We start from the raw sequence: 57,671 nt of genomic DNA on the forward strand, positions 1-57,671 counted from the left end.
AAAAAATTGGATAGACCCACCTGTCGACCCCTGGGAAGGGGTGGGGGGGTATGTGAACCCCACCTGGGTCAAGGCTTAAAACGGGGGGGGTGGGGGGGCGAGGGCGACCGGTCGGCAGCTGACCGGTCGCCCTCGCAGCGGTTTACCGGGTGGGGTGGTTGTGCGCCGTGGCTGAGGTCCGAGCGGGCCCTGGGACTGAGCCGGACCTGTTACGCGTCGGCCTCGGCCCGGCCGCCCCTGGTCGGCGAGGCGTCAGGGTTTGCGGAGTCCGGCGAGCAGGGCCGGGGAGTGGTAGGCGGTGGAGCGGCCGGAGAGCCAGGATTCTAGGTCGGGGGGCTGGGGGCGGGCGCCGCCGAGGAGGTAGAGGACGATCAGGAGCAGTACGCCGACCACGGTGACCGTCAGGGTGATCACGACGGCGAGGTGGAAGCCCTCGGCGAGGCCTGTCGTCAGGGCGAGATGGAGCAGGACCGGGCCGATCAGGAACGCGGCCTCCGAGCGCAGCAGTTCGACCAGGGCGAAGGTCGGGCCGATCTGCGCCGAGGGGACGGAGAAGCCGGCCAGGAACAGCCCCGGGGTGACACCCGCGCCCGCGCCGAAGCCCAGGAAGAGCGCGGCGACGGGGACGAGCGCCGACGCGTTCTTCGTGGACACCGCCAGCAGCACGGCCGCGCCGATGCTCACGCTCAGGGTGCCGGACAGGGCCAGATACGGCGTCCAGCGGGTCGCCATCAGCCGCCGGAACAGTACGGCCGCGACGAACACCCCGGCGATCTGCGGCGTGACGAGCGTGCCGACGCGCAGGGGTGTGTAGTGCGCCTCCCTGGTCAGATACGCCTCGGTCAGCTCCAGCAGGGTGGTGAAGCTCGCTCCGACCAGCATCGCGTTGAGGGTGCCGACCACCGGCAGCGTGTTGCTGATGGGCCGTACGGGCATCAGCGGCTCGGTCTTCTTGTACTGACCCCCCACCAGAAACACCCCGCAGACCAGTCCGCAGACCACCGGCACCGAGAACTCCGGGTCGCTGAACGACCCCCGGGTCAGCCAGGCGACACCGAAGAACGGCAGCGTGGTGGTGCCGAGCGCGAGCGGAATGGCCAGCCAGTCGAACTTCGCCCGCGGCGCCGGCGGTTCATTGCCCTCGAACGCCAGCGCCCCGACGGTCAGCCCGATCGCCGCCAGCGTGGCGAGCCCCGCGAACAGCGGCCGCCAGCCGCCCAGGCTGCCGACCAGACCGCCCACCAGCGGCCCGAAGGCCACCATCCCGAACAGCCCGAGGCTGACGACCGCCGCGGTCGTCCGCAGCCTCCCGATCGGGTGACCCGTGACCAGCGGCGGCAGCGCGCAGACCAGCAGCATCCCGGTGCACAGCCCCTGGAGCACCACCCCGGTCGCGAACAGCCCGATCCCCGGCGCGCTCAGCGCGAGCACGGAACTCACCACGAAGCCCGCCTCGCACAGGAGATACAGATGCCGCCGCGCCACCCGCTGGACCAGGTCGGCGGCGGCCACCGCGCCGAAGGCGTACGCCGCGTTGGACATCCCGCTGGTGAGCTGGAGTTCGAACGGGGTCGCGCCGATCTCCCGGGTGATCTGCGGCTTCATCAGGGTGGTGGCCGTGGTGAGGATCAGATACGGGCTCAGCGCCAGCAGTGAGAGGGCCACGGCCGCGGGATAGCGCCCGGCCAGCGGAACCCGGCTGAACAGCCGCGGCGAGGGGAAGCCGGACCGGGGGGAGCTGGACCGCAAGAACGCCTCCGGGGCCGAGGGGGAAGGGCCGCGGACCCGCCGCGCGCCGGGCACCGGCCGCCGTGCCGTCCTCGTGGTGCGATGGTGCGATGGTGCGGCGCCCGGTCCGCCGGGCCGCCGGCTCAGCGTACGACCGTACGTACGGCCACCCGCCCTGACACGCCCGCGCCCGCACCGCCGCGCGCCCGGCCCCGTACCGGCCTGCCCGTACGGCCCGGCCTGCTGGCGCGACCCGGCCCTGCCTGCCCGTACGGCGCGATCCCGGCCTGCGCCGCCCGTACGACTCCGGCCCGCCCGCGCGCCGCCCGTACCGCCCGAGCGGCCCGCCCATCCGTCCGTACAGGCACCCCTTTCCGTCAGCCCACCGTTGACAGCAGGCCCACGCCCGTCAGGTGTTCCGACTCGGTCCACAGGCGGGCGTTGGCCGCGGGGTCGAGGGCCCGGCGGGTGATGCGGGCCGTTGTGGTGGGGCCGACCAGGCCGAACCGGCCGCCCGGGCCGTAGTACCCGCCCGCGACCGCGTCGGGGCTGGTCGCGGCGTACAGCAGCGGCTCCGTCCCCTGCTCGGGCGCCTGCGAGGGCAGGAAGTCCATCGACGTCAGCAGCCTGGCGCTCAATGGCGGCCTGCCGCTGCCGAGGCTCGCGCCCGCCGTCTGGAGGTTCGTCCGCGTGTACCCCGGGTGCGCGCCCGTGCTCAGCAGCGGCCAGCCGCGCTCGGCGGCGACCGCCGCGAGCTGCCTGGCCAGCATCAGATCCGCGAGCTTGGACTGCGCGTACGACATGTTGGGGCTGTAGCGGCGGCGCTCCCACTGGAGGTCGTCGAAGTGGATCCGGCCGTAGTTGGCCGTACCGCTGCTCATCGTCGCCACCCGCGGCGCCGGTGCGGCCAGCAGCAGCGGAAGGAGCCGGACCGTCAGGGCGAACGGGCCGAGGTAGTTGCTGCCCATCTGCAGTTCGAATCCGTCGGCGGTGGTCAGCCGGGTGGGCGGCGCCATCACCCCGGCGTTGTTGACCAGCAGGTCGAGCGGGGTGCCCTCGGCGAGCAGCCCGTCCGCGAACTCCTTCACCGACGCAAGATCCGCCAGATCGATCCTGCGGACCTCAAGCCGGGCGCCCGGCTGTTCGGCCAGGATCTCGTCGCGGGCCTGCTCGCCCTTGGCGACGGTACGTACGGCCATCACGACCCGCGCCCCCGCGCCTGCCAGACGGCGTACGGCCTCCTTGCCCGTACCGCTGTTGGCACCGGTGACGACGACGGACTTGCCGGTCTGATCAGGGACGGCATACATGGTGGCTCCTTGGACATGGGGGTCAGGACATGAAGGGATCACGAGTTCAGAACCGGTAGGAGACCGGCGGTCTGTTGTGAAAAAAGCTAGCAGACCGCCGGTCCGATAACAATAGACCGGGGGTCTGTAAGCTATGGCCATGACCATGCCCTTCCAGCGCGCCCGCAGCGACGAGCAGCGCGCCGCACGCAGACAGGCGATCCTCGACACGGCCGCCGCGATGCTCACCGAGATGCCGGTGGCGCAGGTGAGCCTCAACGAGCTGAGCCGGCGCGTCTGCCTCGCCAAGTCCAATGTGCTGCGCTATTTCGAGTCCCGCGAGGCCGTGCTGCTGGAACTGCTCGGCGCCGCGATGAGCGAATGGCTGGTCCATCTCGACGAGGCGCTCACCGCCGCGGTGGACGCCGACGCCCCGCTCCCCGAGCGCGGCGATCAGCTCGCCGCGGCGCTCGCGACCTCGCTCGCGGACCGCCCGGTCCTGTGCGACCTGGTCGGCGCGCAGGCCGCGGTGCTCGAACGCAATGTCTCGCCGAAGGTCGCCGCGGAGTACAAGCGCGCCGCCATCGCCCAAGTCGGCGTCCTGGCCGGGCTGTTGCGCGCCCGCCTGCCCGAGCTGACCGAGCACGACGCGGTACGGTTCGGCGGCGCCGTCCTGCTGACGACCGGCGCGGTCTGGATCCACGCGCAGCCCTCGGCCGCGATGCTGGCCGCGTACGAGGCGGATCCCTCGCTGGCGGCCATGCGGCTCGACTTCACCACGACCCTGCGCGAGATGTCCGAGGTCCTGCTCACGGGCCTGCTGACACGAGCCGCCGCACGCTGACGCGCCTTGCGCTGCCCGGCCTTGCGCCGCCGGGCCTCAGGCCGAGGCGGCGACGCGGGACGGCGGCCCGGCGTCCGTACCGCCTGGGACGCCTTCCGGGCCGGGCTCGGGCGCGCGAGGTCAGGGGCCCGGGCTCAGGACGCCAGGTCGCGGGCTCGGCGGGCCGCTGCCTCCACGGAGCCGCGGTGGAGCGGGCCGTGGCCGGGGAGGAGGGTGTCGCCGCCGGTCTTCTCCAGGATGTCGAGCGTGGCGAGCGCACGCCGGCGATCCGTGTCGAACATGGCGGGGAGCAGCTGCGGACCCTTCGTGCGCGAGGTCGGATGGCCGCTGACGAGGGCGTCGCCGGAGATGAGGATCCCGGCCCCTGGCAGGGCGTACGCGCAGTGTCCCGCGGTGTGGCCGGGCGTGTGGACCGGCACCGGGCGCCCGGGTAGGTCGAGCGGACCGGCCGCCGAGGCCGGGAACGGCTGCGGGTCCGTGATGCGTGAGTCCGCCGTGCCGCCGGAGCGGATCGCGTGCACGGCCCACGGCAGGACACCGGGGCGCCAGCCGTTGAGCAGCACCGTGCCGACGCTGACCTGGTGCAGGAACTCGCGGCGGGCGTGCGGGACTTCGGCCTCGTGCAGGTAGACGGGCGTGCCGAAAGTACCGCTGAGGTGTTCGGCCGAGCCGATGTGGTCGTTGTGCGCGTGCGTGATGAGAACGGCGGTGATCGCCTCGGGAGCGTGACCGAGTTCCGCCAGCGATTCCAGGAGGAGTTGGCGGTCGCCCGGGTAGCCGCAGTCGACGAGCGTGACCGCGTCGCCTTCGCTGAGCACCACCCAGTTGGTGTTGCTGCCGTGGACCAGGTGAACCCCGTCCGTCACTTCAACGAGCGTGTTTTCTCGCATGGCACGCGCAATCCCGAGAGCGTCCAGCACCGGCCCGTACGCGGACCGTTCGCTGCGGCCGCCGCCGCAGTGCCTTGGCCGGGAGCAATCTAACCGGGCGCCGCACCGCCCCGGTCCTCAGGGTGCGTGAAGCGCTCGTCGCACGGGGCCGTGCCGGAGAGGTGGTCTCCGGCACGGCCCCCAGGGACAGCGCCTGCTCAAAGCCCTACGCGCTCATCGGCTCACGCCGTGAAGATGAAGTACTTCCACGCGCCGTGCGTCGTGTAGTTGACGTTGTCACCGGACGTCGTGTCGATGTACGACGAGACCATCCGGGCACGCACCCCGGTGTCCTTGGTGCCGACCAGCTCCACCAGGGAGCGGCCGTCCGTACCCAGCCTGAAGTACTCCTCGCCGACCCTGTACCACTTCCCGGCGTAGTAGACCTCCATCGCGAACCGCTGGGAGCGGCCCGGGTAGTAGGTCATGGCCGAGTTGAAGAGCGGGTTCGTCTTCTTGTGGAAGTAGTAGTACGTCACCGAGCCGATCTTGGCCGTCTTGTAGTGACGGGAGATCGTGGTGGAGACGTTCACCTTGGCGTAGGCGGTCGACTTGACCGTCCGCGACGCGTACCGGGCGTCGCCCGTGAACACCGCGGTGACCACGGTGTCGCGGGTCATGTCCACGATCGCCGAAATGTCGCCCTTCGAGTTGACCGTGCCCTTCTTGAGCAGCTTCTTCGGCTTGTCGCTGCCGTACGGGTCGGCCCAGATCTCGACGGTCCGGTTCTTGTACGTGGTGCCGAGGTGCGCCAGGAATTTGACGTCCTGGCCGTACGAGAAGACTTTGAGGTTCTGCGTCAGCGTGACCGCGGGCGTGGCCCGGGAGACATTGACCGAGGCCGACGCGGAGGCGGCGGAGTGCGTGGCGCTGCCCGCGTACGACACCTTGTAGGTGACCTTGCCGCCGGCCGGCGGGGTGTCCGTGAAGGAGAACGCGCCGCCCGCGCCGAGCTTCTTCGTACCGAGCGACTTGCCGCTCGGCGAATCCAGGTCGGTACGGGTGACCGTCAGCGGCGTCCCGGCCGGGAGCGGCACGGAGGCGGTGAGCTTGCCCTTGACGGTGAGGACCTTGGCGCGGGTCGCGGAGGCGGGCGCGGTGACGGTGAGCGTGGGGAGCGACTTGGTGGGGTCGGTCAGCACGCGCAGCGAGTAGGTGCCCAGGCTGTTGCTGGACGCCGCGAACACCCGGCTGCCGTCCGGCGCCCAGGCCAGGGCGCCGGGGATGAGGAGGTCGGCGCCGCTGGTGTTACCGGTGTTGGGGAAGTCGTACTGCCGCACCGGCTTGGTCGAGCCCGGCTTGAAGATGTGGACATCGGGGTCGTACGACGAGTCGCTGCCGCCCGCGATGGTGCCGTCCGGCGCGATGGCCACGGCGTTCGGGTACGCGTCGATCGGGAGCCGGGTGGTGGCCTGTGTGAGGTCGGTGGCGGAGTACGCGCCCAGCGCGTAGCCGTTTCCGCTGCTGTCCCAGGACGTGAGGACCTTGGTCCCGTCCGGCGTGAGGTCGAGCTGCTTCACGGAGCTGTCCATGTGGCCCTTGGTGCGGAGCGTGGCGCCCTCGGCCGACACGTCGAACACGGCGAGCTGGCTGCCGTCCCCCGCCACGAGGACGCCCGGCACGGCCGGGTCGGCGCCGAGGAGCAGCGTGCCGTCGGTGTCGACGTCCGACCGCTGCCGGAGCTTGACGACCGGCTCGGTGCCGGAGATGTCGAGAGACCCGAGGTTCGCTCCGTAGCCGAACCAGATACGGCCGTCCACGACCTCCAGGTCGTTCGGGGCGTCGGCGCCGTCCAGCGCGTAACTCGCCGCCGCCTTGTACGTACCGGTGTCCACCGAGACGATCCGGTCCTCGCCCGTGACCGCCGCGTAGAGCTGTCCAGAGTCCGGCGACAGGGCCAGCCCGTCCACGCCGGGCAGGCCCGTGACCGTACCGAGGACCGTGCCCGTGTAGTCCGTGGCGACTATCTTGCCGCTGGTCGGGTCGCTGACGAAGACCTTCTTGTGGACACCGTCCACGACGATGTCGCCGGTGGACTTCACCGGCAGGACCTTGCTGGAGTCGGCCGCGGCCGGCCCGGCCGTGCCCGCGACGAGCACGGCCGAGCTGAAGAGGACCGCGAGCGCCGTCGCGGCCGGAAGAGTGCGCGTACGCACGATGGTTCGTACCCCCCAGATGAGACCCGCCCGTTGGTTCGGGCAGGTGTTCGCAGACTAGGACATCCCTCGGACAGGCCCTTTGGCCCTCTGTGGATAACCCAGCCCCGGTGTGATCAGTCGTACTGGTGATCAGTCGCCGAGCCCGATCAGTCGCGCTGCGCGTCCGCCGGGAGCGTCCGCAGCTTCATGGTCTTGGCCGTCGACGAGCCGAAGCCGTAGTCGAGCAGCTTGGCCGCGTCCTTGTAGCGGTCCGCGCCGTTCAGCACGACTCCGACGAGCGTCTTGGTGCCGCGCGTGGCGGCGAAGACCAGACAGGGCCCCGCGGCGGTGCCCGTACCGGTCTTGATGCCGATGGCGCCCTTGTACGAGCCGAGGAGCTTGTTGGTGTTGTACCAGGTGTACGTGCGCTTGCCGCCGGTGCTGGTGGGCGCGGTGGTCTTGTACGAGGTGGCCTTGACGACCGCCCGGAAGTTCGGGTTCTTCATCGCGTACTGGGCGATCTTCGCCAGGTCACGCGGCGTCGTGTAGTTGTTCCCGCTCGGCGAGATGCCGTCGAAGGAATCGAACTTGGTGTTCTTGAGCTTGAGTTCGGTGGCCTTCGCGTTCATCTTCGCGATGAACGACTTGGTGCGCGCGGCGGCCGTCGAGCCGCTGCCGAAGGTGTCGGCGAGGGCGTACGCGGCGTCGCAGCCGGAGGGCAGCATCGTCCCGTACAGCAACTGGCGGACGGTCAGCTTGTCACCGGTCCGCAGATCCGCGGTGCTCGCGCCCTGCTTGGCGACATAGTCGCGGTAGCCCTGCTTGACGGTCACCTTGCGGTTGAGGTCGACGCCCTTGACGCTGAGCACCACCGCGGCCGTCATGATCTTGGTCGTACTCGCCATCTGGCGCCGGGTGTCGGCGGCCTTGCCGTACACCGTCGCGCCCGTGGCGTTGTTGAGCACGAACCCGCCCTTGCCGCCGATGGCCGGCGCACTGGCGGCCTGCGCCGTCGCGCCCAGGGACGAGACGGACAGCAGCGCGCCGGCGACCAGGGCGACCACGACGCCCCGGCGTACGCCCGGAAGACTGGAAATCAAAGGAACCGCTCCGAATCCGCGAATGCGTTGAAATGCGCCAGAAGGGGACCCTCTTGTGACCAGAAGGGGACCTTCTTGTGAAAGGGGTCCTCAAGTGAGACGTCCGAGCCCCCCGAATGGATGCACGCGGGCGCGCGATTATGTGGCGGAAATGTGAGCGAGTGCGCCCCCCTGACCCCCCGTGACCCCCCTGTGACGCCACAACAGCCGCTGTCCGTATCCCGGACGCGCGCGCCGCTGCATCCCTCTTGTATCTATGCTGTGCGCATGCCATCCGCCGCTGCCGCTCCCGAGAAGCGACCGCCCGCCGCAGACCGTGTCTACAGCCATATCAAGGAAGCCGTGCTCGACCGCCGCTACGAAGGCGGCACGCTGCTCACGGAAGGGGAGTTGGCCGAGGCCGTCGGGGTGTCCCGGACGCCCGTGCGCGAGGCGCTCCTCAAGCTGGAGGTCGAGGGGCTGATCAAGCTCTATCCCAAGAAGGGCGCCCTCGTGCTGGCCGTCTCCGCGCAGGAGATCGCGGATGTCGTCGAGACCCGGCTGCTGGTCGAGGAGTTCGCCGTACGGAAGGCCGTGCCGGCGTCCGCGCGGCTGATCGGGCGGCTGGAGGAACTGCTCGACGAGCAGCGGCGGCGCGCCGTGGACGGGGATCTCGCCGCGGTCGCCGCGACCGACCGCTCCTTCCACGCCGAGATCGTGCGCCACGCCGGCAACCAGATCCTCTCGCGCCTGTACGACCAGCTCAGGGACCGTCAGTTGCGGATGGGCGTCGCCGTCATGGAGGCGCATCCGGACCGTATCGCCAAGAACATCACCGAACACGCCGAACTGCTCGAAGCCATCAGGACCGGGGACGCCGACGGCGCCGCCGCCTGTCTGCGCCGCCACATCAGCCGGGTCAAGGTGCTGGTCAGGGGTGAGGCCCGGTGAGCGCGCCCTCCGCCACCCTGCCCGGCGACCCGCCCGGCGGCCGCCGCGCCGCCTGGGTCTGGGGCATCGGCGTCTCGGTCTACTTCGTCGCCGTCACCTTCCGTACCAGCCTGGGCGTGGCCGGACTGGACGCCGCCGACCGCTTCGGCGTCAACGCCTCCGAGCTGTCGACCTTCTCCATACTCCAGCTGCTGGTGTACGCGGGCATGCAGATACCCGTCGGCCTGATGGTCGACCGGCTCGGCACCAAGAAGGTGCTGACCATCGGCGCGGCGCTGTTCACCGTAGGACAGCTCGGCTTCGCGCTCGCCCCCTCGTACAGCATGGCCCTCGCCGCCCGCGCCCTGCTCGGCTGCGGCGACGCGATGACCTTCATCAGCGTGCTGCGGCTCGGCACCCGCTGGTTCCCGGCCCGCCGCGGGCCGTTGATCGCCCAGGTCGCCGCGCTCTTCGGAGTGGCGGGCAATCTCGTCTCCACCATCGTCATCTCCCGCGCCCTGCACGGCCTCGGCTGGACCACCACCTTCGCGGGCAGCGCGCTCGCCGGCGCCCTCGTCCTCGTACTGCTGCTGCTCTTCCTCAAGGACCATCCGGAAGGCCACGAACCACCGCCCGCCCAGCACGCGGGCGGTGCCTATGTCCGGCGGCAGATCGCCGAGTCCTGGCGTGAGCCGGGCACCCAACTGGGGCTGTGGGTGCACTTCACCACCCAGTTCCCGGCGATGATCTTCCTGCTGCTGTGGGGCATGCCCTTCCTGGTCGAGGCGCAGGGGCTGTCCCGGGCCGTCGCCGGTGAACTGCTCACCCTCGTCGTCCTCTCCAACATGGGCGTCGGGCTGGTGTACGGGCAGGTCATCGCGCGCCACCACCGGGCCAGGGCCCCGCTCGCCCTGGCCACGGTCGGGGCGACGGCGCTGATCTGGGCCGCGACGGTCGCGTACCCCGGCGACCACGCGCCCATGGGCCTGCTGATCACGCTCTGCGTGGTCCTCGGTGCCTGCGGACCCGCCTCGATGATCGGCTTCGACTTCGCCAGACCCGCGAACCCGCCGGAACGTCAGGGCACGGCCTCCGGAATCGTCAACATGGGCGGTTTCACCGCCTCGATGACGACGCTCTTCGCGGTCGGCCTCCTGCTGGACCTGACCGGCGGGAACTACCGGATCGCGTTCTCGTCCGTCTTCGTCCTCGAAGCGCTCGGGATCGCGCAGATCCTGCGGCTGCGGGCGCGCACGGCCCGCCGGGAGCGGGAACGCCTGGTGGCGAGCCGGGTGGAGGCCGTGCACGTGCCCGCGTAAGGGCGACCGAGGGCCGGTACGCCGGTACGGCCGGTACGGTACGACGCGCCGGGGCGGGCCCGGTACGTACACCCACGGACGGTCATGCCGCCTCCCCCGCCTCACACGGCGGCCGGGCGTGCGCCTGCCGGTCTCCGGCCTGCCGCCTGCCGTCTCCGGCCTACCGCGTCACCGCGAACTCGCGCAGGATCGCCGACGCCAGCTCGTCATCGCCGTCGATCTTGATCCGGTCCGCGACCGCCGCGGGCCGCACCCGGCCGCACGCCAGCCGGAAGTACGTGTCCCAGTCCATCGCCAGCGTCACCAGCGGGCCGAGCGAGGGCGAGCCGTCGATCGAGCCGCGGCCGTCCGCGTTCACCCGGACCGTCCGCAGGAACTCCACCGGGCCGCTCACATCGATCACCACCGCCGAGTTCGGCGGCAGGCCCGCGTCCTTGGCGACCACCTTCGGCAGCGCGGCCAGCAGCGCGTCACGGGTGACCAGGGCGCCGGGGGAGTCGAGATTGCCCGGCTTGTTCAGCGTCGTCCGCAGATCCTGCTCATGCACCCAGACATCGAACGCCCGCCCCCGCATGGCCGTTTCGAGCGTCTGCTCCTTGCCCAGGGGCGCCCGGACCATGGTGTCGGGCGACCGGTTCTCGTTCCTGAGCTGCCGGTTGCGGCGGATGATCGTGTACTCCAGCTCCGCGGTCATCTCCGGAGCGGTGTGGTGCCGCCGCACATCGACCTGCATCTCCATGTAGCGGGCGAACTCGCTCTGCACATGGTAGAGATCGCGCGGCAGGGAGTGGATGGGTCGCGGGTCCCCGAGCATCTCGCACTCCATGCCGATGACATGCGAGACGATGTCCCGTACGGACCAGCCTGGACACGGTGTACGCCAACTCCATTCGCCCTCGACGAGCGGCTGCACCAGCTCGGCTATGGCCTCGATGGAATGGGTCCAGGCATCGGCGTAGTTTTGAAGGCTGGGATGGACGGTCACGGGACCCCTCGGCGGTTCTGCGGTACGCGGGCTGGCTTGCTGGGCTGGCTGCGGGCTGCGTGGGAGGTTCGGCAGCTAAGTTACGCTGCTCGATGGCACCCCGGCAGTGCTTTCGTGTGACGATCGTAGGCCCGTGTTGACGGGTCGAATGCCAGGACGGTGGTACTGTGCGCGCTTCGCTCATCCAGATCGCAGTAGACCCGCACGAATCGGTCGACTCGCGCAGGCGCCGCACCGCCGCCCTGGTCCGGGAGCAGGCGGGCGCCGATCTGGTGGTGCTGCCGGAGCTGTGGCCGGTCGGGGCGTTCGCGTTCGAGGCCTTCGCCGAAGAGGCGGAGGCGGTGGACGGGCCGACCTTCGAGGCGATGGCGAAGGCGGCGGGCGACGCGGAGGTCTGGCTGCACGCCGGGTCCATCGTGGAGCGGGATGCGGACGGCGCGTTGTACAACACCTCGCTGGTCTTCTCCCCCGACGGCGAGCTGGTCCGTACGTACCGCAAGATCCACCGCTTCGGCTTCGACAAGGGCGAGGCGACGCTGATGAGCGCGGGCGAGGAACTGGTCACCGTGCCGCTCTCGGGCGAGGGCCGCGAGACCGTGCTCGGTCTCGCCACCTGTTACGACCTCCGCTTCCCCGAGCTGTTCCGGGGGCTGGTCGACGCGGGCGCGCGGGTGCTCGTCGTACCGGCCGGCTGGCCCGAGCGGCGGCGCGCGCACTGGACGCTGCTGGCGCAGGCGCGCGCGGTGGAGAACCAGTCGTACGTGCTGGCCTGCGCGACCGCCGGTACGCATGCCGGGGTCGAGCAGTCGGGACACAGCATCGTGGTGGACCCGTGGGGCGAGGTCCTGGCGGAGGCGGGCGCGGGCGAGGAGATCCTCACGGTGGAGCTGGATCTGGGCCGGGTGGAGCGGACCAGGGAGCAGTTCCCGGCGCTGAAGGACCGCAGGCTGGGACTGGAGACACCGGAGCGCCGCTGAGCGGGTAGCCGGGTAGCCGGGAGCCGCGCGGCAGCCGTTTCGTATGGGCGTGATGAGGCGTTCATGGACGGATGGCACCCTTGTTCCCATGAACGACGCGACACCCGCCCCCGCTCAGCCCCCCGCGCCGGCCCGCCGTGCCCGTGTGCGCGCCCCCGAACTGACCGGCAAGGGCGGCTGGCTCAATACCGGCGACACCTCCTACACCCTCGCCGACCTGCGGGGACGCATCGTCATCCTCGACTTCTGGACCTTCTGCTGCATCAACTGCCTGCATGTCCTGGACGAGCTGCGGGAGCTGGAGGAGAAGCACCGCGACACCGTGGTGATCATCGGCGTCCACTCGCCGAAGTTCGTGCACGAGGCCGAGCACCAGGCCGTCGTCGACGCCGTCGAGCGGTACGAGGTCCACCACCCCGTGCTGGACGACCCGGAGCTGGCGACCTGGAAGCAGTACGCCGTACGGGCCTGGCCCACGCTCGTCGTCATCGACCCCGAGGGCTATGTCGTCGCGCAGCACGCGGGCGAGGGCCACGCGCACGCCATCGAGCGGCTGGTCGCGGAGCTGGAGGCCGAGCACGCCGCGAAGGGGACGCTGCGGCGCGGCAACGGACCGTACGTTCCGCCGGAGCCGGTCCCGACCGATCTGCGCTTCCCCGGGAAGGCGCTGGTCCTGCCCGGCGGGAACATCCTGGTCTCCGACTCCACCCGCCACCAGCTCGTCGAGCTGGAGCCGGACGGCGAGACGGTCGTACGGCGGATCGGCAGCGGTGTGCGCGGCTTCGGGCCGGACTCGTTCAGCGAACCGCAGGGGCTCGCCCTGCTGCCCGACGGCCGGGTGATCGTCGCGGACACCGTCAACCACGCGCTGCGCGCCTACGACCCGGTCAGCGGCGCGGTCGAGACCGTCGCGGGCACCGGCAGGCAGTGGTGGCAGGGCTCGCCGGACTCCGGGCCCGCCCTGGAGGTCGACCTCTCCTCGCCGTGGGACGTCGCCTGGTGGGCCGGGCGGGTGTGGATCGCGATGGCCGGGGTGCACCAGCTCTGGACGTACGACCCGGTCACCGGGACCGTGCAGGCGGCGGCCGGGACCACCAACGAGGGGCTGGTGGACGGGCCCGCCGCCGAGGCCTGGTTCGCCCAGCCCTCGGGGCTCGCGGCGGCCGGGGACCGGCTGTGGGTGGCCGACTCGGAGACCAGCGCGCTGCGGTACGTCGAGCGCGACGGCTCCGGAAGCGACGGGGACGGGCAGGAGGGGCATGAAGGCGCCGGCTTCACCGTCCGTACGGCCGTCGGCACCGGGCTCTTCGACTTCGGGCACCGCGACGGTCCCGCCGCACAGGCCCTGCTCCAGCACCCCTTGGGCGTCACCGCCCTGCCCGACGGCTCCGTCGCCGTCTCCGACACGTACAACCACGCTCTGCGCCGCTACGACCCGGCGACCGGCGAGGTGACCACGCTGGCGACGGATCTGCGCGAGCCCAGCGGCGCGGTCCTGGCCGGCGAGGACATCGTCGTCGTCGAGTCCGCGCGGCACCGGCTGACCCGGCTGCGGCTGCCCGACGAGGCCGTACGGGTCGAGGCCGTCGCGCATCGCACGCAGCGCGCCACCACCGATGTCGCCCCGGGCGCGCTCCGGCTGGAGGTGGTCTTCACGGCGCCGAACGGCCAGAAGCTCGACACCCGTTACGGCCCCTCGACCCGGCTCCTGGTCTCCGCCACCCCGCCCGAACTGCTCGCGGAGGGGAGCGGTACGGGGACGGATCTCAGCCGGGAACTGGTACTGGCCGACGGCGTCACGGAAGGCGTGCTCCATGTCTCCGCGATGGCGGCCTCCTGCGACGACGACCCAGCCAACGAATACCCGGCCTGCCATGTCCACCAGCAGGACTGGGGCGTGCCGGTCCGCGTCACGGACACAGGAGCGGCCCGGCTCGCTCTCGTACTCGCCGGGCTCGAAGTCGATCGATGAAAAAGTAGCTCGGCGGGACCGCTGCCCCGTGCCGTGGTCGTCCCGGGCCACGGCGGGGCGGTCGGTGACGTCCCGTCAGCCCTCCAGGAACGCCACCAGCGTGTTCGCCAGGTGGTACGGGTCGTCCGCGCCGCACAGCTCCCGAGCGCTGTGCATCGACAGGATCGCGACCCCGATGTCGACGGTCTGGATGCCGTGCCGGGCCGCGGTGATCGGGCCGATCGTCGTACCGCACGGCATCGAGTTGTTGGAGACGAACGACTGCCAGGGCACGCCCGCCTTCTCGCACGCCGCGGCGAAGAGACCACGCCCGCTGCCGTCCGTCGCGTACCGCATGTTGACGTTGACCTTGAGGATCGGGCCGCCGTTCGCGCGCGGCTGGTGCGTCGGGTCGTGGCGCTCGCTGTAGTTGGGGTGCACGGCGTGGCCGGTGTCCGAGGACATACAGATCGTGCCGGCGAAGGCCCGCGCCCGGTCCTCGTACGTACCCCCGCGGGCCAGCACCGAGCGCTCCAGCACCGTGCCGAGCAGCGGGCCGTCGGCGCCGGTGTCCGACTGCGAGCCGTTCTCCTCGTGGTCGAAGGCGGCGAGGACGGGGATGTACGGGAGGGGCCCGTGGGGCCCGTGGGGATCCGCGGAGCCGCCTGGGCCCGCGGAGCTGCTCGATCCCCCCGAGCCGCCGCCGGAGCCGCCCGTGCCGCCCGCGCCCCCGGGGCCGGTGGCGACCGCGGCCAGCGCGGCGGTGGCGGCGTGCACCGACAGCAGGTTGTCCATCCTGGGCCCGGCGACCAGCTCGCGGTCGCGGCCGAGATAGGCAGGCGGTTCGACGGCGTGCGCCATCAGGTCCCAGCCGGTGACCTCCTCGGCGCCGATCCCGGCCTCGCCGGCCACGAAGCGGATCAGATCGCCCTCCTCGGGCTCCCCGAGGCCCCACACGGGCTGCATGTGCCGCTGCCGGTCGAGCTTGAGGCCGTCGGTGTTGACGGACCGGTCGAGGTGGACGGCGAGCTGGGGGACGCGCAGGAGCGGGCGGTCGATATTGACGAGCCGGTGCGAGCCGTCCCGCAGGGTGATCCGGCCCGCGAGCCCCAGATCGCGGTCGAGCCAGGTGTTGAGCAGCGTCCCGCCGTAGATCTCCACGGCGATCTGGCGCCAGCCGTACGCACCGGTGTCCGGCAGCGGCTTGACCCGCAGATTGGGGGAGTCGGTGTGCGCGCCGACGATACGGAAGGGGGTGTGCGGCCGGGCGCCCTCCGGCACGAACCAGGCGATGATCGCCCCGCCCCGCAGCACGAACCGCCCGCCCGCCGACCCGTCCCAGGCGTCCGTCTCCAGCACCTGGCGGAAGCCTGCCTTCTCCAGGCGTTCCGCGGCATTGGCCACCGCGTGATACGGCGACGGGCTGGCCGCGAGGAAGGACATGAGGTCGTCGGTGTGGCCGCGGTCGAAGCGGGTGGAAGTGCTCATGGGGTTCACCATAACGACGGCCCAGGACACCGGGCCCGTCACCGGCTGCTACGGCTCGAACGGGGGCGGGACAAGCTCCGCACATGGGGAGAACAGGCACGGACGGAGGGCCGGACGCGGGTCGAGGTGCGGTCAAAGTGCGGTCGAGGGACGGTCAAAAGCGCCCCGGTGCCGGGTACGCCGGCGGGGCACCTCTCGTACGGCGAAGACGCACCCGTACGGCGAAGGCGCACCCGTACGCCGATGGGGCACCTCTCGTGGAAAGGTGCCCCATCGTCAGGCCGCTGTGGCGGCAGCGGCGGTCGCGGTGCCGAGCCCGGCTGCTCGGAACGAGGCTCAGCCGGCTCGGAACGCGTCAGCCGACTCGGCCCGCTCAGAACGCGGCTTCGTCCAGCTCCATCAGCGAGCCGTCGACCGCCTCGGCGAGCGCGCGCTGCGTCGAGACCTCCGGCAGCACGTTCGCCGCGAAGAACTTCGCCGCCGCGATCTTGCCCTGATAGAACGCCACATCCCGGGCGGTCGCCGTCTCCAGCTTCTCCGCGGCCACGGCGGCCCCGCGCAGCAGCAGATAGCCCACGACCACATCGCCCGAAGCCATCAGCAGCCGCGTCGTGTTGAGGCCGACCTTGTAGATGTTCTTGACGTCCTCGCCGGTGGCGGTGAGGTCGGTCAGCATCCGGCCGACGATCGCCTCCAGGTCGGCGGCGGCCTTGGCGAGCGCGTCACGGGCCGGCGCCAGCTCCGTACCGCCCGTGCCGACGGCCAGGAACTTCTTGATCTCCTCGGCCAGCGAGTTCAGCGCCTGGCCCTGGTCGCGCACGATCTTCCGGAAGAAGAAGTCCTGGCCCTGGATCGCGGTCGTGCCCTCGTACAGGGTGTCGATCTTGGCGTCCCGGATGTACTGCTCGACCGGGTACTCCTGGAGGTAGCCGGAGCCGCCGAAGGTCTGGAGGGCCTGCGCGAGCTGTTCGTACGAGCGCTCCGAGCCATAGCCCTTCACGATCGGCAGCAGCAGGTCGTTCAGCCCGTGCAGCTCCTTGGCGCTCTCGCCCCCGGCCTCCTTGACGGCGATCTCGTCCTGGACCGAGGCGGTGTACATCACGAGGGCGCGCATGCCCTCGGCGTACGCCTTCTGCGTCATCAGCGCCCGGCGCACATCGGGGTGGTGCGTGATGGTGACCTTGGGCGCGGCCTTGTCCATGAACTGCGCCAGATCCGGGCCCTGGACGCGCTCCTTGGCGTACTCCAGCGCGTTCAGATAGCCGGTGGAGAGGGTGGCGATGGCCTTCGTGCCGACCATCATCCGGGCGAACTCGATGATCCGGAACATCTGCCGGATGCCCTCGTGCTTGTCGCCGATCAGCCAGCCCTTGGCGGGGTGGCGGTCGCCGAAGGTCAGTTCGCAGGTGTTGGAGGCCTTGAGGCCCATCTTGTGCTCGACGTTCGTGGCGTACACGCCGTTGCGCTCGCCCAGCTCGCCGGTCTCCCAGTCGAACTCGTACTTCGGTACGAGGAAGAGCGACAGGCCCTTCGTGCCGGGGCCGGCGCCCTCGGGGCGGGCGAGGACGTAATGGAGGATGTTCTCCGACATGTCGTGCTCGCCGGAGGTGATGAAGCGCTTCACGCCCTCGATGTGCCAGGTGCCGTCCTCCTGCTCGACGGCCTTGGTGCGGCCCGCGCCCACGTCGGAGCCGGCGTCCGGCTCGGTGAGGACCATGGTCGAGCCCCACTGCTTCTCGACGGCGATCGCGGCGGCCTTCTTCTGCGCCTCGTTGCCCTCCTCGAAGAGGATGCCGGCGAAGGCCGGGCCCGAGGCGTACATCCAGACGGCCGGGTTGGCGCCGAGGATCAGCTCCGCGTACGCCCAGATCAGGGAGCGGGGGGAGGTGGTGCCGCCGATCTCCTCGGGCAGGCCGAGACGCCAGTACTCGGAGTCCATGTACGCCTGGTAGCTCTTCTTGAAGGCGGCGGGCACCGGGGCGGTGCCGGTCTCGGGGTCGAAGACCGGCGGGGTGCGGTCGGCTTCCGCGAACGACTCCGCCAGATCGTTCTCCGCGAGGCGTGCGACCTCTTCGAGGATGCTCTTCGCGGTCTCGACGTCCATGTCCTCGAACGGTCCCGTGCCGTACAGCTTGTCGCGCCCGAGCACCTCGAAGAGGTTGAACTCGATGTCGCGGAGATTCGACTTGTAGTGCCCCATGGCGACGACTCCGTAGGTTCCGTAGGTGGGTTCCGCAGGCGAGGAACAGCCCGGTAGGCGCGGGTACCAGTAAGTAGGTCCGATGATGCTACCCATGGGTAATAAGATGCAACCCCGATCCGGCCGGTGTGACGAGGGCGACGGGGCTTCCCGGGGCGGTATTCCTCAGTACTCTTGCGGTCATGTACGGCTACGACCAGACTCCGGGCGCTCAGCAGCAGTACGCGCACCCGCCGCAGCAGCCGCCACCGCAGCAGCATCATCATCAGCAGATGGGCGGCGCCGGCGCGGGTGTTCCCGGGTACGGCGAGCAGCCGCTGTATCCGGAACCGTCGCCTCCGTCGCTCGGTGACGCGGTACGGGCGTTCACGACGGGGTCGCTGTCGGCCGAGGACTTCCAGCAGGTCTTCGCGACGTCGAAGGTGTACTGCCCGCGGGGGGACAACCCGGGGTTCCTGGCGCTGCACAACACGCAGCAGCCGGTGATCCCGATGTTCAGCACGCTGAAGGAGCTGCGGCGGTACGCGGGCAAGGAGTCGAAGTACTTCGTGATCACGGGCGCGGAGGTGATCGATCTGCTGCCGACGGGGTACGGGTTCGTGCTCGACATGGAGGGGGACCACCGGATGGTGTTCGACGCGAAGGCGGTCGAGCAGATGGTGGACTTCGCGATGAGGCGTATGTACGGCTGAGCGTTTGAGCTTTTGAGTTTTTACGGCCTGAGGCCCGTACCGATCCGGTACGGGCCTCAGTCGTGTGCGGATCCGGGCGCGCGCGGGAATGAAGTGGGCCTTGCTGGATGTTCACCGTTCAACTAAATTGAGGCGTGACAAACCGAGGAGGCCCTCATGCCCGCAGTGACCGTCGACAACCCGCTGACCCTGCCCAGGGTGGCGGCCCCGGCCGACGCCGTGGCCCGTCCCGTGCTCGCCGTCACGACCGCGCCCAGTGGGTTCGAGGGCGAGGGCTTTCCGGTGCGGCGCGCGTTCGCGGGGATCGACTACAAGTACCTCGACCCGTTCATCATGATGGACCAGATGGGCGAGGTGGAGTACGCGCCGGGGGAGCCCAAGGGGACCCCGTGGCACCCGCACCGCGGCTTCGAGACCGTCACGTATCTGATCGACGGAACCTTCGTCCACCAGGACAGCAACGGTGGCGGCGGGACCATCCAGAACGGTGACACGCAGTGGATGACGGCGGGCTCGGGCCTGCTGCACATCGAGGCGCCGCCGGAGTCGCTGGTGATGTCGGGCGGGCTGTTCCACGGGCTCCAGCTCTGGGTGAACCTGCCGGCGTCCGACAAGATGATGGACCCGCGGTACCAGGACATCCGCGGCGGCCAGGTGCAGTTGCTGACATCGCCGGACGGGGGCGCGCTGCTGCGGGTGATCGCGGGCGAGCTGGACGGGCACGAGGGGCCCGGCATCACGCACACCCCGATCACGATGATCCACGCGACGCTGCGGCCGGGGGCGGAGGTGACGCTGCCGTGGCGGGAGGACTTCAACGCGCTGGCGTATGTGCTGGCGGGGCGCGGTACGGCAGGAGCCGGGCGGCGTCCGGTCCGCATGGGGCAGACGGCGGTGTTCGGCGCGGGCGGCACGCTGACGGTACGGGCGGACGAGTCCCAGGACTCGCACACGCCGGACCTGGAGGTGGTGCTGCTGGGAGGGCGGCCGATACGTGAGCCGATGGCGCACTACGGCCCGTTCGTGATGAACAGCGAGGCGGAGCTGAGGCAGGCCTTCGACGACTTCCAGGCCGGCCGCCTGGGCACAATCCCGGTCCCCCACGCGTAACGCCCCCGCGGGCCGGGACTTTTCCCACCCACCCGCCCTTGAAATGTGTGGGGGGACGATGTCCCCCCACACCCCCCACCGCCCGCGGCAGCTTCGCGCCGCGGGCGGAGACGTACATGGGCGCGGCCCCCGTACCCCCTCGCCCGGTGGCACGGCAGCTTCGCGCCGAGGGCGGACATGCACGGGGGCGCGGCCGCCCCGCCCCCCAACCGCCGTGGCGGCAGCTTCGCGCCGGGGCCGCCACCGCGGCTACGCCCCCTGCGTCGGACGGCGTAACCCCGGAGGACAGGCGTGGTGGGGCGTGGTCGGGTGGGAGGGTGACTGGGGGTTCTTTGACGTCCTTGCTGCCCGAGGGGGTTCGGCGTCTGGCCGCGTGGTGTGCGGTGGCGCTGGCCGTCTCCGGGGTCGGAGCCGTGGGCATCTGGCTGACCATCACCTTCAAGACCGCCGTCACCCCCGTACTGCTCGCCATCCTCGGCACCGCCCTGCTCGGCCCGCTCTTCCGGCGGCTCCTCGCCATGCGGCTCAACCGGTCGGTCGCCGCCGGGCTCACCTGTGTCGCCGTCGTGGCGGTCGTCGGCGGGGCCGGGTACATCGTCGTCAGCGCGCTCGTCGACAGCGGCGACCAGATCGTCTCCTCGCTCAAGCAGGCCGCCAAGGACCTCACCAAGCACTTCGGCGCCGCCGGCACCTCGCTCAACGACGTCGCGTCCAACGCCAAGTCCCTGCTCGGCAAGTTCGGCGCGACCGCCGCCACCGGTGTGCTCACCGGGATCAGCGTCGTCGGCGAGCTGATCGCCACCGGCGTGCTCGCGCTGCTGCTGATGTTCTTCTTCCTGCGGGACTCGCACAAGGCTGTCGACTCGCTGCGGTCCTTCGCCCCGAGCGAGACCGGGGAGACCGTCGAGGCCATGGCGCGCCGCGCGTTCGAGGCCGTCGAGGGCTTCATGCGCGGCACCACCGTGATCGCCCTCATCGACGCCGTCTGCATCACCGTCGGCCTGCTGTTCCTCCAGGTGCCCGGCGCGGTCGGGCTGGGCGCGCTGGTCTTCGTCGGCGCGTACATCCCGTACCTCGGCGCCTTCCTCTCCGGCGCCGTCGCCGTGCTGGTCGCGCTCGCGGACCGCGGCTGGGTGACCGGGCTCTGGGCGCTGGGGGTGGTGCTCGCCGTGCAGGTGCTGGAAGGGCATGTGCTCCAGCCGATGATCCAGAGCCGTACGGTCCAGATGCACCCGGCCGTCGTGATACTCGCCATCACCGCGGGCGCCAGCGTCGCCGGGATCCTGGGCATGCTGCTCGCCGTACCGCTGACGGCCGCCGCGTTCGGGGTGATCTCCGAGCTGCGCACCCGCTACGGTCCGGCCGCGTAGGCATTGCCCAGGCTCGGGCACGACTCAGCCGGCCTCCCCGTCCCCCGCCTCCCGCTCGTACAGCTCGAACCAGATCGACTTCCCGTCGCCCCGCGGGTCCACCCCCCACGCGTCCGCCAGCATCTCCATCAGCAGCAGCCCGCGCCCGCTGGACGCCAGCTCCCCGGGGCGCCTGCGGTGCGGCAGTTCGTCGCTGGTGTCCGCGACCTCGACCCGCAGCCGCCGCCTCCCGGGCTCGCCGGTCGCCTCGGCCAGCAGCAGGGCGTCGTTGTCAGTGTGGACGAGTACGTTGGTGAGCATCTCGGAGACCATCAGCTCCGCCGAGTCGACCTGCTCGCCGTCCGCCCAGTCGTGCAGCAGATCGCGCACCTGCCGCCGCACCCCGGCGATGCGCTCCGGCTCGGCCTGCGCGATGGTCAGCGCGGTGCGCCGTACGGTGCCGCGCGCGGTGGGTACGGGCGTACGGTCCCGGGAGAGCAGCAGCAGCGCTATGTCGTCCTCGCGCCGGTCCGCGAGCGGCCCGGTCGTGTAGTGCGAGGTCGGACCGTGCACGGCCTGGACGAGCGCGTCGGCGAGCTTCTCCAGGGACTCGCCGCTGTACTCCTCCAGTACCGGCCGCAGCCGCGCCCAGCCGGTTGCCATGTCGTGCCCGCCGGTCTCGATCAGTCCGTCCGTGCACAGCATCAGCGTCTCGCCGGGCTCCAGGCTCAGCCGGGTCGTCGGATAGTCGGAGTCGGCCTCGATGCCGAGCGGCAGCCCGCCCGCGGTCGGCCGGATCACCGCCGTGCCGTCGGTCGCGCGGATCACCGGATCGGGATGGCCGGCGCGGGCGATGTCGAGGGTGCCGGCCTCGGGGTCGACCTCCAGATAGAGGCAGGTCGCGAAGCGCGGACCGCCGGCGGGGTATTCGTCGGACGTCATGGCGGCGCCGTCCGTGCCGGGCCCCTGGTAGTGCTGGAGCCCGGCCAGGAAGCGCGAGGCCCGCGACAGCACCGCGTCGGGCCTGTGCCCCTCCGAGGCGTACGCGCGCAGCGCGATCCTGAGCTGTCCCATCAGCCCGGCCGCCCGCACGTCATGCCCCTGGACATCCCCGATGACCAGCGCGAACCGCCCGCCGGTCCACTCCTCGCCGCTCCACTCGCCGGCGGCCCGGCCCGCGCCGCCCCGGCCCGCGCTGCCGTGCCCGTCCGCCCCCGGTGCTCCGCTGCCGCCCGGCAGCGGGATCATGTCGTACCAGTCGCCGCCGATCTGCAGCCCGCCCCCGGTCGGCACATACCGCGCCGCCACCGTCATCCCCGGGATCTCCGGCCCCAGCGTCGGCATCATCGTGCGCTGGAGCCCGAGCGACAGCTCCCGCTCCGTCTCGGCGATACCCGCGCGCGCCAGCGCCTGCGCCAGCATCCGCGCCACCGTCGTCAGCACCGACCGCTCGTCGGGCGAGAACGCCACCCGGTGCTTGAACGCGGCCATCCAGGTGCCCATCGTCCTGCCCGCCACCACCAGCGGCAGAAACGCCCAGGAGTGCCGCTGGAAGTGCTTCACATAACGCCAGGTGGCCGGGTAGCGCGTCTCGTACGCCTCGGGCGTCGGCAGATAGATGGCCCGGCCGGTCCGTACCACCTCGGCCGCCGGATAGTCCGTGTCCACCGTCATGCCCTGGAACGGGTCCATGTCCACCGCGGCCTGCCCATGGTGGCCCACGATCGTCAGCCTCTCGCCCGAGACCCCGTACACCGCGAGCCCGTCCGGCGAGAACCCCGGCATGGACAGCGACGCGGCGACCCGCAGCACCTCGGCGGTCGAGCGCGCCTCGGCCAGCGCGCGCCCGGCGTCCAGCAGGAAGGCCTCGCGGGAGCGGCGCCAGTCGCCGGTGATCGAGGTGCCCTCGACGGTGGTGCCGGGCCGTACCTCCGCGACCTCCTGGAGCGTGCCGTACAGCTCGATGTACGGACGGTCCCCGGGCTCCGGCCGCGTACACGTCTTGGCCCGGGCCCGAACGGTACGGACCACCCTGCCGTTCTCGTCCATGATCCGCAGCCGGGCCTCGGCGAGCGTGCCCTCGGCGATGGCGAGATTGACGATGCCGTCGATCTCGTTCCAGTCGACGGGGTGGAAGCGGGCACGGACCGCCGAGGCCGTCAGGACCGCGGCCTCCGGGCCGAGACCGAGCAGCCGGGCCGCCTCGGCGTCGAGGGTGACCTGCCCGGACGCGTTGTCCCAGCTCCACAGGCCGGTCGCGATCGCGGCCAGGACATCCTCGGTGCGCATTGCCCCACTTTATGAATATCTGCGGAGCAAAAGCCAGCGAGGGGGCAAAAGCCAGTGAGGGGCCCAGCGCCCGGGCGGTAACCTGTTCTGCTGTACGACCCGGCGCGGTCTGCTGTACGACTCAACGCGGCCGGACCCCGCGACGCGGCCGGCACCCGGCCAACCCCGACTTGCTAAGACTGGATGAAACGACGATGCATCGGTACAGGTCCCACACCTGCGGCGAGCTCCGCGCCTCTGACGTCGGCACCGGCGTCCGGCTGAGCGGCTGGCTGCACAATCGCCGAGACCTGGGCGGCATCCTCTTCATCGATCTGCGTGACCACTACGGCCTGGTCCAGCTCGTCGCCCGCCCCGGCACCGCCGCCAACGAGGAGCTGTCCAAGCTCACCAAGGAGACCGTCGTCCGGATCGACGGCACCGTCTCCGCGCGCGGCGAGGAGAACGTCAACCCGGACCTGCCGACCGGTGAGATCGAGATCGAGGTCTCCGAGGTCGAGGTGCTGGGCGCGGCCGGACCGCTGCCGTTCACGATCAACACCGAGGACGGTGTCAACGAGGAGCGGCGCCTCGAATACCGCTTCCTCGACCTGCGCCGCGAGCGCATGCACCGCAACATCATGCTGCGTACGGCCGTCATCTCGGCCATCCGGCACAAGATGACCGCGCTCGGCTTCAACGAGATGGCCACCCCGATCCTCACCGCGACCTCCCCCGAGGGCGCCCGTGACTTCGTCGTGCCGTCCCGGCTCAACCCCGGCAAGTTCTACGCGCTGCCGCAGGCCCCGCAGCAGTTCAAGCAGCTCCTGATGATCTCGGGCTTCGACCGCTACTTCCAGATCGCGCCCTGCTTCCGCGACGAGGACGCCCGCGCCGACCGCTCGCCCGGCGAGTTCTACCAGCTCGATGTCGAGATGAGCTTCGTCGAGCAGGAGGATGTCTTCCGGCCGGTCGAGAAGCTGATGACCGAGCTGTTCGAGGAGTTCGGCGGCGGCCGCCATGTCACCTCGCCGTTCCCGCGCATCCCGTTCCGCGAGTCGATGCTGAAGTACGGCAACGACAAGCCGGACCTGCGGGCCACCCTGGAGCTGGCCGACATCTCCGATGTCTTCGAGGGCTCCGAGTTCAAGGCGTTCGCGGGCAAGCACGTCCGCGCGCTCCCGGTCCCGGACACCGCCGGCCAGCCGCGCAAGTTCTTCGACGGGCTCGGTGAGTTCGCCGTCGAGCACGGCGCGAAGGGCCTGGCCTGGGTACGGGTCGGCGAGGACGGCGCGCTGAGCGGCCCGATCGCCAAGTTCCTCACCGAGGAGAACGTCAAGGTCCTCACCGAGCGCCTCTCGCTCGCGCCCGGCCACGCCGTCTTCTTCGGCGCGGGCGAGTTCGACGAGGTCTCCAAGATCATGGGCGCGGTCCGCGTCGAGGCCGCGAAGCGCGCCGGCCACTTCGAGGAGGGCGTCTTCCGGTTCTGCTGGATCGTCGACTTCCCGATGTACGAGAAGGACGAGGAGACCGGCAAGATCGACTTCTCGCACAACCCGTTCTCGATGCCCCAGGGCGGCCTCGCCGACCTGGAGACCAAGGACCCGCTGGACATCCTCGCCTGGCAGTACGACATCGTCTGCAACGGAATCGAGCTGTCCTCCGGCGCGATCAGGAACCACGAGCCCGAGGTCATGCTCAAGGCCTTCGAGATCGCGGGCTACGACCGGGAGACCGTCGAGCACGAGTTCGCGGGCATGCTCCGCGCCTTCCGGCTCGGCGCCCCGCCGCACGGCGGGATCGCCCCGGGCATCGACCGTATCGTCATGCTCCTGGCCGACGAGCCGAACATCCGCGAGACGATCGCCTTCCCGCTCAACGGCAACGCGCAGGACCTGATGATGGGCGCGCCGACCACGCTGGACGAGGCGCGGCTGCGCGAACTGCACATCGCGCTGCGCAAGCCGGTCACCAAGTCCGCGGAGTAGGCAGTTCCGTAGATACGTCGGAGGCCCGGAACCCGGTGGGGTTCCGGGCCTCTTCGCGTCTGTGCGGTTCTGTGCGCTTTCCCACAACGTGCCCACGACTTTTCGTTCCGTGGCAACCGGATCGGTCTCCCGGGGCGTTTGAGGTGCGTGGGAGAACGAACGCGATGGCAGGGGCGGGGCGATGGATCCGGGCGAGGGCGACTTCGAGGCATTCGTCGCCGCCCGGGGGCCGCGGCTGCTGCGGGTCGCCTGGCTGCTGACCGGGGACGCCCATCTCGCCGAGGACCTGCTGCAGAGCGCCCTCGCGAAGGTGTGGCCGAAGTGGCCGCGGATCGCCGGGGACCGGCCGGAGGCCTATGTACGGACGGTCCTGGTGCATCTGCACGCGTCCTGGTGGCGGCGGCGCTGGCGCGGGGAGCTGCCGTACGGGGAGGTGCCGGACGCGGCCGGGGCGGCGGACCCGTACGCCCATGTCGATCTGGAGCAGTCGCTCGCGGCGGCCGTGCGGGCGCTGCCGGTGCGGCAGCGCGCGGTGGTCGTGCTGCGGTACTTCGAGGATCTGAGCGTCGAGGACACCGCGGCGACCCTGGGCTGTTCCCCGGGCACGGTCAAGAGCCAGTCGGCGCGTGCGCTGCGCGCCCTGCGGGCCGCGCTGCCCGCCTCGGTGGCGGGCGGTGAGCGGCGTGGATGAGCCCTGGCCGGGGCGCGGGCCGGACGGTTCGGCGTACGAGCCGGGCGCGCCGGGGCAGAAGCCGGGCAGGCCCGGACCCGAGCTGAACGGTTCGGGACACGGATCGGGCAGGTCCGGCCACGAGCCGCCGGGGTCCGAGCCGGGCGGTCCGGAGCACGAGCCGCCGGCGCCTGAGCCGAGCGCGGAGGACGAGCGGGAGCTGCGGATTCTGCTGGAGCGCACCGTGCCCAGACTGCCCGCCCCCGAAGGGCTGCTCGGCCGGGTACGGGAGCGGGCCCGGCGGACCCGGCGGCGGCGCCGTACGGCAGGAGCCGCGGCGGCGGCCGTGACCGGGCTCGCGGTGGCCGGAACGGTGCTGCCCGGTCTGCTGCGCGACGTCCCAGAGCCGGCACCCCCCGCCGCCTCCGCCTCCGCCGTCCCCGGCCCGTCCGAGCCGACGGTGCCCGCGCCCGTCGACACCGCCTGGCAGGCCCCGCACGCCGGCTCCGGGGTGCGGTTCGAACGGGTGGCCGGGGTGACCCTGCGGCTGCCCGAGCGCTGGCAGGCGCTGGAGGTGCCGGACGACGGGCGGCTCAAGGTGGCGGCCCGCGGCTTCGTCTCGTCCCAGGACCTCACCCCGTACGGCCTGCCCTGCCAGGTGAAGGCGGCGGAGACCTGCCTCCCGGTGGCGGCGCTCGGGCCCGACGACGCCCTGCTCACCCTCGTCCCCATGACCTTGGACGGCCTGAAGAACAAGATCGAGCAGCCACCCGTGCTGTACGGCTCGGACAGTCCGTCCCCGGGCTGCCGCGCCATCCGGGGCACCCGGGAGTACAGCGGACTCCTCGGCGGCACTCCCGCCCCCTACACCGCCATCTCCCTCACGCTCTGTGTCCACGGCGACGCGCCGGGGACCGTCGAGGACGTGACCGCGATGGTCTCCGGCGCAGACTTCGGCAAGGGAACCGTGACAGCCCCGACGCACACGCCGACGACCGCCGAGCATCCCCCGAACGAGAAATGAAAGAGGCACGCCCATGTCCGTCCGCTCCCGCCGTCCCGCTCGCAGAGGACCACGGCCGGCCGCCCTGCCGCTGGTCACCGGTCTGCTGGCGGCCGGCCTGCTGCTCACCGGCTGCGCGGGCACCGCGGACACCGCCGACAACGCGGGGAACGCGCCGGGCGGAACGGCCGCGGGCGGCAAGGGTACGGGCAGCGCCTCCCCCGGGGCCGCCTCCCCCGGCGGGCACACCGGCCGCTCCGCGCCCGAGCCGCCGCCCGTCAAGCCCGCGGTGATCCCCGGTCTCGGCCCCGAGACCCGGTCCGAGATCCCCGAGACCAGCAACCAGGCGGTGGTGGTGACGGGCGCCGACGCGGACTCCGACCGGTCGGTCGTCACGCTCTACGAGCGCGATCCAGTCACCGGCTGGCGCCGTGTCTCCGACGAATGGCCCGCGCACAACGCCCGGGAGGGCTGGACCGACGATCACCACCAGGGCGATCTGCGCTCCCCCATCGGCGTGTTCGGGCTCACCGACGCGGGTGGCAAGCTGCCCGACCCGGGCTCGAAGCTCCCGTACGACCGGGGGCCCGCCTTCGAGGCGGAGGGCACGGGGTTCGAGGGCGAGCCGCTCACCGGGGCCTTCGACTATGTGATCGCGATCAACTACAACCGGGTGGCGGGCCGGACCCCGCTGGACTGGACCCGGCCGCTGGGCGCCGACAAGGGCGGCGGCATCTGGCTCCATGTCGACCACGGCGGACCCACCCAGGGCTGTGTCGCGGTGCCGCGCTGGCGCATGAAGGAACTGCTGCGCACGCTGGACCCGGCGAAGCGCCCGGTGGTGGTGATGGGGGACGCGGCATCGCTGAGCCTGTGACGCTGATGTCCGCCGTCCCGGGCGCGCTGCCCGTACCGTACGGGCCAGACGCGTCCGGACCGTACGTACAGGTACAGACGCCGAAGGGCCCGGGAGCCGTTGCCGCCGCTCCCGGGCCCTTCGCGTACGCCCTATGCCGCCTCGCCGCCGAAGCGCTCCTTGTACGCCGCCAGGTCATCGTCCGTGAGCTTCGCGAACAGCACCGGCGGTACGGTGAACGCCGTGCCCGCCGGGACCGACGCCAGGGCCTTCGCCTCCTCCGCCGTGACCCAGACCGCCGTGTCCTCGTCCAGTGCGAACGCCCCGCGCATCGCCCTCGCCGACGCCGGGATGAACGGCTCGGAGATCACCGCGTACAGATGGATCAGGTTCATCGCCGTACGGAGGGTCAGCGCCGCGCCCTCCTCGTCCGTCTTGATCTCCAGCCAGGGGGCCTTCTCCTCCAGATACGAGTTGCCCGCCGACCACAGCGCGCGCAGCGCCGCCGCCGCCTTGCGGAACTGGAGCGACTCCATGTGCCCCTCGTACTCGCCGAGCAGCCGCGCGATCTCCCCGCCGAGCTTCGCCTCCGCTTCCCCGGCCGCCCGGCCCGCCGGCACGGTGTCGCCGAAGCGCTTGCGCGAGAAGGACAGCACGCGGTTGACGAAGTTGCCGAGGGTGTCCGCCAGATCCTTGTTGACGGTGGCGGTGAAGTGCTCCCAGGTGAAGGACGCGTCGTCGGACTCCGGCGCGTTCGCCATCATGAAGTAGCGCCAGTAGTCGGCGGGCAGGATCTCCAGGGCGTCATGGGTGAAGACCCCGCGCCGCTGGGAGGTGGAGAACTTCCCGCCGTAGTAGTTCAGCCAGTTGAACGCCTTGATGACGTCCACGCGCTTCCACGGCGAGCGGGTCCCCAGCAGGGTCGCCGGGAACATGATGCTGTGGAACGGGACATTGTCCTTGCCCATGAACTGCGTGTAGCGGACGTCCCCTTCGGACTCCCACCACCACGAGCGCCAGTCCCGGTTCTCCGGGTCCTGGTCCGACCACTCCTTCGTCGCGCCGATGTACTCGATCGGGGCGTCGAACCAGACGTAGAAGACCTTGCCCTCGGCGGCCAGCTCCGGCCACGCGTCGGCCGGGACCGGGACGCCCCAGTCCAGGTCACGGGTGATGGCCCGGTCGTGCAGCCCTTCCGCCAGCCACTTGCGGGCGATGGAGGAGGCCAGCACCGGCCAGTTGCCGGCGCGCTCGTCGAGCCAGGTCTCCACCTCGCCGGCCAGCTTGGACTGGAGGAGGAACAGATGCTTGGTCTCGCGGACTTCGAGGTCGCTGCTGCCGCTGATCGCCGAGCGCGGCTCGATCAGATCGGTCGGGTCCAGCACACGGGTGCAGTTCTCGCACTGGTCGCCGCGGGCCTTGTCGTAACCGCAGTGCGGGCAGGTGCCGACGATATAGCGGTCGGGGAGGAAGCGGCCGTCGGTGTTCGAATACACCTGGCGGATGGCCCGCTCCTCGATAAAGCCGTTGGCCTTCAGCTCCCGGGCGATTTCCTGCGTGATGTCCCGGTTCTGCGCCGAGGAACTCCGGCCGAAGTAGTCGAACCGGAGCTGGAACCCGTCGTAGACCGCCTTCTGCGCGTCGTGCTGCTCGGCGCAGAAGGTGTCGACGGGCACGCCCGCCTCCTTCGCGGCGAGTTCGGCGGGGGTGCCGTGCTCGTCGGTCGCGCAGATGTAGAGGACGTCATGGCCGCGCTGGCGCAGATACCGGGAATAGACGTCCGCCGGGAGCATGGACCCCACCATGTTGCCCAGGTGCTTGATCCCGTTGATGTACGGAAGGGCGCTGGTGATGAGGTGTCGAGCCATTGCAGGCTGCTCCCAAGTCGCTACACGGAGTGACCGATTGGTCTACGGAATGTCAATATCGTATCCGACCCGCCCAAGGCGAGTCGCCCGGGTTTGGGGGGCGAGGCGGGGGCGGGCCGGTCGCGCCCGGGGAGGGAGAGCTTTGCGAAACACCGCGTGTTGTAGACAGGCCCATCCTGGGAGGAGACGGGCATCATGCAAAAGGCTGGGCACGGGGCGGCAGGGTACGGGGCGGCTGGGCACGAGGCGAGGGACGACAGCATGCGGGTACTGGTCGCCGAGGACGAGGAGGTCCTCGCCGAGCTGGTCGCGACCGGACTGCGGCGCGCGGGATTCGCCGTCGACACCGTGTACAGCGGGGACGCCGCCCTCGCCTATCTCGGACTGCACGACTACGACGTCGTCGTGCTCGACCGCGACCTCCCCCGGGTCCACGGCGACGACGTCGCGCGCAAGCTGGTCGCCGAGTCGTCCCGTACGCGCATCCTGATGCTGACCGCGTCCGCGTCCATGGAGGACAGGGTGGCGGGGCTCGATCTGGGTGCCGACGACTATCTCGGCAAGCCCTTCGACTTCCCCGAGCTGGTCTCCCGGGTGCGCGCCCTGCGGCGGCGCAGCGCCAGGCCCGTACCGCCGCTGCTGGAGCGGCACGGCGTACGGCTCGATTCCGTACGGCGGACCGCGTCGCGGGACGGACGGGTGCTGGATCTGTCGCCGAAGGAGTTCTCGGTGCTCCAGATCCTGCTGGAGGCGGACGGGGCGCCGGTGTCGGCGGAGGAGCTGCTGGAGCGGGCGTGGGACGCGCACGCGGACCCCTTCACCGGGGCGGTACGGGTCTGTCTCAGCAAGCTCCGCGCCAAACTCGGCGAACCGCCGCTGATCCGTACGGTGCAGGGTGTGGGATACGCACTGTGAAGACGACCGTACGTTTCCCGGGCCCGGTGCGCGGCGCGGTGCGCGGCCCGTTGCGCGGCCCAGGGTCCGGCTCGGGCTCCGGCTTCGGCATTGGCACTGGCTTTGGTATCGGCTTCGGCTCCGGGCCCGGCTCGACCATTCGTACGCGCATAGCGCTCGTCTACGGCGGGGTCTTCGTCGTCCTCGGCGGCTGTCTGCTCACCGTGGTCAATCTGCTCTCCACCGCCGGTACGCAGAACGAGGCCCAGGAGATGGCCGCCCGGGTGGTGCCCGCGCAGGTGGCGCCCGTGCTGCCCGCCTCCCCGGTGCGCGGGCTGATCAGCGAGCAGCGGATCGCGCCCGTCACCGTCTACCGGCTCACCGACAATGTCACCGACGCCGCCTCCGACGAGATGCTCTTCTGGTCGGTCGCCGCGCTGCTGGTGATGGCGGCCTGCGCGGTGGTGGTCGGCTGGTGGACGGCGGGGCGGGTGCTGCGGCCGGTGCACGCTATGACGGCCAAGGCGCGGCGGCTCTCCGAGCACAATCTCCATGAGCGGATCGGGGCGAGCGGGCCCGACGACGAGCTGAAGGAGCTGGGCGACACGCTGGACGCGCTGCTGGCGCGGCTGGAGAAGGCGTTCGACAGCCAGCGCCGGTTCATCGCGAACGCGTCGCACGAGCTGCGTACCCCGCTGGCGACACAGCGCGCCGCGATCCAGGTCGGTCTGGACGACCCGTGCTCGCCGGACGAGCTGGCCCGTACGAAACAGACCCTGCTCGACAACAACCGGCGCAGCGAGCAGCTCATCGAGGGGCTGCTGGTGCTGGCGCGCAGCGAGCGCGAGGTGGAGGACCAGGAGCTGATCGATCTGGGCGAGGCGGTGGAGGAGGAGGCGGCCCGCTTCGGCCTGGACAAGTCGGTGTCGGTCATCGACGCGGCGGTGGTACGCGGGAACCGGCTGCTGCTCGGCCAGCTCGTGGGCAATCTGCTGACGAACGCGGTGACGTACAACGTGCCGGGCTTCAAGGTGCCGGACGGGACGGGCACGGTCGACATCGAGGTCAACGGCGCTGTCCTGGTCGTACGGAACACCGGTCCCGTGGTGGCCGAGGAGGACGTCCCGGCGTTGTTCGAACCGTTCCGGCGGGGGGAGGGGCGCGACCGGATGGGCCGGGGGGCGGGTCTCGGCCTCTCCATCGTGCGCTCGATCGCGGAGGCGCACGGGGGGCGGGTGACGGCGGCGCCGGGCGGGGCGGGGGGCGGTCTGGCCGTGACGGTGAAACTGCCGCCGGCCGCGTCGGAGTGACGCGGCCGGCGGCAGGGCTTGTCCGTGGTTCTGCTTTTCGGGTCAGCTCGCCCGGGAGGCGTGCCAGGGGGTGAGCAACTCGCGGTAGAGGGTGGCGTCGGGCAGCTCGCGGGGGGCGGGGCCGGCGTGGAAGAACCCGACGTTCTTGGCGCCCGGGTCCGCGCCGAGCCTGCGGGCGAAGTCAAAGCCCTTGGCGTCCTCCTCGCCGAACGCCACGATCTGCCAGAAGACCGGCAGCTCGGCGGCGTCGGCGAACGCCTGCTCGGCGGCGCGTACGGCGTTGGGCGCCCCGTCCGTCTGGAAGATCACCAACGCGGGCCCTTCGCCCCCGGCCTTCTCGTGCAGCGCGACGACCTCTTCGACGGCGCGGTGGTAGTGGGTCCGCCCCATCCGCCCGAGGGAGCCGTGCATTTCGTCGATCTTCCCCTCGTACGAGGCGAGGTCGATGGCCCCGGTCCCGTCGATCTCGGTGGAGAAGAACACGACGGAAACGGTGGCACTGTCGTCAAGATGCGCGGCGAGCGCCAACGCCTGCTCCCCGAGGTGCTGGGCGCTCCCGTCCTTGTAATACGTCCGCATGGACCCGGACCGGTCAAGCACGAGATACACACTGGCGCGCGTGCCACCCATCCCGAGGCCGGCGAGAGCGTCCCCGGCGGCGGTGTAGCGCGCAACGAGCCCACTGGCGAGGGCGCGGACCTGAGCGAGCGCCACGGCGGGGTCGCCGGTGGCCCCGGGCCGGGGCGCTTCGGGGGCGAGGACGGCCTCCGGCTCGGCCGGAACGTCGGCCTCAGCAGCGGGCTCCGCTACGGATGCGAGCACGGGCTCGCCCGCGGCCTCCGTCGTGGGCGCGGGTACGGCCTGAACCTCGGCTTCCGGCACGAGCGTTGCCTCGGGCTCGGTGGCGAGCTGTGCCGCGGGCGCGAGCACCGGCTTCGCTTCCGGTGTCGGTACGGCCTCCGGGGCGGCGACGACCGCCGCCGGAACTCCTGCCTCCGGCAGAGGGGTTGCCTCCGCGGCGGCCTCGCCCTTGGGCTCGCCTGCAAGGGCAGGCACCAGTTCGGCGTCCGGCGCTGGTACGGGCTCCGGCTCGGTCTGCGGCTCCGGTACGGAGACGGCTGCGGCCGTAACTTCAGCCTCCGGCACGAGCGTTGCCTCCGCCTCGGTGGCGGGCGTCAGCTCGGCTGCCGGTTCCAGCGTCGGTACGGGCTGTGCCCCGGCCTCCTCGCCCGAGGCGACCGTCGCCGGAACTTCCACCTCCGGCAGGGGCGTTGCCGCGGGCTCGGTGGCGGCGGCCAAGGCGTCCGCCTCGACCGTGGGCTCCGCCACGGCCGCGAGGGCGGCCTCCGGCTCGGGGGCGGTCTCGCCCTTGGGCCCGTCTGCAAGGGCAGGCACCAGTTCGGCGTCCGGCGCTGGTACGGGCTCCGGCTCGGTCTGCGGTTCCGGTACGGAGACGGCTGCGGCCGTAACCTCGACCTCCGGCACGAGCGTTGCCTCGGGCTCGATGGCGAGGGCCGGGACCTCCGCCTCGGTGACGGTCTGTGCCCCGGCCTCCTGGCCTGAGACGACCGTCGCTGCAACTTCGGCCCCCGGCAGGGGCGTTGCTTCGGGCTCGGCGGTGGCGGTCCGGGCGTCCGCGTCGATCGTGGGCTCCGCCACGGCCGCGAGGACGGCCTCCGGCTCCGGGGCGGTCTCACCCTTGCGCTCGCCTGCAAGGGCAGGCACCAGTTCGGCGTCCGGCGCCGGCGCTGGTACGGGCTCCGGCTCGGCCTGCGGCTCCGGTACGGAGACGGCTGCGGCCGCAACTTCAGCCTCCGGCACGAGCGTTGGCTCGGGCTCCGGAACGGAGGCCCGTACGGCCGCAACCTCGGGCTCCGGCACGGGTGCTGCCTCGGCTTCGGCCGTGAGGGCGGCCTTCGGCTCGGGGACCGGTGCGGTCGCAACCTCGGCCTCAGCCGAGGGCGTTGCCCCAGGCGCGGCCACCGGCTCGGTCCGCAGGTCCGGGGTGGTCTCGCCCTTGGGCATCAGCTCGGCCTTCGGCTCCGGTACGGACGCCTCCGCCGTCGGAACTTCCGCTCCCGGCATGGGCGTTGCGTCGGCCTTCGCCTTGGGCTCGGGCTGTGCCGGGACTCGAAGGTTGTCGAAGGCCGCGGCTACCAGGTCCGCCGCCGCGGACTCGACCGGGGAGGTCGACGGCGGTGCGGGCTCGGCCTGGGCCTCGGCCGGTTCCGGCGTGCTCGTGGCCTCGACCGCCGGCTCCGCCGGCCCCGCCCCCTCCGCACGGTCGCGTCCGAACACCTTGCGCAGCAAGCTCCGAATGCCCATGGGCGAGGCCTTTCAGATCAGTTGGGTGCGGTGTCCGCCGCCGGGGACAAGGCGCATCCCTGGCCAGGGCGGATACGTAAGGTTAGCGGCCGTCCCGTTGATCCACGGCAGGGGCGGCCTCCCCCCGGCCGCGTGGCCCACGGACGGGTGATGCGCAACGGACGCGCAGTGGACCCGTGACGCACGCCCCCGGCACGCACAGAGCACGCCCCCCGCGCGCACCGCAGACGCGGGCAACGCCCGCCCCGCCCCCATCTCCCGTACCCCGCACCGCATTACCCTCCCCAGACCACCCGGTCGCCCCGCGTTCATGTTTCGTTCACCCATGCGCCGCCGCCCTGCTGGCCATCACACCTAGCGTCACGGCCGAGACATCCCGACACTGTGTCGGCCATGTCGGCGCGGGGCGCGCCGAGACACCACACTCAACGGAGGCGAAAGTGCGCAAACTGCTGCCGCTGCTCAACTCTCACCCGGGCGGACGTTCCGCTCTGACCTGTCGTTACCGCTGTGGCGACGCCTGTTTCCACGAGGTGCCCAACACCAGTGACAACGAGTACGCCGGCGACATCATCGCCGGCGCGCTGTCAAGACGTTCCATGGTGCGCGCCGCGGCCGTCGTGACCGTCGCCGCCGCCGCGGGCACCGCGGTCGTCGTGGCCGGCCCCGACAACGTCGCCTCCGCGACCCCCCTCGGCGGCAAGGGCCACGGCAACACCCCCACCCCCGACGGCGCCCGCGGCCTCCGCTTCACCCCGGTCGCCCCCAATGTCGCCGACCAGGTGACCGTCCCGTCCGGTTACAGCCAGAACGTCGTCATCCGCTGGGGCGACCCGATCCTGCGCGGCGCCCCGGCCTTCGACCCGGACCGGCAGACCGCCAAGGCGCAGGCCGGCCAGTTCGGTTACAACAACGACTTCCTGAGCCTGCTGCCCTTCAAGGGCGAGCGCGGCCGTCAGGTCCTCGTGGCCAACCACGAGTACACCGACGAGATCCTGATGTTCAAGGGCTACAACGCCGCCGCCCCCACCCGCGAGCAGGTCGAGATCGCCTGGGCCGCCCACGGTCTCTCCGTGGTCGTGGTCGAGGAGGACCGCAAGACCGGCAAGCTCACCGCCGTCACCCGGCACGAGCTGAACCGCCGCCTCACCGCCACCAGCAAGTTCGAGCTGACCGGCCCGGCCGCGGGCAGCGAGCTGCTGCGCACCTCCGCCGACCGCACCGGCAGCCGTGTCCTCGGCACGCTCAACAACTGCGCCGGCGGCACCACCCCCTGGGGCACCACACTCCACGGCGAGGAGAACTTCAACCAGTACTTCGCCAACGGCTCCAGCCCCACCGACCTGCGCTACGGCATCACCACCGGCGCCACCGAGCGCAAGTGGGAGCTGTTCGACAAGCGCTTCGACCTCAAGCAGGAGCCCAACGAGGCCCACCGCCACGGCTGGGTCGTCGAGCTGGACCCGTACGACCCCGACTCGACGCCCAAGAAGCGCACCGCCCTCGGCCGCTTCAAGCACGAGGCCGCCCAGCCCCGGCTCACCGCCGACGGCCGCCCGGTCATCTACATGGGCGACGACGAGCGCTTCGACTACCTCTACAAGTTCGTCTCGTCGAAGCGGATGAAGGAGGGCAACAGCCGCGCCGCCCACCAGCACAACCTGACCCTGCTCGACGAGGGCACGCTGTACGTCGCGAAGCTGACCGGCGACAGCCCGGCGAGCGAGTTCGACGGTACGGGCAAGCTCCCGAACGACGGCGAGTTCGACGGCTCCGGCGTCTGGATCCCGCTGGCCACCGGCGATGTCTCGCACGTCCCGGGCATGACCGCCGACGAGGTGTACGTCTTCACGCGCCTCGCGGGCGACAAGGTCGGCGCCACCAAGATGGACCGCCCGGAGGACGTCGAGCCGTCGCCGCGCAGCGGCCGTGTCTATGTCGCGCTGACCAACAACACCGACCGCGGCAAGGCCGGCAAGGAGGGCCCCACCGAGCCCAACCCCCGCAACGCCAACAAGCACGGCCACATCCTGGAGCTGGCGGAGAACTGGGACGACCCGTCGAGCGACGGCTTCGCCTGGCGCCTCTTCCTGGTCGCGGGCGACCCGACGGACCCGGCCACCTACTTCGCGGGCTTCCCCAAGGAGAAGGTCAGCCCCATTTCCTGCCCGGACAATGTCGCCTTCGACCCGCACGGCAACCTGTGGATCTCGACGGACGGCAACGCCCTCGGCACCCACGACGGTCTGTTCGGCGTGGCCACGCAGGGCGAGCGGCGCGGTGAGCTGAAGCAGTTCCTGACCGTGCCGAACGGCGCCGAGACCTGTGGCCCGGTCATCCAGGACCGCCGGGTCCTGGTCGCCGTGCAGCACCCGGGCGAGATCACCGGCGCGACCGTCGAGCAGCCCGCGAGCGCGTGGCCGGACGGACCGGGCAAGATGGTCCGCCCGTCGGTCGTGGCGGTCTGGCGCAAGGACGGCGGCGACATCGGCGTCTGAGCCGACGCGGGCGGAGGCGTACGGCGGCTGCTGTCCGGCCGCTGTCGTACGGCGGCGGCTGTACGACTGCTGTTGTACGCGCACTGCCGTACGGCCACTGAACCCGTGAACCGCTGAACCCCTGAACCCATCCGGCAAGTCGCGGGGTGGCGCCGACTCGGACCGGCGTCACCCCGCTTGCTGTTTCACCAGGCGCTCTCTCGCCGCCCGCGTTCACCGCCCGCGGCGGAACGCCACGATCTGTTCCGCCGGATCACCCGTGTACGACCACGGCACCCGCGCCGCCCGCGCCCCCATCAGCTCGAAGAGGTGCCGCGCCTCCTCGTGCAGCCCCGCGTAACAGGCCGCGTGCGTCAGATAGTTCAGCTCGCCGGTCTCCTCGGGGACCACAGGGCCGGCCGCCCGCGCCCCGATCCAGCGGTCGAAGGTACGCCGTACCTCGGTCACCGCCAGCTCGTGGTGCCAGTGCCGGCCGAAGTCCCGTACCGGACCCCGCCCCCGTACCCCCTCCGCCGCATAGCGGTACTCCTCCACCCGCGCGATCTGCACCAGCACCGGCAGCGGCGACCCGGGCGGTGCCGCGCCCGCCGCGTCCCTGGCGAAGTCGTACATCCGCCCATGGGTGCCGTGCCAGCGCGCCGAGTGGTAGCGCAGCAACTGGGTGTGCCCCTCGGTGTTGTACGGGTCGCGCCGGCGCAACTCGTCCCACCAGCGCCGCAGTTCGCCCCGGCTCACCCCGCTCTCGTACAGCCGCGCCACGGTGAGCAGTGACACCCAGGGCATCGGGTCGGCGGGACGGGCCTCGGCCGCCTGGAGGCAGATCAGTACGGTCGCGTCGAGCCGCGCCGGGTCGATCCCGACACCGCGCCCGGCGGCGATGGCCAGGCTGAAGGCCCTTACCACCTCGGTCGCCGCCCGCAGCACCGCCACATCCGGACTGTCCGGCTCCGCAGCCCGCCAGTTCTCCACGGCCGAACTCCCGGCCGCGGCATGCGAGAGCAGCCGTATCCGGTGGGTACGGCGCGGCCAGTCGTCGCCGGTGGCGCGCAGCAGATCGCGTACGCCCTGCCAGCGGCCGATGACGATGTCCTGCCGCGCCTCGGTCAGCGGCCGGTCCCCGAAGTCCGGGTCGAATTCGGGTGCGCTCTTCCGTCCCGAGGACCGCCCGGAAGAACGCCCCGAGGACCGTCCGGAGGACTGGTCGGGGGACCGGTCGGAGGACCCGCCCCGGGACCGGCCCCGGGCGGCGCGGTGCCGGGCTTCCGCCATGACGACCTCCCCCTCTTCCCGCTTCCCGCTGTTCCTGCCGCGCCCTCAGAAGTCCGTGGCCAGCGCCTCACCCGTCCGCACCGGCCCGTCGGCGCCCGGGCCGCCGTACGCCTCGCCGTCGTCCGGCGCGCGCGAGGCGTCCAGCCGCGCCGGCCGGTAGTACGAGCTGCCCCGCAGCCAGTACCAGACCATCGGCACCAGCCCCGCGGCCAGCCCGCCGATCCCGATCGTGACCGCCACCGCGGTCAGCTCGCTCAGCGACTCGTAGAACATCCAGAACATGAACAGCGCGCCCAGCAGCGGCCAGAGCCCGGCCAGCACGAAGTCCCGTACCGAACGCAGCAGGACCTTGCGGTACGCGACGACGGCCGCGATGCCCGCCAGCCCGTAGTACACACAGATCTGCAGCGAGATCGCGGTCACCGCGTCGGAGATGATCTCGGTGACCGAGCCCAGCGCGGAGGCCGCCGCCAGCATCCCGAGCGCCACGACACCGACCACGGCGATCGCCACCCACGGCGTGTTCCAGGTGCGGTGCACGGTGCCGAGCGCGCGGGGCATCGTACGGTCGCGGCCCATCGCGAACAGCGAGCGCGTCACCTGGATCAGGGTGGTCTCCAGGGTCGCGATGGTCGACATCATCACCGCCACGATCAGCAGCTTGCCGCCGATGCCCGGCCAGATCTCCTCGCCCAGCACCCCCAGCACATTAGCGCTGCCCGCCTGGATCTGGTCGGCGGTCAGGATGACATTGACGGCGATGGTGAACGCCTCGAAGAGCAGGAAGACGATGCCCATGCCGATCAGGGCGGCCAGCCCGGCGGTCCTGCGGCTGTTGCGGGTCTCCTCGCTGAGATTGCTGGTGACGTCCCAGCCCCAGTAGTAGAACGCGGCGACGAGCGCCCCGGCCGCGAACCCGGACGTCCCGTCGAAGTGGCCGAACCCCAGCCACGACCAGTCGAAGGCCTGCGCCGAGCCGTTGTGGACGACGGCCGCCAGCACGAACAGCAGGAGTACGGCCAGCTCCACCCCGGTGAGCAGGAGCTGTGCCCGTACGGTGAGCCGCGCGCCGCCCAGCACCACCAGCAGCATGACCAGGAACCAGCCCGCCCCGACCAGCAGCGCCAGCTCCGTGTCGACGGCCAGCGCCGGGTCGAACAGCGCGAGCGTCATCGCACCGGCGGGCAGCGACCCGGCGACCATGAAGATCGTCGCGGAGACCACCAGCGCCCAGCCGGAGAGAAAGCCCAGGGCCGGGTGGAGCGTACGGCCCACCCAGGAGTAGGCGGCGCCCGCGTGGGCGTCGAGCCGGCCGAGCCGGCTGTAGGCCAGCACGATGCCCAGCATGGGTATTGCGCAGTACAGCAGCGCGGCGGGGCTGGCCAGACCGACGGCGCTGACGAGGACCGCGGTGGTGGCGGTGATCGAATACGCCGGCGCGCTGCCCGCGACCGCCATGACCACGGTGTCGAAGGTGCCGAGGACATTGGGCTGGAGACCCCTGCCCGGGTTGTTGCGCATGGCGTTCTCTGCTTCCGGAGCGATGTCCTTGTGTGGCACGACATGTGCCGGCATTTCAGAAACAGACTCCCCGTCCGGAGACATGTCTCCGTTCTCCGTAAAGGGAGATCGAGCGCATCGTAGTCGCCGGTATGAGGAGTGATGCCACAGTTGCGTTGCGGAGTTGTTTCGGTCGGGGCTGCGGCCGTGGCGGCGGGAGAAGACGGTCCGGGAGTGAATATCGCTGGGGGCGGGGGCCGTGGCGCGCTTACCCTCGATGTATGGCTTCTGTGGTTTCCGGAGGTACGGGTACGGGCGAGGCGTCGGGCGACGGGGCCGTACGCGTCGACAGCTGGATCTGGTCCGTACGGCTCACCAAGACGCGCTCCCAGGCGGCGTCCGCCTGCCGCGCCGGGCACGTGCGGGTCAACGGCGAGCGGGTCAAGCCCGCGTACTCCGTGAAGCCCGGCGACGAGATCCGGCTGCGGCACGCGGGGCGCGAGCGGATCGTGGTGGTGTCGCGGACCGTACGGAAACGGGTGGGCGCGCCGGTGGCGGTGGAGTGCTACGTGGACAACAGCCCGCCGCCCCCGCCGCGCGAGTTCACCGTGCCGGTCGCGCTGCGTGACCGGGGGACGGGCCGGCCGACCAAGCGCGAACGGCGCGATCTGGACCGGCTGCACGGGCACTGAGCGGCGGTCGGGGGCCGGGAGGGGCGCGGGAGGGACACCAGGGCCTGGGCCGGGGCCCGGGAGGCATTACCCCCAGAGATGAATTCTCGGTGCCCCGCGCGCGTAACGGCCCTTGTCCGCAAGGCGGTTGCGGGGTGCGGCCGAGGTCCGTGAGCAACTCCGTTCAGTCATCACCGTTGTACGGAAAGTAAAATCCGTACTTCAGGGAAGGTCCTTCCCATGAACCTCGACGGTGAGCAGCTCGACCAGTACGACCATCGCAACCAGCGCGATCGGTACGTCACCTTCCGCCTCCCCAGTCACCCGCGCAGTGTGGGCCGCGCGCGCGAGGCTCTGCACGCGCATTTCGATCTGCCGGAGGAGCCCGGCGAGACGGCGGCGCTCCTGCTGTCGGAACTCGTCACCAACGCGCTGCGCCACGGCAGCCCGCCGGGACGGGAGATCGCCGTCACCCTGCTCCGGGTGGACGGGCTGTTGAAGATGGAGGTCGAGGACGCGGGCGATCTGCTGCCCCGGCCACGGGATCCGGGTCTGGACGACGAGTGCGGCCGGGGGCTGGCGCTGGTGGCCGTGCTGTCCGACGACTGGGGGGTGGCGCCACGGCGGGGACCGGGGAAGCGGGTGTGGCTCACGCTGAAGGTCCCTGACAGGTAGGCGGGGCGGGGGCATTGGGCCGGGCGGCCGGGGCGGGTCCGGGGCGGACGCGTACGTACGCGTATACGGGGACAGCGGTCGGGCCACTGTTCCCGTATACGCGTACGTTCGTTGGTCGGTGTTTGCTGGGGGTCTTGCTTCGGTCGGTCAGAACCTGTTGCCGCCGGGTCCGCCGCCGGCCGCTCCCGCGCCCGGTCCCGCACCCGAGCCCACGCCCGGACCGGTCTCGGCTCCCGCCCCGGCTCCGCCGGCTCCCGCGCCCGACCCCGCTCCGGACCAGAATCCGCCGCGGTCAGTGGCCAGCGCCCAGATGACCCACGCGGCCAGCGCGATGCCGATCACCGCCCAGACGGGCTGGTACGGCAGGTACATGAACTGCGAGACGAGGAGCAGCGCGGCGACCGCGATACCCGCGTACCGCGCCGGCCGGATGCGCATCAGAATCGCCAGCCCCACCAGGGCGACCAGGATTCCGAGGGCCACATGCAGCCACCCCCAGGAGCTGAGGTTGAAGTCGTAGGCGTAGCCGGTGACGCGGTTGAGGATCCGGTCCTTTCTGATGGCCGCTACGCCCTGAAGTATGGCTGTCGCCCCCATGACCACCATGAGCACACCGGCGAAGAAACTACCTCCGACGGCCCAGGCGGCCTTTCTCTCCGTATGGGCTCCGGTGCCCGCTCCGTATCCGGTGCCGGCCGCGGTGCCCATGCCCATTCCAGTGCCTGCGCCTGTGCCCATGCCCGTGGTGGGGGGCCTCTGTGTCGTGTTCTGGCTCATAACCCCATCGTGCGCCAAATGGTGCAAAAGGGACATCCGGCCGGGGGTTATCGATATAAAGATTCAGTAAAGTCCGGTGAGGGGCGTGGGGCGGGGCAGGGAGCGTGCCGGTGGCGCCCCGTCAGCCAGGCGACCGCGGCCAGACCGAGCCCGGCGCCGAGGACCCACCAGGCCGTCGTACGGAGCGAAGCGGTCAGCGCGTCATAGATGGCGGCGGCCGCCGAGCGGTCACCGTTGTCGGGCAGATTCCCCAGACTGGTCGCGCGCGCCACCGCCACGATGACCGCCAGCGCCACCGCGCCCGCCGCGAACGCCAGGCCGGTCTCGATGAGCGCGCGCCGCCGCCGTACCGCGAGCAGCAGCGCCGCCACGGCCAGCGCGCCCGTCGCGAAGGCCGGCCGTACGCCCGCGGCCTTGAGCCCCCGCGCCACATCCCGCCAGACCCCCAGACCGTTGGCCTTCAGCACGGTGATCTCGCTGTGCCGTACGGGGATCCGGTCCGCGTACGGCACCCTGTCGGCCATCAACTGCCGTTTCACCTGCTGGGTGACCGGTGCCAGATCGATGGTGACGGCATCACCGCCACCGCTGGCCAGGACCTGTTGCGCGGTGGTGTGCGCGGCACGGGCCGCCGTCGTCCAGGCGTTCTTGAAGGCCTCGGTGGTGGCGAAGGACAGCACGGCCTCGTGCAGCAGTTCGCGCGCCCCCGCCTGGAGCGGGCCCACATCGATCTGGGTCATGACCTGGTCGGTCACCCGGTCCGCTACGGCTCCCTGTACGGCCGGGTCGGAGGCGAGCGGCGCCATCGTCGAGACGAAGCGGCCTGTGTCGCCGATCTCCAGATCGGCCCAGGCCGCGATCGCGCTCAGCGGGGTGAGGACCGCGAGCAGGACGATCAGCGCCGTGGAGAGATAGCTCCGCACTCCTCAAGGGAACGTGGCGCGGACGGCGTGCGCGAGCGGTGCGCCGCCGACCCGGTGAGCGCGGGCGGCACCGGAGTGAGCGCGGGGGCGGGTACGTGGGTGAGCGCGGTGGTGCACGCCGGGTTGAGCCCCGGGGTTGCCGCGTACGACTGGCGGGTGTGCGCTGGAGAGATATGGCAAGGGCCTGAGGGGGCTGACGAAGGCTTGCGGAGGCTTACGGGGGTGAGGAAAGGAGCGCGCTGCCATGGCCACTCAGGTACCGACGCGGCACGCGGCCCGGCACCCCATCTCCCCACAGGGGCTGCTGGAGCTGCTGGAACGGCATCACATCCCCCCGCACATCGTGGCGATACCCCTTTTCCTGGGCATCCTCTACGGCGTCTACGCCTCGTACATCGCCCGCGGCGGCGGACCGGCCACCTACGGACAGCTCGCCCTCGCCCTGATCTCCGGGGCGCTCTTCGCCCTGCTCCTCTTCACGCTCCTCCGGTGGCAGCACCGCCTTATGCCGGAGCTGCGGGCCGCGGCCTGGGGCGTACTGGTCGGCGGGTCCATGGGCTTCATGTACAGCCTGACCGACCACAGCGTGCTGCTGTCGTCGGGGATCGGTCTGTCGTTCGCCGTGGGTACGGTCATCGCGACCTTCTACGCCTTCTACACGCACGCGCCATAAGGCGCGCACGAGCCATAAGGCGCGGGACGGCCGCCGTGCGGGGTGCCGGGAGCGGCCGCCCGCTCCGGCTGCTCCGCCGACTCGGGCTGCCCTGGCTGCTCGTTCGCCAGGGCCGCTTCCGTGCCCAGCTCCTCCCCTCGTACGAATGCCTCGTCGTACGCCCGTACGCCCAGGGCCTCCCGTACCGCCGCCGCGATCCGGTCCACATCGCCGCGCTCGGCGGGCGGCAGCGGGGCGCCCGCGTCGCGCCGGGCCGCGGTCGCCGCGCCCAGCAGCAGGGCGGCGCGGGCGGGGCGGCCCGCCAGTGACTCCGCACCGGCCAGCCCCTCCACCGCGAGCGCCACCGCGCGCGGGTCGCCGACGGCGCGGGCGACGGCGAGACCGTCCAGATGCAGGGCGCGCGCCCGCGCCGCGTCACCGCGCTGCTCGGCGACAAAGCCCAGCTCGGCGAGGACGAGCGAATTGCCGGCCTCGCTCGACACCTCCGCGTACCAGTCGCGGATACGGAGCAGATACCGCTCCGCCGTCGCCGGATCGCCGGAGCGGCGCGCGCCCAGGGCGAGGCCGAGTTCGGCGTGGATCTCACCGAACCGGTGGCCCTGCTCGGCGGCGCGCCGGCGGGCGCGTTCGTGCAGGTCCCGGGCGCGGTCCGGGCCGGCGGTGAGCAGGGCGAGCCGGCCGAGGCCGGAGAGCCGGGCGGCGATCTCGGCGCCGAGGCCCAGCTCCTCGGCGATCCGCAGCCCTTCGTGGTGGATCCGGGCGGCACGCTCGTACTCCCCGTTGAACTCGGCGAGCGAGGCGAGCGGCGCGACGGACTGCAACTGGCCCCAGCGGTCGCCCAGTTCCCGGAACAGCGCGGCGCTACGCTCACCGTCGCGGCGCAACGCTGCCAGATCGCCGCGGATCACGGCGTGCTGGGCGCGCCGGCCGAGCGAGGCGGCGATGCCCCAGCGGTCGCCGACGGCGCGGAAGCCGGCGAGCGCGCGGGCGGTCAGCTCCTCGGCGGCGGCCAGGTCACCGGCGTTGAACAGGCCGTACGCGAGCAGCCACTGGGCGCGGGCGCGGCGGGCGGGGGAGACGATGGCGTCGTACTCGCGCGGGGCGGGCGGGCTCGCGGGCTCGCCGGAGAGGAGCGCGAAGGCGGTACGGAGGGCGCGGGCTTCGGCGAGTGCGCCGGCTTCGGCGCCGGCGTGGGCCTCGGCAAGTGCGACGGCGTGGGCTTCGCCGAGGGTGTGCGGCGGGACGGGCGTGGCCGTGTCCAGCGCGGCGGTGAGGGCGCGGCGGGCCTCGCGCAGCCGTCCGGACAGCAGCCAGTACCAGGACAGCGCCGTCACCAGCCGCAGCGCCTCGCCGCCGCCCTCCCGTCGTACGCCGCCGCCCTCCTGCCGTACGGCCGTGTCGAGCGCGGCGCGCAGATTCCCGGTCTCGGCGTCCAGGAGCGGCAGCCAGTGATGCTGTTCGGGGCCGCGGAGCAGCGGCTCGGCGCGTTCGGCCAGGTCCAGGTAGTGGGCGAGGTGCCGGTGGCGTACGGCGGTCTCGTCCCCCGCCTCCCGCAGCCGCTCGGCGGCGTACGCGGCGACGGACTCCAGCAGCCGGAACCGCGCGCCGGTTCTCACCACCAGGGAACGGTCGACCAGCCGCGCCAGCAGATCGAGTACGTCGTCGGCGGCGACACCGTCCCCGGCGCAGACCGCCTCGGCCGCCTCCAGGGTGCAGCCGTCGGTGTGCACGGCGAGCCGGCGCAGCACGATCCGCTCGGGTACGGTCAGCAGCTCCCAGCTCCAGTCGATCACCGCCCGGAGCGTCCGCTGCCGCGCGGGCGCGCCCCGCTGGCCCGCGGTCAGTACCCGGAACCGGTCCCCCAGCCGCCGGTCCAGCCGCCCGGCCAACTCCCGCACCCCCAGCGCCCGCACCCGCGTGGCGGCCAGCTCCAGAGCCAGCGGAATCCCGTCGAGCCGCCGGCAGATGGTCCCCACGGCTTCCAGAGCGGGCCCGTCGAGAACCAGCCCGGGCGCCGCTGCGAGGGCCCGCTCGGTGAACAGCCGGGCGGCATCGGCGGGCAGCAGCGGCTCGGCGGGATGCACCACCTCCCCGGTCAGCCCGAGCGGCTCCTGACTGGTGGCCAGAACCCGCAGCCCGGGAGCGCCGAGCAACAGAGCCCGGGCGAGCCGGGCGACGGGCTCGACGAGGTGCTCGCAGTTGTCGAGGACGAGCAGCATGCGCCGCTCCTGAAGGGCGGAGACGAGGCGGTCGGTGAGGAGGTCGGGGGAGGGAGACGGGGCGTCCGGCGCCGGGTGCGCGGCTGCGGGGACGGACGCGGCGGGGCTGACGGCTGAGGCGGGCGCGCCGTGCGGGAGCGCTGTTCCCACAGTCCCCACGGCTTCGGGTGCCTTCGGCGTACGGACCGTACGGTCCGAGGCGGGTGCGTGGGCCGGGAGCGCCGAACCCGGTGCATCTGTGGTTCCGGGCGCCGCCGACGTACGGAGCGTACGGTCCGAGGCGGGCGCGCCGGGCGTGAGCGCCGTCCGCAGGACCCCCGGGACCCCGGGCGCGCCCGGCGTATCCGTCGCGCTCAGCACGCCTGCCGCCGCACCCGGTGCCCCGGGAGGGATCGCCGTTCCCGGGGCCGGGGCCTCGGCGGCTCCTGCCGCCGCAGGCGGGCCGACCGTGGTCGGCGTTCCGGGAGTACCGGCCGGGCCCGGTGCTCCGGGGATCCCGGTCGAGGCCCCGGCCGGGAGTGGTGTCCCCGAGACCACGGAGACCCCTCCGTCCTCCGGCGCGCCTACGGCTCGCGGCGCCCCTGCCGCCCAGGGCTCGCTTGTCGCACCTGGCGCTCCTGCCGCCGAGGCCGCTTCCGAGGCCATCGGCGGTCCAGCCGCTTCGGGCGTCCCCGGCGCCCCGCGTGCGCCCGGCGCCGTGTCGTCCCGCAGGCCCAGCGCCAGCGCCACCGCGTCGAAGGGGTCGGTGTGCCGGCCGGCCAGTTCCACCAGGCCTACGCCGTCCGGGAACGCCTCCGGCGAGGCCTCCGCGATACGGGCCGCGGCGGCCAGGGCGAGGCGGGTCTTGCCGACGCCGCCGGGGCCGGTGACGGTCACCAGCCTGGCGGTGCGGAGCAGTTGGCCGATGGCCCGTACGGAATGGTCGCGGCCGATCAGCGGAGTGAGCGGTGCGGGAAGCGCGGATGCGGGAGGTACGGCCGCAGCGGCGGGTACGGCTGTAGCGGCGGCGACGGCCACCGTCGGCCCGAACGCCGGCGCGTCCAGCGCCGGATCCTGCCGCAGGATCGCCTCGTACAACGCGACCAGCGCCGGCCCCGGATCCACCCCCAGCTCCTCCGCCAGCCGCCCGCGCAGCTCGGCGTACGAGGCCAGCGCCTCGCTCTGACGACCCGTCAGATACAGCGCCCGCAACTGCACCGCCCGCAGCCGCTCCCGTAACGGATGCCGCGCCACCAGCGCCGTCAACTCCCCTGCCAGCAAGGCGTGTTCACCCAGTTCGAGCCGTGCCTCGCCCTGCTGCTCCAGTGCGGTCAGCCGCAGTTCCTCCAGCCGCTCGGCCTCAGGCCGTACGAACACCTCGTCCGCGAAACCGGCGTACGCCGCCGGCCCCCGCCACAGCCCCAGCGCCTCGGCGAGCAGTTCCGCGCGCTGGCGTGGTGCGCCGGTGGCTCCGGCGCGTACGAGCAGGGCCGTGAACCGGTCCGCGTCCACCTCGGCGTCGGACAGTTCGAGCAGATACCCCGCGGGCCGGTGCACGATCCGGTCCCGGCCGAGCGCGCGGCGGAGCTGGGAGACCTTGGTCTGAAGGGCGTTGGCGGGCTTGCCCGGCGGGCGCGCGCCCCAGAGGCCGTCGACGAGCCGGTCCGCGGAGACGGGCCCGCCGCCGTGCGCGAGCAGCGCGGCGAGCAGTGCGCGGACCTTGGGCCCGGGTACGGCGACGGACCGTTCCTGCCCTGCCGTGCCGTCCCACACGGCCAGCGGACCGAGGACCCCGAATCGCATACGGAAACGGTACGTCGTCAGCGGACCCCGTCCGTCCGTCAGCGGCCCACCAGTGACTCGTCAGCGCTCACCCGCACGCTCGTCCCGACCCACAACCATGCGGCAAAGGAGCGGGACATGAGCACGTACACGGGCAAGAGGGCCGTCGTCATCGGCGGCAGCGCCGGCATCGGACTGGCCATCGCCGAACGGCTGGTGGAGGGCGGCGCGGAGGTACTGGTGACCGGCCGCGACCCGGGGCACCTCAAGGAGGCGGGCGAACGCCTCGGCCCGACGGCCCACGTCGTCGCCTCGGACCTCGCGGACCTGGAGGCGGTCGAGGCGCTGGGCGGCGAGGTCGCGGAGACGCTCGGCTATGTCGACTACCTCTTCGTCAACGCCGGGATCGCCAGGCTCGCCCCGGTCGAGCAGGTCACGGAGGAGATGTACGACCTCCACTTCGCGGTGAACACCAAGGGCGCCTTCTTCACCGTCCAGCAGTTGATCCCGCTGCTGGACGAGGGCGGCGCCATCGTCTTCACGACGTCCGTCGCGGACTCCCTGGGGGTGCCGGGCATGAGCGTGTACTCGGCGACCAAGGCGGCCCTCTGGTCGTTCGCGCAGACCCTCGCCTCCGAACTGGTCGGCCGCGGCATCCGCGTCAACGCCGTGTCCCCCGGCTACACCGACACACCCAGCATCGGCGTCCAGGGCGTCACGGACGAGGAACGCGAGGAATTCAAGCGCCACGGCGACGCGACAACCCCCATGCGACGCCACGCCACCCCGGCCGAGGTGGCGACCGCCGCGGTCTTCCTGGCGGTCGACGCGACGTTCACGACGGGCGTGAAACTGGCGGTGGACGGCGGCCTGGGCCAGCACGTGGCAGTCCCGCAACCCTGACGCCCCGGGGGCCTGACCGGCCGTCCCGGGGGCTGACATGCGTCCAGGGCCGACCCCGGGTCAGGCCTTGGGCTAGGCCCTGGGGCAGGCGTCGGGCCCCGGGTCAGGCCTTAGGTCAGGCCCCTCGGCCCCCGGCGCAGGCCCCGGTCAGGCCCTCGCGATATTCCTGCCCGGCATCGGCTCCGCGAGCGCTGTCCGCCATTCAGGCGCGCCGAAGGCGTCCGCGAAGTACTGCGTCTCGTGCACCACATGCCCGTGGGCGAATTCCATGACGCTCACCGAGTGCGTGGGCACGCCGTCGTACGTGATGACACACTCGCTCACCCACAGATCGCCGCCGCCGACGATCCGGTGGACGGTGAAGTGCCGGCTGGCGGGGTGCCCGCCACGTTGCGCCGAAATCGTCGCGCGGCCCCGGAACCGTTCACCCGACTGGGGGTAGTCGAGGATCGCGTCCACGGCGTAGATGGCGTGCTCGGCTTCGGTATCGCCACGTTCCGATGCCTGCCAGTGTTCATCGAGTGCGGCCCTGGTCCGGCTGTCGGGATCCATCGCATCGTCCCTTCCGCGGGCGGCCGGAGCCCGGCCGGTCTTTCACAAGGGAGCAAGCGCTCAGCGCGTACACGCATCCCATCCGCCGGGCCCCTTGCCCCGGGCATGCGGACGAGTGCCTGATGAATTTATGCCCGGACCATGCCGTTTTCAGACCGGCCCGCCGGAGTCCGGTGGGCCGGCCGGCGCCCAAGGATTCCCTCCGGAAGGAGCGATGCGATGCCCAGGGACGTGCACGGAAACTTGCACGGGCACGTGCACGGGGACGTGCGGACGGTGCCACGGGCGCCGGGACGCCTGCCCGGTCTCGGCCATCTGCCGTCCCTGTTCCGGGACCCTTTGGCCTTCCTGGAATCACTCCGTACGTACGGTCCGGTCGTGCGGGTCGAGCTGGGCACCCTGCCCGTGTACTTCGTCACCACCGCCGACCTGGTCCGGGAGGTGATGGTCGGCCAGGCGCGCTCGGTCACCAAGGGGCGGCTCTACGGGCGATTGAGCCTGCTGGCCGAGCAGAGCCTGCCCGTGATGGACGGCGGTGAGGTCCACCGTCGGCACCGACGGCTGATGCAACCGCTGTTCACCCCGGCGCGGGTGGCCGACTACGCCCAGGTCATGAGCCGCCGGGCCGGGGAACTGGCAAGCCGCTGGACGGCCGGGGAGCGCATCCTCCTCGACCACGAGGTGGCCGACCTCGTGATGGGCACGTCCATCGAGACGATGTTCCGCTCCTCGATCGGGCAGCGCGTGGCGGCCGGCCTGTGCCGCGACACCAGGATCGTCTCCGAGAACGCGCTGCTGCGGACACTCTGCCCACCCGCGCTGGAACGGCTGCCGGTCGTCCCCGCGGTCCGCCGCTTCGACGCGGCCGCCGCCCGCATGAAGGCGGTTGTCGACGAGGTGGTCGCCGCCTACCGCGGCGACGGCGCCGACCACAACGACCTGCTGTCCACCCTGCTCGCCGCCCGGGACGCGGACACCGGAGCAAGGCTGAGCGACGCGGAGGTGCGCGACGAACTCGTCATGATGCTGCTGGCCGGCGGCGAGACCTGCTCCGCCGCGACGTCCTGGGTCTTCCACGAACTGGGCCGGGACCCGCGGACGCAACAGCGCCTGGCGGACGAGCTGGACACCGTCATCACCACCCGGGAGATCGGTCGCAAGGAGCTTGAGCGACTGGAGTTCACCGCTTGGGTGGTCGACGAGGCTCAGCGGCTGCACTCCGTCCCCGTCCTGACACGGCACACCGTCGCCCCCCTCGACCTCGACGGCCTCCGGATTTCGCCCGGTACGGAACTCGGGCTGAGCCTGCACGCCCTCCACCACGACCCGCACACGTTTCCCGACCCCGCCCGCTTCCTCCCCGACCGCTGGCGGATCCCCCCGCCCCGGCACACCTTCGTCCCGTTCGGCGCGGGAGGCCGTAAATGCATCGGTGACACCTTCGGCCGGACCCAGGTCCTCATCGCCGTCGCCACCCTGGCCGCCCGCTGGCGGTTCCAGCCGGCCCCCGGCCACCGAGTACGCCAGGTATTCGCCACGGTGCCGCGCCCCGACCGCCTCCCCATGGTCCTCGCGGAACGGTGAACAGCCCCGGCACCGAGAGAGCCCCGGCGCCCGCGCTTGACCTTCCTCCGCGGGGCCCCAGGATCGGTGGGGCCGGGCGCCCCGGGTCCTGGGCGGCGACGGACGGATCTGCGCCGTACGTATGCGTGCGGTACCATACGTGTATGACTCTGAAGCGGACCACGGTATACGTGGACGAACAGGACCTGGCGATCATCAAGGAAGCCGCCGCCCGTCGTGGGGTCCCTGAAGCGGAGATCATTCGGCGTGGGGTCCATCTGGCGGCCATGGGTGAGCGCCGCTGGGAGGAACCCCTGGAAATGCCGGCTTTCGACAGCGGCGACCCCACCTTCGCGAACCGGGTACGTGAGGTTCTGCACGGCGACGACAGCGCGGACCACGCGGCGTGATCCTTGTCGCCGACACAGGGGCGTTGCTCGGTGCGTACGACCGTGCGCACGTCCTGCAGAAAGACCTTCAGCGCGCCTTGGCGGAAGCCGGTCTGGTGGTCATCGCGCCCATGGTGCTCACCGAGCTGGACCATATGCTCCGCAAGGGCGTCAAGGAGCGCAGCGGCGGGCGGAGGCCGCATGACGTGCGACGGTTGGGGGCCGAGGCCTCACGGCGGCTCCTCGACTGGATCCTGGCTCAGGTCGCCCTGACGCGCTTTGTGATTCCGGCCGTCGACGAGAACATCCTCCGTTCGGCAAGCGCTGTGATGGCCCGCTATGCCGACCTCGCGGTCGATCTGACGGATGCCACCTGTGTGGCGCTCGCCGAGGAGTACCGCACCGACTGCGTACTCACCATCGACGAGAGGGACTTCCGCGCGATGCGACCGCTCACCGCTCACCACTCCTTCCGGTTGCTCCCCTTCGACCTCTGAGCCGGGGGCTTTCAGCGCCGAGGGCCTTGTGGGCGAGCCTCAACCGAGCTTCCCCAGCAGCTCCTCGAACGGCACCACCTCGGACTCGCCCGCCTCCCCGCCACGTACCGCCCCGGCCCGTCACCCCGTACCGCTCCCACCAGCCGTGCGAACTCCTCGCGCGCGCGCCCGATCCGGGCCGGCGGCCCGCCGGCCGGCCAGGGCGCCCGCGCCGGTCGCCGCGAGGTGGGCGACGACCCGGGCCGCGACTTTCGGCGACAGGTAGGCGGCGCCCTCGGCCACCGCACGGACTCCCGTGATCAGTTCCTCGGGTTCGCCCGACTTGATCAGGAAGCCGGACGGGCCGCCGCCGAGTGCCTGGAGGATGTAGTCGTCCTCCCCGAAGGTCGTCAGCATGATGACGCTTGTGGCCGGCACTGTGCTGCGGATTTCCGCCGCCGCCTCGATGCCGTTGATCCCCGGCATCCGGATGTCGAGCACGGCCACCGTGGGCCGGTGGCGCCGGACCAGTTCCACGGCGTCGTGCCCGTCGACGGCCTCGGCGACGACGTCGATGTCCGGATCCGTGGACAGAACGGCGCGCACTCCCGCGCGGATCATCGCCTCGTCGTCGGCGATCAGCACCCGGATCATCGGAGGCTCACGGGGTGAGGGCGTCCAGGGACACCAGTGTGCTGTCCCGGAAGCAGAGCCGGTAGGCGTCTCCGGACCGGTCGTCGAACCGGTCGGCCGTCATCGCGTAGTACTCGCACGTTGTGCCGTGTCCTCTCGGCTCCGGAGTCGGCGGCCGGAGGCTCGTCTGACGGTCCGGCAAGAAGCGCTTCACCTCGGAGCGATCCTGTCCCACGTGCAGGCGGGCATAGTCGCCCGGCTCCAGGACCGACCGCGATGCCGACAGCATTTCCCACCCCGTGAACGCTCCGCTCAGCAACGCGCCTGTCGACAGGGGCAGCATGACCGCGGTGACCAGGGCCCGGCGGACACGGCGCCGGGCCCGGTGGTGTTCCGGCGGCAGCTCGCCGCCTCGGGGTGGGGCCGTGGGGGTGCCGGGCGGCGGGAGTGGTGACACCCGGGTGTGCGGAATCCGTGCGACGACCGCGAAGCCCCCGTCGTACGGTCCGTGCCGGAAAGAGCCGCCGGCCAACCGCACACGTTCGTCGAGCCCGATGAGGCCACGCCCCCCGCCCGATGGGGGGAGGGCGGCGGCGAAGGCGGGCGGGCCGTTCTCCACCACCACCTGTGTCTCGGTGGCCGTATGCGTCACGCGGATGGTCGCCTTCGCTCCGGGCGCGTGCTTGGCGATGTTGGTCAGCGCCTCCTGCACAACGCGGTGAGCGGCCCGTTCGACCACCGTGGGAAGGCCGTCCGCGTCACCGTCGATGTGCGACTCGACCACGAGTCCGGACGCGGAAGCCTCGGCGGTCAGACGCGCGAGGCCAGAGCCGTACGGCCCAGGTCCTGTCCGCGCATCGTCGTTCTCCTCGCCCAGGACACCGATCACCTCTCCGAGACGCTCCACCGCGGCCGCCGCTCTGGCTCTGATCTCCCCTGCGGCCTTCCGATGGTGTTCTCCGAGGCCGGGCGCGAGTTTCAGGGCCCCGGCCGACAGGGCGATCAGGCTGAGGTCATGGCCGAGTACGTCATGCATGTCCTGAGCGATACGGGCTCGCTCGCGCAGCCGGGCCTGACCGGCGACCAGCCGCTGCTCGCGCTCAAGCTGCCCGGCACGCTCCCAGCCGGCCCGGACGAGCTCCTGGTACTGCCGCCAGAACCGGCCCGCGAACCAGGGCAGCATCGTGGCGACCACCACCACGGCCACGAACCGGCCCCCCAGCGGGAGCCAGGCAGGTACCACGGACAGCGCCACCACGCCGACCGAGAGAATCGCGACCAGAGCGAGCATGACCGGCCGGGTCCGTCCGGGCCGCCGCCCTGCCAGGAACGCGCCGGCCGCGGTCGGCACGGCCCACCACAGGTTCACCATGCTCAGACCGGCCGCCGTCGCGGCAGCCACCGTCAGAAGGCTCCCCGGATCAGGAGTCCGCCGGGAACCAGCCGCCCCCGTAGCGGTCTTGGCGTTGATGATTGTGCTGTCCACGGAGCCGACGGTACGGACATCGGAGGGCGTCCGGCACTGCCGAAAGTTCAATCCTTGGCATCGGGGCATCGGGGCATCGGGGCATTGGGCTGGACGCCCGCGCTTGACCTTCCTCCGCGGGGAAGCCCCAGCATCGGTGGGGCCGGGCGGAGGGCCCGGTACGAGGGAGGAAGCGGAGGACGCATGGGGTCGCTGACGATCGGCGCGTTCGCCCGTGCGTCCAGGCTGTCCGCGAAGGCGCTGCGCCGTTACGACGAACTGGGCCTGCTGCGGCCGGCCCGGGTCGACGCGTACACCGGTTACCGGTACTACGAAGCGACGCAGTTGGCGCGGGCCCGGCTGGTGGTGTGGCTGCGGCGCATCGGTATGCCGCTGGCCGGTATCCGCGAGGTGTGCGATCTGTACGAGACCGACACCGCGGCGGCCGCCCGGGCCGTACGGGACTACTGGGCGCGCGTGGAGGCCGAGACGGCCGCCCGCCGCGACCTGGCGACCTTCCTCGTCGGCCAACTGTCGGTGCATCCGGCAGGGAAGGACGCTGCCATGTCATCCAACCCGCCCACGTCTCTCACGACTCCGCCGGCCCCACCGCTCGGGATCCGGTACGCGGCCCGGTCGGACCGCGGCCTGGTCCGCGAGACCAACCAGGACACCGCGTACGCCGGTTCGCGCCTGCTCGCCGTCGCCGACGGGTACGGGACGGAGGGGGCTCCGGCGAGCGCGGCGGCGATCGAGGCGATGAAGTCGCTGCCGGACGTTCCCGGCCTCGCGGATCTCCCGGATCTCCCCGATCTCCACGGCTTGCCCGGCCTTCCCGGCGGGGAGCTGCTCAGCGCCCTGGCCGAGTCGGTGGAACGGGCGAACCGCGCTGTCGACGGCTTCGCCGACTCCGGCACCACCCTCACCGCGATGCTGTGGACCGGCTCACGGCTGGCGCTGGTGCATATCGGGGACAGCCGGGCGTATCTGCTGCGGGACGGGGAGTTCTTCCAGATCACGCATGACCACACGGTGGTGCAGTCGATGATCGACGAGGGCACCCTGACCCCCGAGGAGGCGGCCTCGCACCCCCAGCGGGCGATACTCCTCAAAGCCCTGGACGGCACCGAAGCCCACACCCGCCCCGACCTCCACCTCCAGGACGCCCACCCCGGCGACCGCTACCTGCTCTGCTCCGACGGCCTCTTCACCGCGCTCCCCCCGACCCGGCTCCACCGGACCCTCACCCAGACAGACACCCCCACCGAAGCGGTGGACCACCTCATCGCCCTGACCCATGAGTCGGGCGCCCCGGACAACATCGCGTGCGTGGTGGCGGACGTCATCCCCCTCTGAATCCCCCTCTGAGCACCGGGACGGTCCCGCACAGGGCTGGTGGCCCTGTGCGGGACCGCGGCACGCCGGTCCAGGGTCCGGTCCAGGGCGCTACGCCGGCTTCCCGAGCAGCTCCTCGAACGGCACCACCTCGGACTCGTCCGCCTCCCCGCCACGTACCGCCCCCGGCCCGTCACCCCGTACCGCACCCACCAGCCGTCCGAACTCGCCGCCCGCGCGGTCGATCCGGGCCGGGAGGCCGCCGCCGTACGTGTCCGCGCCCGCGCCCCAGTCGTCCGTTGCCGCGTAGACCGCGGTCGGCAGGGTCAGGGCGTGCAGGTACGCGAAGAGGGGGCGCAGGGCGTGGTCCAGGACCAGGGAGTGGCGTGCGGTGCCGCCGGTGGCGGCGAGGAGTACGGGCGTACCGGTCAGCGCGTCCGGTTCGACCAGGTCGAAGAACGACTTGAACAGCCCGCTGTACGAAGCCGCGAACACCGGTGTCACCACGATCAGCCCGTCCGCCCCGGTCACCCGCTCCAGCGCCGTGCCCAGCGTGGGCGACGGGAAGCCGGTGACCAGGTGGTGGGCGATGTCGACCGCCAGTTCGCGCAGTTCGACGACGTCGACCTCCACCTTGCGGTCGGCCGCGGCCAGTTCCCGTACGGTCGCCTCCGCCAGCCGGTCCGCCAGCAGCCGCGTCGACGACGGTTTGCTCAGCCCCGCCGAGACGGCGACCAGCTTCAACGCACCCACGGTCAAGCCTCCTTGACGCTCTCACCCGAAAGGTCACGCCGCGCGACCGCCGGATGCACCGGGCCCTCCGGCACCCCCGCCGCCCGCAGCCCCGCGAACTCCTTGCGCAGTACGGGTACGACCTCCTCGCCCAGCAGATCGAGCTGCTCCAGCACCGTCTTGAGCGGCAGCCCCGCGTGGTCCATCAGGAACAACTGCCGCTGGTAGTCGCCGAACGACTCCCGGAACGACAGCGTCTTCTCGATGACCTCCTGCGGGCTCCCGACGACCAGCGGCGTCTGCTCGGTGAACTCCTCCAGCGAGGGCCCGTGCCCGTACACCGGCGCGTTGTCGAAGTACGGCCGGAACTCCCGTACCGCGTCCTGCGAGTTCCTCCTGATGAACGCCTGGCCGCCGAGGCCGACGATCGCCTGCTCCGGGGTGCCGTGCCCGTAGTGCGCGTAGCGGTTCCGGTAGAGGCGGATCAGCTTCTGGAAGTGCTCCTTGGGCCAGAAGATGTTGTTGGCGAAGAAGCCGTCTCCGTAGTACGCGGCCTGTTCGGCGATCTCGGGGGAGCGGATCGAGCCGTGCCAGACGAACGGCGGGGTGCCGTCCAGCGGCCGGGGCGTGGCGGTGAAGCCCTGGAGCGGGGTACGGAACTTGCCCTCCCAGTCCACCACGTCCTCCCGCCACAGCCGGTGCAGCAGCGCGTACTTCTCGATCGCGAGCGGGATGCCCTGGCGGATGTCCTCGCCGAACCACGGATAGACCGGGCCGGTGTTGCCGCGCCCCATCATCAGGTCGACGCGCCCGTCGGCGAGATGCTGGAGCATCGCGAAGTCCTCGGCGATCTTCACCGGGTCGTTGGTGGTGATGAGGGTGGTGGAGGTGGAGAGGATCAGCCGCTCGGTGGTGGCGGCGATGTAGCCGAGCATGGTGGTGGGGGAGGACGGCACGAACGGCGGGTTGTGGTGCTCGCCCGAGGCGAACACGTCGAGCCCGACCTCCTCGGCCTTCCGCGCGATGGTCACCATCGCCTTGATCCGCTCATGCTCGGTCGGCGCACGTCCGGTGGTCGGGTCGACCGTGACATCGCCGACGGTGAAGATCCCGAACTGCATCGCGCTCACCTCTCGTACTCTCGTGGTTCTCGTAGTTCCGGAGCCCGTTCCCGGAGCCGTTGGTTGAATCTTAAACTGTCACGTCCAACCACACCACCGCACCCCCTATTCCCCTGCCGCACGCCCCTGCCGCAGGCCCGTGCCGGACGCCCCCTGCCGGACCCGGCCCTCAGGAATTCCGCTCCCGCGTCCAGTACCGCAGCAGATCCGCCGCCGTCACCGTGCTCGGATGCTCCGGCCCCAGCAGCCGCTCCCGGTCCGCCGCCACCTGCCTCAGCAGGGCGATGGCCTCGGTCGTACGCCCCGCCTGCCGGTACGAGGCCGCCAGATTCGCGCGCGCCGTGAGCGTGTCCGGATGGTCGGGCCCCAGCAGCCGTTCGCGGTCCGCCGCCAGCCGTTCCTCCATGGTCGTGGCGTCGTGGGTACGCCCCGCCTGCCAGTAGGTCGCGGCCAGATTCGCGCGGGCGGTGAGCGTGTCGGGGTGCTCGGCCCCCAGCAGCCGTTCCCGGTCGGTGGTGACCTGCTCCCAGATGCCGGTGGCCTCGGTGACGCGTCCGGCCTGCCGGTAGCAGGCGGCCAGATTTCCGCGTGCCGTGAGCGTGTCGGCGTGCTCGGCCCCGAGGAGCCGCTCCCGGGCCGCGGCGACCTGTTCCCAGATGGCGGTGGCCTCGTCCGTACGCCCGGCCTGCCGGTACGAAGCGGCCAGGTTCCCGCGTGCCGTAAGGGTGTCCGGGTGCTCGGGTCCGAGCAGCCGCTCCCGGTTCGCGGCGCCCCGCTCCTCGATGCCGATCGCCTCCTCCGTCCGTCCCGCCTGCCAGTACGAGGCCGCCAGGCCCGCGTGGGCGGTGAGGGTGCCGGGGTGTTCCGGGCCGAGGAGCCGCTCACTGGTGGTCGCCATGGCCTGCCAGTGGGTGATTCCGGCGGTGTAGAGGCCGATGTCGAGCAGGCTGTTGCCCGCCAGATAGAGGACCGGATGGCCGGCCGGGCGCCAGAGGAGGTCGCCGGCGTGGGCCGCGAGCGTGTCGGTGCCGGCGCGGAGCATGGCGCTCGGGTCGTTGGCGCGGAGCATGGCGCTCCGGTTGTCGCGGTCGGTGTGATCAGCCTTGGGCCACACCTCCACCATGGCGTCCGCGGTCGCCTTCACCGTCGCGGGGACATCGGCCTCGGGGGTCGTCTCACGCGCGGCGCGGGCCGTCAGGGCGTGCAGCCGTACGGTACGGGGATCCGACCCCGAATCGTCGGTGAGCAGCCCGTACCGGTGCAGGAGCCGTAACACGGCCCGGGAATCGCGCGCACTCACCGAAGTGCGGCCGGCGCCCTGGCAGTCACCGCACGCGGCCAGGTAC

General features: G+C 71.8%; 45 protein-coding genes and 1 pseudogene (1 of these 46 running past the window's edge). 23 read left to right on the forward strand and 23 right to left on the reverse strand.

Annotated features, from left to right (window positions below):
• Positions 1-252 precede the first annotated feature (252 nt).
• From ACFU9P_RS30240 to ACFU9P_RS30250, 3 genes are all read right to left on the reverse strand, one after another.
• Entirely contained in the window at positions 253-1,749 is a 1,497-nt protein-coding gene (locus ACFU9P_RS30240) for an MFS transporter (protein ID WP_384086903.1), read from the reverse strand.
• A gap of 122 nt (positions 1,750-1,871) precedes the next feature.
• Entirely contained in the window at positions 1,872-2,096 is a 225-nt protein-coding gene (locus ACFU9P_RS30245) for a hypothetical protein (protein WP_384086906.1), read from the reverse strand.
• Between the two features lie 9 nt (positions 2,097-2,105).
• A complete protein-coding gene (locus tag ACFU9P_RS30250; RefSeq protein WP_384086909.1) occupies positions 2,106-3,038 on the reverse strand; it encodes an SDR family oxidoreductase in 933 nt (310 codons plus the stop codon).
• Between the two features lie 145 nt (positions 3,039-3,183).
• Here ACFU9P_RS30250 and ACFU9P_RS30255 point away from each other — a divergent pair, with 145 nt between their 5' ends.
• The gene (locus ACFU9P_RS30255) at positions 3,184-3,861 is read left to right on the forward strand and encodes a TetR/AcrR family transcriptional regulator (RefSeq protein ID WP_376386401.1); all 678 of its coding nucleotides are present in this window, start codon (positions 3,184-3,186) and stop codon (positions 3,859-3,861) included.
• A 134-nt stretch (positions 3,862-3,995) separates the two neighbouring features.
• Here the strand turns inward: ACFU9P_RS30255 and ACFU9P_RS30260 are convergent, their stop codons facing one another.
• The 3 genes from ACFU9P_RS30260 to ACFU9P_RS30270 form a co-directional block, all read right to left on the reverse strand.
• Entirely contained in the window at positions 3,996-4,751 is a 756-nt protein-coding gene (locus ACFU9P_RS30260) for an MBL fold metallo-hydrolase (RefSeq protein ID WP_384086912.1), read from the reverse strand.
• Between the two features lie 221 nt (positions 4,752-4,972).
• A complete protein-coding gene (locus tag ACFU9P_RS30265; RefSeq protein ID WP_384086915.1) occupies positions 4,973-6,946 on the reverse strand; it encodes a WD40 repeat domain-containing protein in 1,974 nt (657 codons plus the stop codon).
• A 149-nt stretch (positions 6,947-7,095) separates the two neighbouring features.
• Positions 7,096-8,028 (reverse strand): D-alanyl-D-alanine carboxypeptidase family protein, encoded by a 933-nt coding sequence (locus tag ACFU9P_RS30270; RefSeq protein ID WP_384086918.1) that lies wholly within the window; start codon positions 8,026-8,028, stop codon positions 7,096-7,098.
• A gap of 267 nt (positions 8,029-8,295) precedes the next feature.
• On the opposite strand from ACFU9P_RS30270, the gene ACFU9P_RS30275 reads away from it, so the two are divergent.
• Together ACFU9P_RS30275 and ACFU9P_RS30280 are read left to right on the forward strand one after the other, a co-directional pair.
• The gene (locus ACFU9P_RS30275) at positions 8,296-8,958 is read left to right on the forward strand and encodes a GntR family transcriptional regulator (protein WP_376386375.1); all 663 of its coding nucleotides are present in this window, start codon (positions 8,296-8,298) and stop codon (positions 8,956-8,958) included.
• A complete protein-coding gene (locus ACFU9P_RS30280; protein ID WP_384086921.1) occupies positions 8,955-10,256 on the forward strand; it encodes a nitrate/nitrite transporter in 1,302 nt (433 codons plus the stop codon). The genes ACFU9P_RS30275 and ACFU9P_RS30280 overlap by 4 nt, the downstream gene beginning before the upstream one ends.
• Positions 10,257-10,416: 160 nt before the next feature.
• Here ACFU9P_RS30280 and ACFU9P_RS30285 read toward each other — a convergent pair whose 3' ends face one another.
• Positions 10,417-11,241 (reverse strand): maleylpyruvate isomerase family mycothiol-dependent enzyme, encoded by an 825-nt coding sequence (locus tag ACFU9P_RS30285; RefSeq protein WP_384086924.1) that lies wholly within the window; start codon positions 11,239-11,241, stop codon positions 10,417-10,419.
• Positions 11,242-11,408: 167 nt separating this feature from the next.
• Between ACFU9P_RS30285 and ACFU9P_RS30290 the strand changes: the two genes are divergently transcribed.
• A complete protein-coding gene (locus ACFU9P_RS30290; protein WP_384086927.1) occupies positions 11,409-12,218 on the forward strand; it encodes a carbon-nitrogen family hydrolase in 810 nt (269 codons plus the stop codon).
• 88 nt (positions 12,219-12,306) lie between these two features.
• On the forward strand, positions 12,307-14,190 hold the full coding sequence (locus ACFU9P_RS30295) for an NHL domain-containing thioredoxin family protein (RefSeq protein ID WP_384086930.1): 1,884 nt from the start codon (positions 12,307-12,309) through the stop codon (positions 14,188-14,190).
• A gap of 75 nt (positions 14,191-14,265) precedes the next feature.
• Here the strand turns inward: ACFU9P_RS30295 and ACFU9P_RS30300 are convergent, their stop codons facing one another.
• Positions 14,266-15,657 carry a M18 family aminopeptidase gene (locus tag ACFU9P_RS30300; RefSeq protein ID WP_384086933.1) on the reverse strand — a complete coding sequence of 464 codons (1,392 nt, stop codon included), beginning with the start codon at positions 15,655-15,657 and terminating at the stop codon, positions 14,266-14,268.
• Between the two features lie 373 nt (positions 15,658-16,030).
• The gene (locus ACFU9P_RS30305; RefSeq protein ID WP_384086936.1) at positions 16,031-17,857 is read right to left on the reverse strand and encodes an acyl-CoA dehydrogenase; all 1,827 of its coding nucleotides are present in this window, start codon (positions 17,855-17,857) and stop codon (positions 16,031-16,033) included.
• A gap of 182 nt (positions 17,858-18,039) precedes the next feature.
• Here ACFU9P_RS30305 and ACFU9P_RS30310 point away from each other — a divergent pair, with 182 nt between their 5' ends.
• The 3 genes from ACFU9P_RS30310 to ACFU9P_RS30320 all read left to right on the forward strand — a co-directional run bounded on the left by ACFU9P_RS30310 (position 18,040) and on the right by ACFU9P_RS30320 (position 21,029).
• Complete coding sequence (locus ACFU9P_RS30310) at positions 18,040-18,549, forward strand: SseB family protein (protein WP_384086939.1); 510 nt, start codon at positions 18,040-18,042, stop codon at positions 18,547-18,549.
• A 156-nt stretch (positions 18,550-18,705) separates the two neighbouring features.
• Entirely contained in the window at positions 18,706-19,659 is a 954-nt protein-coding gene (locus ACFU9P_RS30315) for a pirin family protein (protein WP_376386362.1), read from the forward strand.
• 332 nt (positions 19,660-19,991) lie between these two features.
• Positions 19,992-21,029 (forward strand): AI-2E family transporter, encoded by a 1,038-nt coding sequence (locus ACFU9P_RS30320; protein WP_384086943.1) that lies wholly within the window; start codon positions 19,992-19,994, stop codon positions 21,027-21,029.
• A gap of 24 nt (positions 21,030-21,053) precedes the next feature.
• On the opposite strand, the gene ACFU9P_RS30325 is transcribed toward ACFU9P_RS30320, so the two are convergent.
• A complete protein-coding gene (locus tag ACFU9P_RS30325) occupies positions 21,054-23,297 on the reverse strand; it encodes a SpoIIE family protein phosphatase (protein ID WP_384086946.1) in 2,244 nt (747 codons plus the stop codon).
• Positions 23,298-23,491: 194 nt separating this feature from the next.
• On the opposite strand from ACFU9P_RS30325, the gene aspS reads away from it, so the two are divergent.
• The 4 genes from aspS (at position 23,492) to ACFU9P_RS30345 (ending at position 27,814) form a co-directional block, all read left to right on the forward strand.
• Complete coding sequence (gene aspS, locus ACFU9P_RS30330) at positions 23,492-25,264, forward strand: aspartate--tRNA ligase (RefSeq protein WP_376384583.1); 1,773 nt, start codon at positions 23,492-23,494, stop codon at positions 25,262-25,264.
• 181 nt (positions 25,265-25,445) lie between these two features.
• Positions 25,446-25,955 (forward strand): SigE family RNA polymerase sigma factor, encoded by a 510-nt coding sequence (locus ACFU9P_RS30335; RefSeq protein ID WP_384086949.1) that lies wholly within the window; start codon positions 25,446-25,448, stop codon positions 25,953-25,955.
• Positions 25,948-26,958 (forward strand): hypothetical protein, encoded by a 1,011-nt coding sequence (locus ACFU9P_RS30340; RefSeq protein WP_384086952.1) that lies wholly within the window; start codon positions 25,948-25,950, stop codon positions 26,956-26,958. Before ACFU9P_RS30335 ends, ACFU9P_RS30340 begins: the two co-directional genes overlap by 8 nt.
• Positions 26,959-26,971: 13 nt before the next feature.
• Positions 26,972-27,814: a L,D-transpeptidase family protein gene (locus ACFU9P_RS30345; RefSeq protein WP_376384592.1), complete on the forward strand. Its 843-nt coding sequence runs from the start codon at positions 26,972-26,974 to the stop codon at positions 27,812-27,814.
• A 131-nt stretch (positions 27,815-27,945) separates the two neighbouring features.
• On the opposite strand, the gene metG is transcribed toward ACFU9P_RS30345, so the two are convergent.
• Positions 27,946-29,661: a methionine--tRNA ligase gene (gene metG, locus ACFU9P_RS30350; protein WP_384086955.1), complete on the reverse strand. Its 1,716-nt coding sequence runs from the start codon at positions 29,659-29,661 to the stop codon at positions 27,946-27,948.
• A gap of 261 nt (positions 29,662-29,922) precedes the next feature.
• On the opposite strand from metG, the gene ACFU9P_RS30355 reads away from it, so the two are divergent.
• Both ACFU9P_RS30355 and ACFU9P_RS30360 read left to right on the forward strand, forming a co-directional pair.
• Positions 29,923-30,576, forward strand: coding sequence for a response regulator transcription factor (locus tag ACFU9P_RS30355; RefSeq protein ID WP_217311120.1), 654 nt, complete (start codon positions 29,923-29,925; stop codon positions 30,574-30,576).
• Positions 30,577-30,665: 89 nt separating this feature from the next.
• The gene (locus tag ACFU9P_RS30360; RefSeq protein ID WP_384087062.1) at positions 30,666-31,865 is read left to right on the forward strand and encodes a sensor histidine kinase; all 1,200 of its coding nucleotides are present in this window, start codon (positions 30,666-30,668) and stop codon (positions 31,863-31,865) included.
• Positions 31,866-31,907: 42 nt separating this feature from the next.
• Here ACFU9P_RS30360 and ACFU9P_RS30365 read toward each other — a convergent pair whose 3' ends face one another.
• The gene (locus ACFU9P_RS30365; RefSeq protein WP_384086959.1) at positions 31,908-34,190 is read right to left on the reverse strand and encodes a VWA domain-containing protein; all 2,283 of its coding nucleotides are present in this window, start codon (positions 34,188-34,190) and stop codon (positions 31,908-31,910) included.
• A 440-nt stretch (positions 34,191-34,630) separates the two neighbouring features.
• Here ACFU9P_RS30365 and ACFU9P_RS30370 point away from each other — a divergent pair, with 440 nt between their 5' ends.
• Positions 34,631-36,688 carry a PhoX family protein gene (locus ACFU9P_RS30370; protein WP_384086962.1) on the forward strand — a complete coding sequence of 686 codons (2,058 nt, stop codon included), beginning with the start codon at positions 34,631-34,633 and terminating at the stop codon, positions 36,686-36,688.
• A 213-nt stretch (positions 36,689-36,901) separates the two neighbouring features.
• On the opposite strand, the gene ACFU9P_RS30375 is transcribed toward ACFU9P_RS30370, so the two are convergent.
• Together ACFU9P_RS30375 and ACFU9P_RS30380 are read right to left on the reverse strand one after the other, a co-directional pair.
• The gene (locus tag ACFU9P_RS30375) at positions 36,902-37,957 is read right to left on the reverse strand and encodes a hypothetical protein (protein WP_384086965.1); all 1,056 of its coding nucleotides are present in this window, start codon (positions 37,955-37,957) and stop codon (positions 36,902-36,904) included.
• A 45-nt stretch (positions 37,958-38,002) separates the two neighbouring features.
• The gene (locus ACFU9P_RS30380) at positions 38,003-39,478 is read right to left on the reverse strand and encodes an APC family permease (protein WP_384086967.1); all 1,476 of its coding nucleotides are present in this window, start codon (positions 39,476-39,478) and stop codon (positions 38,003-38,005) included.
• A 260-nt stretch (positions 39,479-39,738) separates the two neighbouring features.
• Between ACFU9P_RS30380 and ACFU9P_RS30385 the strand changes: the two genes are divergently transcribed.
• Both ACFU9P_RS30385 and ACFU9P_RS30390 read left to right on the forward strand, forming a co-directional pair.
• Positions 39,739-40,149, forward strand: coding sequence for an RNA-binding S4 domain-containing protein (locus ACFU9P_RS30385; RefSeq protein WP_376384611.1), 411 nt, complete (start codon positions 39,739-39,741; stop codon positions 40,147-40,149).
• 219 nt (positions 40,150-40,368) lie between these two features.
• Positions 40,369-40,803, forward strand: a complete 435-nt coding sequence (locus ACFU9P_RS30390; protein ID WP_376384614.1) for an ATP-binding protein — start codon at positions 40,369-40,371, stop codon at positions 40,801-40,803.
• Positions 40,804-40,950: 147 nt separating this feature from the next.
• Here ACFU9P_RS30390 and ACFU9P_RS30395 read toward each other — a convergent pair whose 3' ends face one another.
• A complete protein-coding gene (locus ACFU9P_RS30395) occupies positions 40,951-41,511 on the reverse strand; it encodes a hypothetical protein (RefSeq protein WP_384086970.1) in 561 nt (186 codons plus the stop codon).
• 116 nt (positions 41,512-41,627) lie between these two features.
• Positions 41,628-42,503: a hypothetical protein gene (locus ACFU9P_RS30400; RefSeq protein WP_376384620.1), complete on the reverse strand. Its 876-nt coding sequence runs from the start codon at positions 42,501-42,503 to the stop codon at positions 41,628-41,630.
• Positions 42,504-42,747: 244 nt separating this feature from the next.
• Between ACFU9P_RS30400 and ACFU9P_RS30405 the strand changes: the two genes are divergently transcribed.
• Positions 42,748-43,176 (forward strand): hypothetical protein, encoded by a 429-nt coding sequence (locus ACFU9P_RS30405; protein ID WP_384086974.1) that lies wholly within the window; start codon positions 42,748-42,750, stop codon positions 43,174-43,176.
• Here ACFU9P_RS30405 and ACFU9P_RS30410 read toward each other — a convergent pair.
• Entirely contained in the window at positions 43,158-47,177 is a 4,020-nt protein-coding gene (locus tag ACFU9P_RS30410; protein ID WP_384086976.1) for a BTAD domain-containing putative transcriptional regulator, read from the reverse strand. The two genes, ACFU9P_RS30405 and ACFU9P_RS30410, sit on opposite strands and share 19 nt — an antisense overlap.
• Positions 47,178-47,294: 117 nt before the next feature.
• On the opposite strand from ACFU9P_RS30410, the gene ACFU9P_RS30415 reads away from it, so the two are divergent.
• Positions 47,295-48,059 (forward strand): SDR family oxidoreductase, encoded by a 765-nt coding sequence (locus tag ACFU9P_RS30415; protein WP_384086979.1) that lies wholly within the window; start codon positions 47,295-47,297, stop codon positions 48,057-48,059.
• Between the two features lie 147 nt (positions 48,060-48,206).
• Here the strand turns inward: ACFU9P_RS30415 and ACFU9P_RS30420 are convergent, their stop codons facing one another.
• The gene (locus ACFU9P_RS30420) at positions 48,207-48,611 is read right to left on the reverse strand and encodes a nuclear transport factor 2 family protein (protein ID WP_384086982.1); all 405 of its coding nucleotides are present in this window, start codon (positions 48,609-48,611) and stop codon (positions 48,207-48,209) included.
• A gap of 219 nt (positions 48,612-48,830) precedes the next feature.
• On the opposite strand from ACFU9P_RS30420, the gene ACFU9P_RS30425 reads away from it, so the two are divergent.
• The 3 genes from ACFU9P_RS30425 to ACFU9P_RS30435 all read left to right on the forward strand — a co-directional run bounded on the left by ACFU9P_RS30425 (position 48,831) and on the right by ACFU9P_RS30435 (position 51,060).
• Positions 48,831-50,195, forward strand: a complete 1,365-nt coding sequence (locus ACFU9P_RS30425; RefSeq protein ID WP_384086985.1) for a cytochrome P450 — start codon at positions 48,831-48,833, stop codon at positions 50,193-50,195.
• Between the two features lie 143 nt (positions 50,196-50,338).
• Positions 50,339-50,584: a CopG family transcriptional regulator gene (locus tag ACFU9P_RS30430; protein WP_384086988.1), complete on the forward strand. Its 246-nt coding sequence runs from the start codon at positions 50,339-50,341 to the stop codon at positions 50,582-50,584.
• Positions 50,581-51,060, forward strand: coding sequence for a type II toxin-antitoxin system VapC family toxin (locus ACFU9P_RS30435; protein ID WP_376384641.1), 480 nt, complete (start codon positions 50,581-50,583; stop codon positions 51,058-51,060). The genes ACFU9P_RS30430 and ACFU9P_RS30435 overlap by 4 nt, the downstream gene beginning before the upstream one ends.
• Positions 51,061-51,189: 129 nt before the next feature.
• On the opposite strand, the pseudogene ACFU9P_RS30440 reads toward ACFU9P_RS30435, so the two are convergent.
• Together ACFU9P_RS30440 and ACFU9P_RS30445 are read right to left on the reverse strand one after the other, a co-directional pair.
• Positions 51,190-51,693, reverse strand: a pseudogene (locus ACFU9P_RS30440) (response regulator transcription factor); the annotation flags it as partial.
• A 7-nt stretch (positions 51,694-51,700) separates the two neighbouring features.
• Complete coding sequence (locus ACFU9P_RS30445; RefSeq protein ID WP_384086991.1) at positions 51,701-53,227, reverse strand: sensor histidine kinase; 1,527 nt, start codon at positions 53,225-53,227, stop codon at positions 51,701-51,703.
• A 114-nt stretch (positions 53,228-53,341) separates the two neighbouring features.
• On the opposite strand from ACFU9P_RS30445, the gene ACFU9P_RS30450 reads away from it, so the two are divergent.
• On the forward strand, positions 53,342-54,493 hold the full coding sequence (locus ACFU9P_RS30450) for a MerR family transcriptional regulator (protein ID WP_384086994.1): 1,152 nt from the start codon (positions 53,342-53,344) through the stop codon (positions 54,491-54,493).
• A gap of 90 nt (positions 54,494-54,583) precedes the next feature.
• Here the strand turns inward: ACFU9P_RS30450 and ACFU9P_RS30455 are convergent, their stop codons facing one another.
• The 3 genes from ACFU9P_RS30455 to ACFU9P_RS30465 form a co-directional block, all read right to left on the reverse strand.
• Complete coding sequence (locus tag ACFU9P_RS30455) at positions 54,584-55,225, reverse strand: FMN reductase (RefSeq protein ID WP_384086997.1); 642 nt, start codon at positions 55,223-55,225, stop codon at positions 54,584-54,586.
• A gap of 2 nt (positions 55,226-55,227) precedes the next feature.
• Entirely contained in the window at positions 55,228-56,325 is a 1,098-nt protein-coding gene (locus ACFU9P_RS30460) for an LLM class flavin-dependent oxidoreductase (RefSeq protein WP_384087065.1), read from the reverse strand.
• A 169-nt stretch (positions 56,326-56,494) separates the two neighbouring features.
• A protein-coding gene (locus ACFU9P_RS30465; protein ID WP_384087000.1) for a tetratricopeptide repeat protein crosses the window boundary here: on the reverse strand, positions 56,495-57,671 show its 3' portion. It continues 1,070 nt past the right edge of the window; only the last 1,177 of its 2,247 coding nucleotides appear in the window; its start codon lies beyond the right edge, outside the window; it ends in the stop codon at positions 56,495-56,497.

This window comes from Streptomyces sp. NPDC057617, assembly GCF_042800555.1.
GTDB lineage: Bacteria > Actinomycetota > Actinomycetes > Streptomycetales > Streptomycetaceae > Streptomyces.

Bases quoted from the DNA above. Each gene is read 5' to 3' on its own strand.
- ACFU9P_RS30445 (WP_384086991.1), bottom strand. From the start codon at position 53,227: ATGCCCCGATGCCAAGGATTGAACTTTCGGCAGTGCCGGACGCCCTCC.
- ACFU9P_RS30305 (WP_384086936.1), bottom strand. From the start codon at position 17,857: ATGGGGCACTACAAGTCGAATCTCCGCGACATCGAGTTCAACCTCTTC.
- ACFU9P_RS30310 (WP_384086939.1), top strand. From the start codon at position 18,040: ATGTACGGCTACGACCAGACTCCGGGCGCTCAGCAGCAGTACGCGCAC.
- ACFU9P_RS30405 (WP_384086974.1), top strand. From the start codon at position 42,748: ATGGCCACTCAGGTACCGACGCGGCACGCGGCCCGGCACCCCATCTCC.
- ACFU9P_RS30355 (WP_217311120.1), top strand. From the start codon at position 29,923: ATGCGGGTACTGGTCGCCGAGGACGAGGAGGTCCTCGCCGAGCTGGTC.
- ACFU9P_RS30385 (WP_376384611.1), top strand. From the start codon at position 39,739: ATGGCTTCTGTGGTTTCCGGAGGTACGGGTACGGGCGAGGCGTCGGGC.
- ACFU9P_RS30315 (WP_376386362.1), top strand. From the start codon at position 18,706: ATGCCCGCAGTGACCGTCGACAACCCGCTGACCCTGCCCAGGGTGGCG.
- ACFU9P_RS30430 (WP_384086988.1), top strand. From the start codon at position 50,339: ATGACTCTGAAGCGGACCACGGTATACGTGGACGAACAGGACCTGGCG.
- ACFU9P_RS30450 (WP_384086994.1), top strand. From the start codon at position 53,342: ATGGGGTCGCTGACGATCGGCGCGTTCGCCCGTGCGTCCAGGCTGTCC.
- ACFU9P_RS30250 (WP_384086909.1), bottom strand. From the start codon at position 3,038: ATGTATGCCGTCCCTGATCAGACCGGCAAGTCCGTCGTCGTCACCGGT.
- ACFU9P_RS30325 (WP_384086946.1), bottom strand. From the start codon at position 23,297: ATGCGCACCGAGGATGTCCTGGCCGCGATCGCGACCGGCCTGTGGAGC.
- ACFU9P_RS30460 (WP_384087065.1), bottom strand. From the start codon at position 56,325: ATGCAGTTCGGGATCTTCACCGTCGGCGATGTCACGGTCGACCCGACC.
- ACFU9P_RS30415 (WP_384086979.1), top strand. From the start codon at position 47,295: ATGAGCACGTACACGGGCAAGAGGGCCGTCGTCATCGGCGGCAGCGCC.
- ACFU9P_RS30260 (WP_384086912.1), bottom strand. From the start codon at position 4,751: ATGCGAGAAAACACGCTCGTTGAAGTGACGGACGGGGTTCACCTGGTC.
- ACFU9P_RS30335 (WP_384086949.1), top strand. From the start codon at position 25,446: ATGGATCCGGGCGAGGGCGACTTCGAGGCATTCGTCGCCGCCCGGGGG.
- ACFU9P_RS30425 (WP_384086985.1), top strand. From the start codon at position 48,831: ATGCCCAGGGACGTGCACGGAAACTTGCACGGGCACGTGCACGGGGAC.
- ACFU9P_RS30295 (WP_384086930.1), top strand. From the start codon at position 12,307: ATGAACGACGCGACACCCGCCCCCGCTCAGCCCCCCGCGCCGGCCCGC.
- ACFU9P_RS30390 (WP_376384614.1), top strand. From the start codon at position 40,369: ATGAACCTCGACGGTGAGCAGCTCGACCAGTACGACCATCGCAACCAG.
- ACFU9P_RS30375 (WP_384086965.1), bottom strand. From the start codon at position 37,957: ATGGCGGAAGCCCGGCACCGCGCCGCCCGGGGCCGGTCCCGGGGCGGG.
- ACFU9P_RS30410 (WP_384086976.1), bottom strand. From the start codon at position 47,177: ATGCGATTCGGGGTCCTCGGTCCGCTGGCCGTGTGGGACGGCACGGCA.
- ACFU9P_RS30345 (WP_376384592.1), top strand. From the start codon at position 26,972: ATGTCCGTCCGCTCCCGCCGTCCCGCTCGCAGAGGACCACGGCCGGCC.
- ACFU9P_RS30420 (WP_384086982.1), bottom strand. From the start codon at position 48,611: ATGGATCCCGACAGCCGGACCAGGGCCGCACTCGATGAACACTGGCAG.
- aspS (WP_376384583.1), top strand. From the start codon at position 23,492: ATGCATCGGTACAGGTCCCACACCTGCGGCGAGCTCCGCGCCTCTGAC.
- metG (WP_384086955.1), bottom strand. From the start codon at position 29,661: ATGGCTCGACACCTCATCACCAGCGCCCTTCCGTACATCAACGGGATC.
- ACFU9P_RS30255 (WP_376386401.1), top strand. From the start codon at position 3,184: ATGCCCTTCCAGCGCGCCCGCAGCGACGAGCAGCGCGCCGCACGCAGA.
- ACFU9P_RS30300 (WP_384086933.1), bottom strand. From the start codon at position 15,657: ATGAGCACTTCCACCCGCTTCGACCGCGGCCACACCGACGACCTCATG.
- ACFU9P_RS30275 (WP_376386375.1), top strand. From the start codon at position 8,296: ATGCCATCCGCCGCTGCCGCTCCCGAGAAGCGACCGCCCGCCGCAGAC.
- ACFU9P_RS30365 (WP_384086959.1), bottom strand. From the start codon at position 34,190: ATGGGCATTCGGAGCTTGCTGCGCAAGGTGTTCGGACGCGACCGTGCG.
- ACFU9P_RS30380 (WP_384086967.1), bottom strand. From the start codon at position 39,478: ATGCGCAACAACCCGGGCAGGGGTCTCCAGCCCAATGTCCTCGGCACC.
- ACFU9P_RS30395 (WP_384086970.1), bottom strand. From the start codon at position 41,511: ATGGGCACCGCGGCCGGCACCGGATACGGAGCGGGCACCGGAGCCCAT.